General features: G+C 44.5%; 45 protein-coding genes and 1 riboswitch (1 of these 46 cut by a window edge). Of the genes, 23 read left to right on the top strand and 22 right to left on the bottom strand.

Annotated elements, in window-relative coordinates; all coding sequences use genetic code 11:
• Positions 1-929, bottom strand: partial view of a carboxypeptidase M32 gene (locus tag AB6E54_RS18895; protein ID WP_017066275.1) — the 5' portion only. Its footprint begins 544 nt before the window's first position; the window shows 929 of its 1,473 coding nt (coding positions 1-929); its start codon is at positions 927-929; its stop codon lies off the left edge, out of view.
• Between the two features lie 296 nt (positions 930-1,225).
• Here AB6E54_RS18895 and AB6E54_RS18890 point away from each other — a divergent pair, with 296 nt between their 5' ends.
• Complete coding sequence (locus tag AB6E54_RS18890; protein ID WP_372106593.1) at positions 1,226-1,861, top strand: LysE family translocator; 636 nt, start codon at positions 1,226-1,228, stop codon at positions 1,859-1,861.
• A gap of 106 nt (positions 1,862-1,967) precedes the next feature.
• Here the strand turns inward: AB6E54_RS18890 and AB6E54_RS18885 are convergent, their stop codons facing one another.
• From AB6E54_RS18885 to AB6E54_RS18870, 4 genes are all read right to left on the bottom strand, one after another.
• Complete coding sequence (locus AB6E54_RS18885) at positions 1,968-3,443, bottom strand: aerolysin family beta-barrel pore-forming toxin (RefSeq protein ID WP_017063796.1); 1,476 nt, start codon at positions 3,441-3,443, stop codon at positions 1,968-1,970.
• A 560-nt stretch (positions 3,444-4,003) separates the two neighbouring features.
• Positions 4,004-4,465: a hypothetical protein gene (locus AB6E54_RS18880; RefSeq protein WP_017059728.1), complete on the bottom strand. Its 462-nt coding sequence runs from the start codon at positions 4,463-4,465 to the stop codon at positions 4,004-4,006.
• Entirely contained in the window at positions 4,462-5,274 is an 813-nt protein-coding gene (locus AB6E54_RS18875; RefSeq protein WP_017066273.1) for a winged helix-turn-helix domain-containing protein, read from the bottom strand. The genes AB6E54_RS18880 and AB6E54_RS18875 overlap by 4 nt, the downstream gene beginning before the upstream one ends.
• Positions 5,275-5,656: 382 nt before the next feature.
• Complete coding sequence (locus AB6E54_RS18870; RefSeq protein WP_372106591.1) at positions 5,657-7,027, bottom strand: alanine/glycine:cation symporter family protein; 1,371 nt, start codon at positions 7,025-7,027, stop codon at positions 5,657-5,659.
• Between the two features lie 128 nt (positions 7,028-7,155).
• Positions 7,156-7,275: riboswitch (glycine riboswitch) on the bottom strand.
• A 609-nt stretch (positions 7,276-7,884) separates the two neighbouring features.
• On the opposite strand from AB6E54_RS18870, the gene AB6E54_RS18865 reads away from it, so the two are divergent.
• Complete coding sequence (locus AB6E54_RS18865) at positions 7,885-8,619, top strand: chromosome partitioning protein ParA (protein WP_372057961.1); 735 nt, start codon at positions 7,885-7,887, stop codon at positions 8,617-8,619.
• A 322-nt stretch (positions 8,620-8,941) separates the two neighbouring features.
• Complete coding sequence (locus tag AB6E54_RS18860) at positions 8,942-9,169, top strand: hypothetical protein (RefSeq protein WP_372106589.1); 228 nt, start codon at positions 8,942-8,944, stop codon at positions 9,167-9,169.
• Positions 9,170-9,312: 143 nt separating this feature from the next.
• On the opposite strand, the gene AB6E54_RS18855 is transcribed toward AB6E54_RS18860, so the two are convergent.
• From AB6E54_RS18855 to AB6E54_RS18830, 6 genes are all read right to left on the bottom strand, one after another.
• A complete protein-coding gene (locus AB6E54_RS18855) occupies positions 9,313-10,854 on the bottom strand; it encodes a sodium:alanine symporter family protein (RefSeq protein WP_017063800.1) in 1,542 nt (513 codons plus the stop codon).
• A 560-nt stretch (positions 10,855-11,414) separates the two neighbouring features.
• Positions 11,415-12,587, bottom strand: coding sequence for an ABC transporter permease (locus tag AB6E54_RS18850; protein ID WP_102320370.1), 1,173 nt, complete (start codon positions 12,585-12,587; stop codon positions 11,415-11,417).
• The gene (locus AB6E54_RS18845; RefSeq protein ID WP_372106588.1) at positions 12,584-13,903 is read right to left on the bottom strand and encodes an ABC transporter permease; all 1,320 of its coding nucleotides are present in this window, start codon (positions 13,901-13,903) and stop codon (positions 12,584-12,586) included. The genes AB6E54_RS18850 and AB6E54_RS18845 overlap by 4 nt, the downstream gene beginning before the upstream one ends.
• A 7-nt stretch (positions 13,904-13,910) precedes the next feature.
• Positions 13,911-14,885, bottom strand: a complete 975-nt coding sequence (locus AB6E54_RS18840; RefSeq protein WP_017070946.1) for an HlyD family secretion protein — start codon at positions 14,883-14,885, stop codon at positions 13,911-13,913.
• A 3-nt stretch (positions 14,886-14,888) separates the two neighbouring features.
• Positions 14,889-16,328 (bottom strand): TolC family protein, encoded by a 1,440-nt coding sequence (locus AB6E54_RS18835; RefSeq protein ID WP_372106586.1) that lies wholly within the window; start codon positions 16,326-16,328, stop codon positions 14,889-14,891.
• Between the two features lie 215 nt (positions 16,329-16,543).
• Complete coding sequence (locus AB6E54_RS18830; RefSeq protein WP_009846577.1) at positions 16,544-16,771, bottom strand: hypothetical protein; 228 nt, start codon at positions 16,769-16,771, stop codon at positions 16,544-16,546.
• 669 nt (positions 16,772-17,440) lie between these two features.
• On the opposite strand from AB6E54_RS18830, the gene AB6E54_RS18825 reads away from it, so the two are divergent.
• From AB6E54_RS18825 to gnd, 5 genes are all read left to right on the top strand, one after another.
• Entirely contained in the window at positions 17,441-19,048 is a 1,608-nt protein-coding gene (locus AB6E54_RS18825) for an ATP-binding protein (RefSeq protein WP_372106600.1), read from the top strand.
• A gap of 69 nt (positions 19,049-19,117) precedes the next feature.
• Positions 19,118-19,813, top strand: coding sequence for a response regulator (locus tag AB6E54_RS18820; RefSeq protein WP_017063807.1), 696 nt, complete (start codon positions 19,118-19,120; stop codon positions 19,811-19,813).
• 410 nt (positions 19,814-20,223) lie between these two features.
• Entirely contained in the window at positions 20,224-21,726 is a 1,503-nt protein-coding gene (gene zwf / locus AB6E54_RS18815; RefSeq protein WP_017059714.1) for a glucose-6-phosphate dehydrogenase, read from the top strand.
• Positions 21,723-22,457, top strand: a complete 735-nt coding sequence (pgl, locus tag AB6E54_RS18810; RefSeq protein ID WP_017066266.1) for a 6-phosphogluconolactonase — start codon at positions 21,723-21,725, stop codon at positions 22,455-22,457. Before zwf ends, pgl begins: the two co-directional genes overlap by 4 nt.
• A gap of 28 nt (positions 22,458-22,485) precedes the next feature.
• Positions 22,486-23,934, top strand: a complete 1,449-nt coding sequence (gnd, locus tag AB6E54_RS18805; RefSeq protein WP_017059712.1) for a decarboxylating NADP(+)-dependent phosphogluconate dehydrogenase — start codon at positions 22,486-22,488, stop codon at positions 23,932-23,934.
• Between the two features lie 132 nt (positions 23,935-24,066).
• On the opposite strand, the gene AB6E54_RS18800 is transcribed toward gnd, so the two are convergent.
• A complete protein-coding gene (locus AB6E54_RS18800; RefSeq protein WP_372106584.1) occupies positions 24,067-25,227 on the bottom strand; it encodes an HD-GYP domain-containing protein in 1,161 nt (386 codons plus the stop codon).
• A 429-nt stretch (positions 25,228-25,656) separates the two neighbouring features.
• On the opposite strand from AB6E54_RS18800, the gene AB6E54_RS18795 reads away from it, so the two are divergent.
• Complete coding sequence (locus AB6E54_RS18795) at positions 25,657-26,070, top strand: VF530 family DNA-binding protein (RefSeq protein WP_010438513.1); 414 nt, start codon at positions 25,657-25,659, stop codon at positions 26,068-26,070.
• A gap of 132 nt (positions 26,071-26,202) precedes the next feature.
• Here the strand turns inward: AB6E54_RS18795 and AB6E54_RS18790 are convergent, their stop codons facing one another.
• The 5 genes from AB6E54_RS18790 to AB6E54_RS18770 all read right to left on the bottom strand — a co-directional run bounded on the left by AB6E54_RS18790 (position 26,203) and on the right by AB6E54_RS18770 (position 30,817).
• Complete coding sequence (locus AB6E54_RS18790; RefSeq protein ID WP_017066914.1) at positions 26,203-26,394, bottom strand: hypothetical protein; 192 nt, start codon at positions 26,392-26,394, stop codon at positions 26,203-26,205.
• A gap of 226 nt (positions 26,395-26,620) precedes the next feature.
• Positions 26,621-27,379: a sulfite exporter TauE/SafE family protein gene (locus AB6E54_RS18785; RefSeq protein ID WP_372106582.1), complete on the bottom strand. Its 759-nt coding sequence runs from the start codon at positions 27,377-27,379 to the stop codon at positions 26,621-26,623.
• Between the two features lie 192 nt (positions 27,380-27,571).
• Positions 27,572-29,092 (bottom strand): tripartite tricarboxylate transporter permease, encoded by a 1,521-nt coding sequence (locus AB6E54_RS18780; RefSeq protein WP_012603793.1) that lies wholly within the window; start codon positions 29,090-29,092, stop codon positions 27,572-27,574.
• 10 nt (positions 29,093-29,102) lie between these two features.
• On the bottom strand, positions 29,103-29,603 hold the full coding sequence (locus tag AB6E54_RS18775) for a tripartite tricarboxylate transporter TctB family protein (RefSeq protein WP_371724585.1): 501 nt from the start codon (positions 29,601-29,603) through the stop codon (positions 29,103-29,105).
• A 242-nt stretch (positions 29,604-29,845) separates the two neighbouring features.
• Positions 29,846-30,817 (bottom strand): tripartite tricarboxylate transporter substrate binding protein, encoded by a 972-nt coding sequence (locus tag AB6E54_RS18770; RefSeq protein ID WP_229648231.1) that lies wholly within the window; start codon positions 30,815-30,817, stop codon positions 29,846-29,848.
• Between the two features lie 497 nt (positions 30,818-31,314).
• On the opposite strand from AB6E54_RS18770, the gene AB6E54_RS18765 reads away from it, so the two are divergent.
• The 11 genes from AB6E54_RS18765 (at position 31,315) to AB6E54_RS18715 (ending at position 47,312) form a co-directional block, all read left to right on the top strand.
• The gene (locus AB6E54_RS18765) at positions 31,315-34,488 is read left to right on the top strand and encodes an HD domain-containing phosphohydrolase (RefSeq protein WP_372106580.1); all 3,174 of its coding nucleotides are present in this window, start codon (positions 31,315-31,317) and stop codon (positions 34,486-34,488) included.
• Positions 34,489-34,879: 391 nt separating this feature from the next.
• Positions 34,880-35,599 carry a GntR family transcriptional regulator gene (locus AB6E54_RS18760; protein WP_102431203.1) on the top strand — a complete coding sequence of 240 codons (720 nt, stop codon included), beginning with the start codon at positions 34,880-34,882 and terminating at the stop codon, positions 35,597-35,599.
• A gap of 100 nt (positions 35,600-35,699) precedes the next feature.
• Positions 35,700-36,596: a methylisocitrate lyase gene (prpB, locus tag AB6E54_RS18755; protein WP_102344103.1), complete on the top strand. Its 897-nt coding sequence runs from the start codon at positions 35,700-35,702 to the stop codon at positions 36,594-36,596.
• Between the two features lie 147 nt (positions 36,597-36,743).
• Positions 36,744-37,943 carry a 2-methylcitrate synthase gene (gene prpC / locus AB6E54_RS18750; RefSeq protein WP_099165530.1) on the top strand — a complete coding sequence of 400 codons (1,200 nt, stop codon included), beginning with the start codon at positions 36,744-36,746 and terminating at the stop codon, positions 37,941-37,943.
• A 101-nt stretch (positions 37,944-38,044) separates the two neighbouring features.
• On the top strand, positions 38,045-40,681 hold the full coding sequence (gene acnD / locus AB6E54_RS18745; protein ID WP_372106578.1) for a Fe/S-dependent 2-methylisocitrate dehydratase AcnD: 2,637 nt from the start codon (positions 38,045-38,047) through the stop codon (positions 40,679-40,681).
• A gap of 9 nt (positions 40,682-40,690) precedes the next feature.
• Entirely contained in the window at positions 40,691-41,863 is a 1,173-nt protein-coding gene (gene prpF / locus AB6E54_RS18740) for a 2-methylaconitate cis-trans isomerase PrpF (protein WP_048662924.1), read from the top strand.
• A gap of 118 nt (positions 41,864-41,981) precedes the next feature.
• Positions 41,982-43,886, top strand: coding sequence for a propionyl-CoA synthetase (locus AB6E54_RS18735; protein WP_372106576.1), 1,905 nt, complete (start codon positions 41,982-41,984; stop codon positions 43,884-43,886).
• A gap of 147 nt (positions 43,887-44,033) precedes the next feature.
• Entirely contained in the window at positions 44,034-44,480 is a 447-nt protein-coding gene (locus AB6E54_RS18730; RefSeq protein ID WP_050648228.1) for a hypothetical protein, read from the top strand.
• A gap of 236 nt (positions 44,481-44,716) precedes the next feature.
• Positions 44,717-45,118 carry a glycine zipper domain-containing protein gene (locus AB6E54_RS18725; protein WP_017062298.1) on the top strand — a complete coding sequence of 134 codons (402 nt, stop codon included), beginning with the start codon at positions 44,717-44,719 and terminating at the stop codon, positions 45,116-45,118.
• A gap of 215 nt (positions 45,119-45,333) precedes the next feature.
• Complete coding sequence (locus AB6E54_RS18720) at positions 45,334-45,813, top strand: GNAT family N-acetyltransferase (RefSeq protein ID WP_009846623.1); 480 nt, start codon at positions 45,334-45,336, stop codon at positions 45,811-45,813.
• Between the two features lie 86 nt (positions 45,814-45,899).
• Complete coding sequence (locus AB6E54_RS18715; protein ID WP_372106574.1) at positions 45,900-47,312, top strand: NUDIX domain-containing protein; 1,413 nt, start codon at positions 45,900-45,902, stop codon at positions 47,310-47,312.
• Between the two features lie 99 nt (positions 47,313-47,411).
• On the opposite strand, the gene AB6E54_RS18710 is transcribed toward AB6E54_RS18715, so the two are convergent.
• Positions 47,412-48,221, bottom strand: a complete 810-nt coding sequence (locus AB6E54_RS18710) for a Cof-type HAD-IIB family hydrolase (RefSeq protein ID WP_017077102.1) — start codon at positions 48,219-48,221, stop codon at positions 47,412-47,414.
• A gap of 203 nt (positions 48,222-48,424) precedes the next feature.
• On the opposite strand from AB6E54_RS18710, the gene queE reads away from it, so the two are divergent.
• The gene (queE, locus tag AB6E54_RS18705) at positions 48,425-49,075 is read left to right on the top strand and encodes a 7-carboxy-7-deazaguanine synthase QueE (RefSeq protein WP_108093999.1); all 651 of its coding nucleotides are present in this window, start codon (positions 48,425-48,427) and stop codon (positions 49,073-49,075) included.
• 60 nt (positions 49,076-49,135) lie between these two features.
• Positions 49,136-49,831: a 7-cyano-7-deazaguanine synthase QueC gene (gene queC / locus AB6E54_RS18700; RefSeq protein ID WP_372106571.1), complete on the top strand. Its 696-nt coding sequence runs from the start codon at positions 49,136-49,138 to the stop codon at positions 49,829-49,831.
• Here queC and AB6E54_RS18695 read toward each other — a convergent pair.
• The 4 genes from AB6E54_RS18695 to AB6E54_RS18680 form a co-directional block, all read right to left on the bottom strand.
• Positions 49,791-51,818, bottom strand: coding sequence for a diguanylate cyclase (locus tag AB6E54_RS18695; protein WP_372106569.1), 2,028 nt, complete (start codon positions 51,816-51,818; stop codon positions 49,791-49,793). The two genes, queC and AB6E54_RS18695, sit on opposite strands and share 41 nt — an antisense overlap.
• A gap of 162 nt (positions 51,819-51,980) precedes the next feature.
• A complete protein-coding gene (locus AB6E54_RS18690; RefSeq protein WP_017062305.1) occupies positions 51,981-52,331 on the bottom strand; it encodes a DUF2750 domain-containing protein in 351 nt (116 codons plus the stop codon).
• 135 nt (positions 52,332-52,466) lie between these two features.
• Positions 52,467-53,084 carry an OmpA family protein gene (locus AB6E54_RS18685; RefSeq protein ID WP_017062306.1) on the bottom strand — a complete coding sequence of 206 codons (618 nt, stop codon included), beginning with the start codon at positions 53,082-53,084 and terminating at the stop codon, positions 52,467-52,469.
• Positions 53,084-54,391, bottom strand: a complete 1,308-nt coding sequence (locus tag AB6E54_RS18680) for a TolC family outer membrane protein (protein ID WP_017062307.1) — start codon at positions 54,389-54,391, stop codon at positions 53,084-53,086. The genes AB6E54_RS18685 and AB6E54_RS18680 overlap by 1 nt, the downstream gene beginning before the upstream one ends.
• 402 nt (positions 54,392-54,793) lie before the next feature.
• Here AB6E54_RS18680 and AB6E54_RS18675 point away from each other — a divergent pair.
• A partial coding sequence (locus AB6E54_RS18675) for an Ig-like domain-containing protein (RefSeq protein WP_372168988.1) occupies positions 54,794-57,671 on the top strand: 2,878 nt, incomplete at its 3' end.

The following is a 57,671-nucleotide window of genomic DNA, read 5'->3' as shown; positions in this document are numbered from 1 at the left end:
TGTCCAATGAACGGGTCGCTGCGGCCGACTTGCATCTCGAAGAATAAAGATTGAGATTCATGAATGCCCATAGAACGAGCTTCCCCCGCTGGTTGTCCTGCTAGGTGTTTTGGTAAGCCTTGTTCGTAACGTGCGTGGCCTGTTTCATGCACAATACCCATTAAGCTTTGAACGAATTCCGCTTCGTCATAGCGTGTTGTGATACGCACGTCTGAAGGCACGCCGCCACAGAATGGGTGAACACTTTCATCCAATCGGCCGTGTTCAAAATCGAACTGAAGCAGCTTCATGACTTCTAAACCCAGTGCTTTCTGTTTCTCGGTCGAATAGATACCTGATGGTGCGTTAAATTGCTCGCTCGATTGTTTTTCGATCACTTCATCAATTAAACCTGGAAGCCAAGTTTTAACGTCTGCAAATAGGGTATCAAGTGAAGTAGAGCTGGTGCCCGGTTCATAAATATCCAGCATCGCATCATAAGGCGTTAGATTGGCTGCGTCTGCGCGAATCTGCGCTTCTTCACGAGAAAGCTCAACCACTTCACGCCAGTTCTTTTCGAATCCAACCCAGTCGTTGTTACCGCGTTGGCTACGCCACGCATGTTCACATTTTGAACCCGATAGAGATTTCGCTTCAACCAGTTTTTCTGGAAGTAGGTTTGCTTGTTGCCACTGGCGTTTTATTTCACGAAGTGACGATTGTTGCTCAGTGTTCAGCGCTTCATTTTCAGCGTCTGCAATCCAATCGCCAAGCTGTGGTTGAGTCATTAAGCCGTGAATATGAACAGAAAGCTCGGCCATCGCTTCACTACGAGCTTGGTTACCACCTGCTGGCATCATTGAAGCTTGGTCCCAACCACAAATAGAAGCTAGGTGTTGAAAGCGTGAACATTTTTGAGAGTGTTCGACTAGTTTTTTGAATGCGCTCATTTGACTACTCTTAATTTGGTTTCTTTAAATGATCCTTAGGGCTGCGTCAGCGTTAAGGTTCATCTCGTGTACTTTGATTATGGCTTTGCTTTTTAATGACGCCGACCTTCGCAGTCGAAGATATAGCGAGAAAAGCATGAGGCGGTACGATGCCTTGAATTTACTATTTCTTAACAAATCAAACTGTTCTATTGTGCACAAAATCAGTGAGTTGTATAGCTGGTGGCAATTGTTGCTTGCGAATTGTTCAGATACACGGTATTGATGATAGATCGCTGAACAAAAATGACAATGATATGGATATTTTGAACTTTGAGGCATTTCTAATTGCCATCACTATTTTAACGCTAACGCCGGGCTTAGATACGGCTTTGGTGATTCGCAATACTAGCCGCTCTGGCTTAGCTGACGGTTGTATGACGAGCTTTGGTATTTGTAGCGGCTTGTATGTACACGCGTTTTTCTCTGCTGTGGGTATATCTGCAATCCTCGCCCAATCCGCTGAACTCTTTCAAGCCGTTAAGATGGTAGGTGCGCTTTACCTCATCTGGCTTGGCTTAAGCAGTTTGCGAGCGTTGATGAAAAACGGTGGCGGTTTGAAGGTCGGAGAACAAGCTCAGCAGGCTTACAGTGCAAAGCGTTCTTTGCGTGAAGGCTTTCTGTCTAACGTTCTTAACCCAAAAACAGCAGTTTTCTATCTGGCCTTTTTACCTCAATTTGTAAACCCTGAAGGTTCGCCTTTATTGCAATCTATGTTGATGGCTTCGGTACACTTTATGATTGCGATGGTATGGCAATGTGGTTTGGCTGGCGCGCTTAACTCGGCTAAAAATTTGCTCAAAAACGCGAGTTTTATGAAGTGGATGGAAGGCGTGACGGGCATGGTGCTGGTTGGGCTGGGTGTTAAGCTTCTGATGGAAGAGCCTGTGTAGTTCACCGTTTTCAGTTGAACATGAATATATGAAAGCCCACGATGTGTCGTGGGCTTTGTGCTTTATTACTGGTAGATCTTTGTACCGATCTTATTCTACAGCGCAGTTATTCAACGACGCTAATGTTCATCTCAGCACCTTCGAAACCTAAGTCACTCAACTCATCGGCGTTAAAGTTGGTGGTAACTTCGATGTCGCCAATGCGCTCAGTAGATTCGTTGACGGAATCAGTACTTCTTTTGCTGCGTAGATTGTTAGTAATTGGTGTTGCTTGTCCAATTTCGATAGTACCTGCAAATTGAGATTCAGCGTAGAAATCTCCAGACACGTAAGAGTGGAAGGGGCGTAAGCTTCCGCCAGTCGCGTATTGCATGCTTGATAAGCCAGCTTCTTTAATCGCCCAGCCCCAATCCCACCATTTAGTTTCACCTGGGATGTAACGGTGATCCCATTGGTAGCGAATGTCGGCAGATTCACTGCTGCCACGGCCCATGGTGAAGGTATGAGCCTTGTACGGGCGGTTATCTGGATGAGAGTGCCACGCGTTGCCACCCCAACGAAGGAAGCCGTTGAATTCAACATCGTAGCTAATATCGGCGTTGAATCGGTACGGGTAAGAGATGCTTGAACGATACAGCTCAACTCGAATCGGTAGCTCCGAATTCGCAGGAACCATAGGACGAGCTTGAAGTGTTACTTGTTCGCTAGTGGAGTTGCCATTTGTTTCAGCGAAGCTTTGGTTAGCCTCGAACTTAACGGTGAGCTTAGTTTCGCCAACCAAAGGCCACTTGAAGGTGTTCTCTGTTTGAACGCTCTGTGAGAATCCGTAGCTGTTCGTTTTCGACCAGTTTGTTGATTCGTCTACTTTTAGGTCTACCACCACTTGTTGCGCGATGTTGCTGTTGTTTCTTGCCGTCGCGTAAACCGTTTTCACTAGTTCACGATCCGACTCGACAACATCACCATGCCAAAAGTTGTCGTCGTTAACGGTGTAGGCAAAATTGTCGACGGTGATTTTGGTTTTTTCATCACAGCGATAGCCGCTACAAGAGCCATTGTTATTTCCTTGTATTACCCAACTGTTGCCAGAGCGCTTTATCGTCATGTCTTCGCCCACGTACTGACTGTTATTACCGCCAACCCAAGCGTAACCTAGGTTGTGGGCTAAGTAGCTTAATGGGCGTACAAAGTCGTTACGGTTGTTCACTAATTCATACTGAACATCGATTTCGCTGCCTTCCTGAACCGATTTGGCGGAATAGTTAGGGATTTCAGATTGGTCGTTGTTTGGGTAACAGAACGTTGACCCACTGCTTGATTGCTTAATTTCGCCATGATAACCCGGCCCCATGATTACCCAGTTTCCTTTTAACCCGGTGATCTGCCAAGTGCCCATGCGAGCGACCAAAGTACTCTTCTGCTCTTCTGCTTCATAACGGTCTATAGGACGATAACCAGAGCGACAGACATCTTCACCAAGTTGGTCAAACACTATTTGGTCTGGGTAAATCTTCGCATTTACACCGGTTGATAGAACAGACAACACTGCGGTTGCTAAGAGACTTCTGTTTACTGTGATCATTAACAATTCCCTCATTTGTAATTTTTCTATTTTGATAATGTTTTGTGTGCCGTGCAGTTAACAAGACAAGTTCACTTTTTCATGTTGATAAATAGATAGATACTGAAAAGGGTTGAATTAAATTACCCAGTTAATTCAATGGCTTGTATTGTCATTAGTGTTTTTACGGTGAAAGAGTATGCAACTGAACGTAAATTGTTTGATGGGGCTCAAACCGTTTTTAGAAAAATGAAGGCCCATTATTCGGGCTTAGACGTCAAAATTATTTGACGTTATTTTTGGCGTTTGTATGAATGGTTAATTAGAAGAACAGGTATAACCATTCACAATACTCGTAGTTTTAAGGTGGGCAGGTAGTGAGTGACAAAGAGTAAAAATCTAACTTGAATATTTTGCTTTGCTATCGGTTTTAAAATGCAAACACTTAAAGTAAGGAAGACTGTAATAATTGTATTACTGATAAAATAATGAAAATAACCATCCGTTTTTTATGTGTAATATCGGAAAAGCTTGCTACTTGATAATAGGGCACTTGTTGCTAGTGGTTAAACTATCTCTAATTATCGTTTGGCCAGAAGTTGCGTTCGGCCTGTATTACACGTTTTAATGATGGCAAATAAATCATTCGAACTTAAGATATCAATCTTTACCGTTAATGGGTCATTGTTGATTAACAGGTAAGGCGCCAATCGGCTGTCATTCATTGTTTTATTTATTTTTTGCACAGAGACTAAGTCAATGGTGCCAGAAATAGAAAAGAAAAGTGATTGAGAAGGACGGGCTGTTCCTCTGAATCTCAGAACAAGTGGGTCGGGCATGTTGTCGTCTTGAACGGACATCAGGTGCAGCACCTTGTTGTTACTTATTTTCGTTAATCCGTCGGTACGTAATACATTGTCATTCACTATCAGGTCCACCACGCTATGTTGGTAGCGATGCTCTTCTTTTGGTTGGGGCGAAGGGATACTCCATATGCCAACCAATAAAACGAATGCAGAAATGAGCGCAACGATTGGCATCATAATTGACCTCTTTCTAGGAATAGGGCCAGTTCGGTACTGGCTTGATCTAGTTGGGTTGGCGTGTAAAAGATGTTGACGGACTGGCGTGTGGCTTTGTTCAGAATAGAGAGCTCAGAATATTCCGCTTCTTCGCTAATGTACGCCACGCAATCACATTGATACTGATAGAGAATGCTTTCTAGCTCTGGCGTCATCGCCATTTCAGGGGCTTGGAAAACTTGTATTTGACCTATCCATTGCTCGCTGAGCCGGTTAACGGGGTTGATATCGCTGAGGTTTCTCTCATTAACCTTAGCAAAAGCCAATAACGCTGATGCCAACAGTAAGCAGCCAGTGGTGAAGTAGCACAACTTGTTTCGGTTTTCAGCAGTGGGAAAGTAAGCCGACGAACTTTGTTTAGGGTTAGGCTTAGGTTCGACTGCAACAGCTGCACCGATAGCAATACCGTTATTGCCGACGGGTATCAGGTTGCTCGCATCAGCAAGGGGAGTTGTGGCTGCATTATTGATGGGGGAGTCGATTACCACGCACTCATCGATAAGGCGATAGCCCACCTTAGGAACGGTGACGATTGGGGTTTCTTTGATGCCTAATCTAACGAACCCTTGGCGCAGTAAACTTATACTTTTCGCTAGTGACGTATCCCCTATGAACTCGTTTCCCCAAGCGAAGCTAATAATATCTTGTTTGTTAACAATATCGGGTGAGTTTTTATGTAATAACTCCAGGACCCGAGTTTCACGGTATCCTACTTTAATAGAACGTTCATCGTTATAAATACGGTTTTTAATCGGGTCGAATCTGATCATATAGCCAACGTTTATTTTTATTATAATTCTCTCTACAATGTAGATGACTATAAACTGACTAATATATGAATTAAAGTCACATGTTTTATTCTTCTGGTTTTTTGTGTCGTTGAAACGAAAAGAAATTTAATATGTTTGTTACAAAACGCCTGACACCTACGCACAATCTGTTAAATATAAGTAATATCTAATTAAGTGTTGGTTTTATTAGTGTTCTTTTTAGTAGTCTTCTATCTTCTTTATTAAATCGCATAGTGGTCGATTTAATATTCTTGTTATTTATAAGGGCATATATGCTGCATAATAATTTAAGACGTTTCGCTATGTGATGAAAATAAAAAGCCCGCAGTTGAGTGCGGGCTTTGTATTCAATCAATTCAAGTTATGCTTTAACGGCTTCACAATCATTTGAAGAAGTTAAAGGTTTGAAGAATAGCTTTGTTTCTTCGATGACAACGTGGCGTAACAAGATAAGACCGATTAGGTTAGGAATAGCCATTAGGCCGTTCACGATATCCGCCATCAGCCAGATCATGTCGAGCTTTAGGAATGCACCAGAAGCAACCAACGCAATGAAGATGATTTTGTAAGGTAGAACCGCTTTAGTACCCAGCAAGAAAACAACACAGCGCTCACCATAGTAGTTCCAGCCTAAAATCGTTGTAAACGCAAAGAAGATTAAGCCAATCGAAACTAACATTGGACCTAAAGTATCGGCGTTTAAACCCACAGCGAATGCATTAGTGGTCATCGCAGCGCCTGAAAGATCAGTCTGCCAAGCACCCGTTAAGATAAGCGCCAAACCTGTCATCGTACAGATGATGATGGTGTCGAAGAAGGTACCTGTCATAGAGACAAGTCCTTGTTTCACACATGAGTCTGTTTTAGCCGCTGCTGCAGCCATTGGTGCGCTACCTAGGCCAGATTCGTTCGAGAACACACCACGAGCGATACCTGATTGGATAGCAAGCATGATGCTCGCGCCAAAGAAACCACCGGTTGCTGCTGTGTTGGTAAACGCAGAAGTCACAACAAGGGTAATGGCATTCAGTAGTTGGTCGGCATTTGAAATCAGAACGCTTAAACACGCGACGACGTACATAACCGCCATAGTAGGAACAACTTTCCCTGCCACTTTAGCGATAGATTGGATACCACCAAGGGTAACCACTGCCACTAATATCGTAAGAACGACAGCAGACATCTCACGCGAAGCGCCAAATGAGATTTGAGTTGCGTCCAAGATAGCGTTGACTTGTGGGAAGGTACCGATACCGAAGCAAGCAACGCCGAGCGCGAAGACAGCGAACATTACCGCTAAGATTCGTGAGCCGACACCGTATTGCAGGTAGTACATTGGGCCGCCAACCATTTCGCCATTGCTATCGGTTCTGCGGTATTTAACGGCGAGTAGACATTCTGCGTACTTGGTCGCCATACCAAATACAGCGGCAAGCCACATCCAGAATAGGGCACCAGGGCCACCAATCTTGATTGCGGTCGCTACACCAACGATGTTACCTGTACCAATGGTTGCTGAAAGTGCAGTACACAAAGCCGCGAAACTCGATACGTCACCCGTACCAGATTTGTCTTTGCTGAACACCATTTTCAGTGCAGTTGGGAGGTGTCTAAACTGGAGTAAGCCTAAGCGAAAAGTAAAGTAGATACCTGTACCCACTAGCAGAATAAGCAGTGGTGGTCCCCAAACGAATTGGTTAATGGTTTGTAGTGTAGCTTGTAGGTGGTTCATAGATTCCCCTTAATAAATTAAAAATTTAAGGAGAAGAGGGAAGGCAGTGCAGATCTCAGGGATCGGGGGCACTACTTAATACATACGGATTTCTAGATAGAATTCTTGTGTTAATTAAGGCTGTTGCTTTCCACTCCTCTGTCCTTTTGCCTGAGAGTTTCACTTAGCGAATCACTTATAGATAAGTAACGGGCACTAAGCTTGCTCCTTCGGCGACCGATCTAACGGTTCTCTCCAGAGGTTCCTCCAACGACAGTCCTCACTTTTCTGGATTTCTCCAGCATAAAGCACCTGAAAGATTTACTTCTTCGGCGGGTCAATCTAACTAAATGTTAATGTTTAGTTAAAAACCACTCTCCTGCAGTCTTCATCGGAACAATTACCTAAATAATTAGGTAATCTGTAGGCGTATCCTAGATCATATAAAATGTGATGTCAGCTACAAAATATCTGTTTGCACAAATGTTGTTCAACTAAATGATCAAACAACGAGTCTCTGACGTAACTTGCTTATTTAAATGGTATAAAATAGAGAAACAAGGAGGAGTTATGACTCGACTAATAGCGATTGTTTTTTTATTGGCTTTGGCATTTGTACTATTTCGTTACCGGACAAACGAAAAACTGCAAAAATGGGTAGTGATAGTTATCGTTAGCAGTTTCCTTTTGTATACTGCCAGCTTGATGATTTCGGAGTTAACTCGTTAAGCCTGCCTGTAAACAGGTGGGATGAATGTGTTAGTAAAGCTTAAGTGCTTCTGGCTTGAGCGATAGGTTTAACTGAGCCTTCACAATCAGTATTGGCATTCGTGTCAGTGACCGCGTAACGTTAAATAAATTTTTGGGAGTACCCGCTAGTGAACCAGCAATCTGGACAAAGCGAACAAGATGAAGTGGTTGTTATAGAAGAACGCGATAAGCGCAGTCAGCTCTATATCGGCATTGCTGCGGTTATAGGTTTAGCACTGGGTGGCTTAATTGGTTCTACAGTTACGGCTTCTAAGTGGGAGTCCACTTATCAGGTACTCGAAACTCGTTATCAAGAACTGCATGACAGCAGAGCACAGTTGATGACATCCGTTGAAACTAAAGTGGCAAAAGTTGATACCGAATTCGATGCGAAAGTAGAAGCCGCTCTAGTGAAACAAACGGAAGAGCATCAAAAAGAGCTCCAGGAATTAGCGAAGCAGTCTTCGGTTTTAGAGAAGGCGAACTACTCGTTAGAGCAACAGCTAAATGAACAGAAGCAAACGTTAGAGCAAACTCAGCAAGACAACCAGAAACTTAATCGTCAGGCTGACATGCAATCGACTTTGTTTGAGCGTGCGCGTGAAGTTTTCCGAAAAGAATTACAGATTTCTCAAGAACTTGAAAAACTTGAGAAAGAAAGAGATCAACTCGAGCAGAATCTTGGTTCTCTTAAGAAAGCGTGTGATGTTTACTTAGATGGCACATCATGGGATGCGAAATCTGACGCGTGTGAGAAGCAAGATAACGCTAACTCTCGACTGAGTGATATAAGACAAATGATTGAAGTCCACACCATGGACCTCAAACAGATCAAAACTCTCACTGAAGAGATGGGTCTATAAGCCGAAGGCTTTACCAACCTAACGTTAGTTTTTCACTAAATATTGAAACGCCCACATCACACACGTGATGTGGGCGTTTTGCGTTTGTCGAGAGCATAGATCCGGTGCTTTCTCATTATTGATTATTTGCGTGTTTTCATTGTTTGCTTAGATATTTGTGAATAGTTACGTATATCCACAATGATATGTTACTTGTTGTCTATTAAATGACTTTGCATACATATTTTCAGCTCAGAGTCGCTGCATAATAGTGTTGTTCAGGATGAACACGCAGTCGATTGCTAGCTCGCATTTGGCTGCTTTGACGACAAGGGATGGAGTGATGCCAGAGTATCTTTGTGAGAACTGCACCATAGCTTATTGTTTCGATGATTGTCGCTCGCCATTAGCGCAAAAAGAGATGATCAAAGTAGAAGAGTTGGTTCGTCGTGTCGATGTTGAACACGATGTTGAACAGAGTGAAAAGGGTGAAAAGAGTGAGCAGGGCATTGAAGGTAGTTATTCGCCTAATCGTTCAGACATAAAAAATCCCCACAAGCCAAGCTGGTAGGGATTTTGGATAAGTTGCAGTCCTGTTCTCGCTTTCTCAAGCAAAGGGTCTTACAAAAATTTTTAGAACAGTTTCGTTTTTAGAGCTGTGTCGTTTCTTAGAATGCAGTTAGCTACTAGAGCAAAACCTCATTCCACTAAACGTTATTTCTCATACGTTTTGATTTCGCCTGATTTCACACGAGCAACAAACGATTGCAGTTCTTTCTTCACAACTGGCATCAAGAAGTACAGACCAAGAATGTTGAAGATAGACATCGCAAAGATAGCCGCATCAGAGAAGTCGATTACCGCACCAAATTGAATCGTGGCACCAATAACAACAAACACACAGAACATCACTTTGAAAATCAGTTCCGTTGTTTTACCTTCACCAAATAGGTAAGTCCAAGCCTTAAGACCGTAGTACGACCAAGAGATCATGGTAGAAAACGCAAACATAATTACCGCGAGAGCGAGTGTGTATTTGAATACTTCTGCCGTTTCAGTAAACGATGCAGCAGTCAGCGTTACGCCCGTTAAACCAGAACCATCGAATGGACCTACGTTTAAGCCAGCAATAGTGATAACCAATGCGGTCATTGTACAAATGATTACCGTATCAACGAACGGTTCTAATAGTGATACTAGACCTTCGGTGATTGGTTCTTTTGTTTTAACCGCTGAGTGAGCGATAGCTGCTGAACCTACACCTGCTTCGTTCGAGAACGTTGCACGTTTCAAGCCTTGAATTAACGCACCAATAAATCCACCAACAACACCTTCACCAGTAAATGCACCTGTAAAGATTGCGCTGAACGCAGGGCCGACTTGATCAAGGTTAGAACCGATAACAATCAGAGCCATACCGATATACAGAGCAGCCATCCAAGGAACAACTTTTTCCGTTACCGATGCGATAGAAGGCATACCACCAACAATCACAGAGAAAACTAAAGAAGCAAGTACAAGGCCAGTGATCACACCGTATTCACTTGGTACATCAAATGCGTAAGTTAACATGGCGTGTGCTTGGTTAGCTTGGAACATGTTACCGCCGCCCAATGCGCCCAAAATACACATTAATGCGAAACCAATAGCGAGCACTTTACCTAGTCCGCCTAAACCTCTTTCACCCAGACCTTGGCTTAGGTAGTACATTGGACCACCCGAAACAACACCTGAAGGTAGGATAGTTCGGTATTTCACACCTAAGGTACACTCACAGAACTTAGAAGCCATACCCAGAAGGCCACACAAGATCATCCAGAATGTCGCGCCAGGGCCACCAATCGCAAGTGCAGCACCCACACCGGCAATGTTACCAAGCCCGACGGTTCCAGAAAGGGCAGTAGCTAAAGCTTGAAAATGGGAAACTTCGCCGTCTTCTATTGAGTTAGGGTCTGTGTACTTGCCTCTAATGATATCTACAGCCATACCGACTCGCTTAAATTGAACGAAGCCAAAGTAAACAGTAAAGATCAACGCAGCGAGTAATAACCAGCCAACAATAATAGGGAAGTTGGCTTCGCCAACCGGTACACTTTTAAATATGAGTCCAACGAACCATCCTGTGTAGTCGTTGAAAAACCCATCAACACTTTGACTTAAGTTGCTGATAGCTTGGTTAAATGATCCTTCTTCTGCAAATGCACTGGAACTAAACAATAATATAAACCCAAAAAATAATTCACGTATGTTTTTCATGGTTTTCCCTGTCTTTTTAATAAATTATGTTTGTTGCTGTTGTGTTTGTTTTCTATTTGATTTGTATATCTCAGTGGTTTATCTACTTCATTCGACGGCAACATAAACGGCTGTAGCTAGGTCGAAAAACGAAATAAATATAAGTACTGATCTTGCTTTGTATGGATATCCTTTTGGTATGTGCACCAATAAGACTATGGTATTCGGGCTACCAAGTCCTACTGATAATCCTATACATAAAAATAATGCCAACAAAGAAATTTTTACAATAAATTTACAATTGTTCGGGTTTTGTCATCATTTGGGAATAAGTCGGTGCTTTGTAGGCTGAGAAAAGTATATGCAGTAGTTGTTTTAGGGACGGGTGAAGGAGAATTCAGAGTGATGGGTTGGAGGGACATAGAGGGCGCGTAGGGGATTTCGAGTATTCGATATGTTTTCGAGGTGTATAAACATTCTAAGGCTGAAAGTGTATTCGGATCTTAGGATATTAAAAAAGCCCTTTATAAGAGCTTTTTTGATGAGCGGAAAGCATGACTACTTTCCGATAGCACATAAAACTAAACGGCTCGATCACTATTGCTATTGCCAACCGTGCTTTTGCTGGATTTGTGGTAGAGCTTAAGTGCCAATAACGAACCCCACAACAAAACTTGTCCCCAGAGTAATGTCCATTGAGATGCCACCTCTTGCCAAGATGCACCCATCTGATCAAGTGCTAAGAAACCTTGGATAGCCGGTGTGCTTGGGAACAGCTGTGATAATAGAACTAACCATTCGGGCATCATTTCAACTGGCCAGATAAAACCTGAAGAGAAGATCAGTGGCATTGAACTGATTAACACTACTACCGTGACGAGTTCTCTTCGTGGCACTAACTCACCAATAAAAATCCCGATCAAACAACTGGCCAGTAAGAAGGGCAGAAGTAAGGTTAAGATCTGTGTTGTTGAGGCGAGCTGGTTTATCCCATACATCGAAAAGCTAGCGCCGAAATAGTACATCGACAACAGGTAATAAATGCCGACTAAGGTACAACAGCGGGCAAGCATCAATTTCGCTGGAGAGGTCTTACTCCAGTAGCCAAATGTCGATTGAGCATTTTGGGTTGCACCCACTAAACCAGAAGCCATGGCTAAGGTTTGTTGCAGGATCAACACAAAGACGGCTGGAACTACGTAATCGATGTATCCCATGCGACTATTAAACGTTGGTTTCAGGTTCAAGCTGAATGCACTGTAGCCTTTGGCTGCCGATTCTAAAGGCACACCTTCGACTAACAAATGGCTGACCTTAACTTGCGCAGCTAACGTACCACCGGCCTTGGCAAGCCCTTCAACAATGGTTCCGTAGACCAAAAAGTAAGAAGCATCACCAGCGTAAGAAAGTGTCGGGCTCTTACCGAGCAACAAGTCTTTATAGAAATCTTCTGGAATGACAAGGAATCCGCCAATCTCTTGGTTAAGCACGGCTTGTTTCGCATCGGCGATGGTGGAGTCTCGACGGACCAATTCGATCTGAGAGGTGGCATCCACCATACGCTCTAATTGATAGCTGCTTTGACTCTTATCCAAGTTCACAACCGAAGCTTTCAGTTGTTGAGGAACTTGGTTCGCGTAAGGCAATGGATACAAGAAGGAATAGAAGACCACACCACCAAATACCGTAAGAAGCACGACAGGGTTGCGCAATACCGCTAAGAGTTCTTGCTTGAGCAGTTGAGTAAAGCTCATCGTTTTACTCCTTGTTGTGCTGATGCTTCTGGCTGTGTTGACGGCGTTGTTTTTGCAGATAAAACTGCTTTTGCTGATAGACCTGCTTGTGTAGATGGATCTGCTTGTGCAGTTAGATCTGATTGCGCCAAGTGTTTCTTAATTAGCAACATTACCACGAAAGCAGGAACTGCGTACCACAACATAGAAGAGAGGCTGATCAAAGACTGTGCTTCGCTCACACCATAACTAGACTGCGTCGTTTGTACTTCGATGTAATGACTCACGGGCAATAAGCTTCTCCAAATTTGAGCAGCCGTGTTCATGTCTGTCACTGGAAAGGTAATGCCCATGAACGCGAAACTCGGTGCAGTAAAGGCACCTGCGAAACTCATCGCCCTTGCAGGATCAAGTGTTAAGAAGAAAAACAAACAACCCATGATGATACAACTGATCACTGTCAGTATTTGGGCAATGGTCAATGCTACAAAGCTGCCATTAAATGGCCAGTCTAAGAGAGCATAGAACCAAAAGCTAAACGCGATACCAAACATTAAAAATAAGACAGCATAAGGTATTAATGTTGAGGTTAGCGACTTCATAGGTGCGTTGGATAACCAAGCTTGAAGGCCACGTGCTCTAACGTTCGCCGTTAAAACTAATATCGTGCCGACCACAACCATGATCTGCCACAGTGCAGGAATAACTGCAGACACCAAGAACTGAGCATAACTGCTGTTCTTGTTAAACAGTGGCGTGATCTGGCTTTGCACTGTTACTGCTTGGCCTAATGCTGATTGGACTGTGGTATCACCGAGTGACAGTTGTTTAACCACTTCAAGTTGAGCGTTAAACGTACCTTGAGCTTGTAGCAGAGCCGAGTTCACTAATTTGCCGATCAAGATAAATTGGCTGTTGTAGAACACGGATACCTGCGGGTTTAAACCTAGGTAAATATCTCGGTCAAAGTGTTTAGGTATTACAACATAGCCGTAGATATCACGTTCGATCATCGCTTTTGCCGCTTCACTCGCTGAGCTGTATTTCTGAGTGACTTGCAGTGTTGGTGAAGCATCAACAAGGCGTGTGAACTGTTGCGAGATTTGACTGTGCTCAAGGTCGACAACTGCGACCGGTAAGTCACGAGCGATCCCTTGTGAAAAAATCAGCCAGATACTGGCAGCAAGCAGCAAAGGAATCCAAGTTAGGCAAGACAACAACCATTTGTCTTTGCGGACAATCGCCCACTGCCGAAGCAAGGTATTCTTCGCTCTATGATGCTCAGTTGATTGCGAGCCTCTAGATTGCGATCCAGTATATTGAGAGTTAGCAGACATAAGTCACCTAAAGCTCAACCACTAGGCTCATGCCCATACGCAGTGTTTCGCTCGTATCGACAGGGTGCGCTTCTACTTCAAAAGTACGTAAATCGAAGCCTTGTGCTGCGTCTGTTGAGCGCCAAGTTGCGAAATCACCCATTACGGCGATGTGAGTTACTTGGAAAGTTAATGATTTATCCAGAGCCGGTAGGTACGCCTCAAACTGGCTGCCTTTCTCGAAATGCTTAAGCATGTCTTCACGAACATTGAGCACAGCCCAAGCATCCTTGGTGTCGATAACAGTCACAACAGGGAAGCCTTGTGGTGCAAGTTCTCCACTGCTCAATAGAACCTGAGAGACTTCGCCATTAAACCAGCTGTGGATCTGTGTGTCTTTTGCGTAAGCTTCAACTTCCGCTACCGCACCCGCTGCCATTAACGCTTTTTGAGCGGCGGCCACTTTGGTTTCGTCACGCGCACCTTCTTGCGCTAATTGATACATTTGGAATGCAGCGCTTTCGGTGTACTTCGCCGCTTGCCACTGTGTTTTGGCTTCATCACGCTTCTGCTCGGCAACCACACCATCGTTGTAAAGGTTGTTTACACGTTGGTAGGTTTTGTCCATCAGATCGGCAGCTGCTTTGGCTTTCAACCATTGGTCTTTAGCCGCTTGGATCTGTTGAGTACGCGCGCCATTCTCTGCTTCTTGTGCTAATGCACCAGCGGCTTTCTGACCAGCTTTTGCTTGCTCTAGCTTCGCATCAATCTCAGGGCTTAGTAGAGAGAAGATCAATTCGCCTTTTTCAACCGAATCGCCTTTGCGCACGAATATTTCATCAATTCTGCCAGGTACTTTCGATGAGATGCTGTATTGCTGCACATCGATTTGACCTTGAAGCTTAACCGGCTGAGGTTGATAAGCTTGATAGAAACTGTATCCGACCCAGCCAATAACGCCGATACCAACTAAAGATAGAAGAAGGGGCTTAATAGGTTTCATGAATTATCCTTTTGACTGGCTAACGGTGTCTGTTTTTGAGTCGAAATCAGACGGAACAGAGGAGGTTAAGTAACTGGAGTAAGCATTCATTTCGCTGGTTAGCGCTAACAGCTTGTTGAGAGAGATTAGGTATTTGAAGCGAGCAGCAGATTGCTGGGTTTTAATGCTCGCAAGATAAAGCTCGGCATCAACCACTTCTAATGAGTTAGATAACCCTTGTGTGAAGGCTTTTTTACGAAGTAATAGGTTTTCCTGAGCTAAAGACAAGCTCGAGTTTAGGCCTTGAACCTCTTCAATGGCTTGGTTTGCTTCAAGGTAAGTCTTTTGTACCAACACGGTTAAGTCTTGCTTAGCTTGTGACTTAAGGAATTGAACCTGTGATACGGCACTGTGAGCCGCAGCGACTTTGTCGGAACGGCCAGAGGTATCAAGCAGTGGCACATTCACACCAATGCCAACCAACCAATCGGGTTTCATTTCACTGGCTAGAGAGTCATCTTCATACAGGCTGTAATCACCATAAAGGTAAACCTCTGGGTAGTATTTACCTTTCTCGGCTTTAATTAAGCTGCTTGCTTGTTTCTCTTTTGCATCAAGAATCTTAAGGCCGGGGTAGGTCATGAGTGTCTGGTCAATGAACACGTCCATATGAGGCAGGTTCTTATTGATAAACAGTTGTTCAGAGGGTTCTACACTTTCATTTTGACCAAGGATTTGGGTCAACGCCAATTGCGCAATTTTAAGATCGTTCTGAGCTTTCGTGCGCTCTACAATCGCTTTATCTAAAGAAGCATCGGCTTGTAGGCGTTCTACTCGGGCGATTTGTCCTTGCTGTTCAAGCTTGATGGCGAAATCACGATGCTGAGTTAAGCCTGCTTCAACGGCTTGACGCGTTCTCACCACGTCTTCCGCTAAGATCACCGAGAAGTAATACTTACTTAAGTCTTCGTAGCGAGCTTGTTTCTCCATCAACAGTTGGCTTTGCACTTCTTCGCTTTTACCTTCAGCCGCATTTTGCGCAGCGGTTATTCGACCACCAGTGAAGATAGGCCACACAGCACGAATGGAAGAGCTAAAGATGTCTTGTTCGGTAATCGTTGAGGTAACGCCACCAACTAGAGGACGCAAAATCGCGGATATAGCAGGGTTTACTCCACTCAAGCTATCTGAAAACTGTTCACCATTAATCGTCATATCACTATCAAGGTGCGTGTAGTTAGCCCCTAAGGTAATAGAAGGAAGATTGAGGCTACTTGTTGAGTTCTGAAGGTGTTGATAACGTTCAACGTTGGCTTGTTGAGCCGCAAGAGAGTTGTTGTTTTCTTGCAATATTTGCCACGCTTCAGAAAAAGTGAGCGGAGCTGCATAGCCTGGCGAAGCCATAGTGCCGAGAAGCATACTGGCGATCGCAAGGTATCGGAATTTTGGTTTGGTCATCTGCATTAAATACCAATTAGAGTATTAACTCTAATGTTAACAGGGCGATAGTCATTTGTCTTGAATAGATTGTCTCATATGAATAGAAATTCTCATAACTCGTTAATCAAGTGTAAATAAGATTGAGTGACGTGAATATCAAAGATAAATGAAACTTAAAAAGCACGCATAAGCATGCTCTTTAAGTTCAGTATAGAAGTGTTTTTACAAAATGAAGTGGCTTATTTAAAGCTAGGACAATGGTGATCGGCGCGCCATACCAATTGTCTTGAACCTTGCATTGTTTGTAATAAATCTCTACCTGACATTTGCGGGAATGCTAACAATACCTTGAGATCGAGTGGGGAGGTGCCATCTTTCTCATAGGCTCTTACGTGAGTAAAAGTCGATTGTAAGTGTTTGAACAGCATAGTCTTAGTAAGACAAATTCCAAAGTTATCGCGTTTCATTGCCTTGTTTCCTTTTCAACAATGTTTATACGTTATGTTTGTTATCCTGTTTCTATTGGACGTTGCCACTGGCCACTGATCGATACTTCCTGCTCATCAATGTTTTATTATTGGGTGATGCTTTTATCAGTCACCTCTTCGTTGTCTGGCTAGCCGAGTTTGAAATAGCGATGGATGAATAGGGGAGAATACTTAATCCGTTTGTTCATCATTCGTAACGGCGAGCGTGCAACTTTTAGTTATAGATACGTCCAGCGAGCGAAGGGTTGTTGCTATTTTGTTAATCGAAGTTTCGATTCAAAGCGCGGTCTGAAAATCATGACCTATGGCTTAGCAACAATAAACTTCTTCATATGCAACCATTATAATTGTATTTATTTTAAACAACCTAAAAAACACCTAAAAGCTTAGTGATCTAGCTCAATATTTATTCGTTTATTTTGGTTTTTAAGCTAATCAGTCCTAAAAATGAACGATTAATCGAGATGAACAACGTAAAGGATTATCAATTAACAATCTGCTCAATTATTTAGTTGAGTAGCAGTCACAAATTCACGCCCCTAGAAAGGTCATGCGATTAACTTGGTGTTAACATTGATCGTCTAACACTAGGGACGGTGGAATATGAAATGGAGCAGTATCAGTTTCCGTAAAAGGTTACTGATTATCATGACGGTCACTGGCCTCGTTGAACTTTTGATTCTTGCAGCTGCTGGTTTTTACTACATCAAACAATCTCAAGAACAAGAGATGGGTTTGAAAGCGTTAGGTGTTGCTGAATTTCTATCTGAATCGCCGCTTGTCACCAGTATTATTCAAGAAAATGGGACGTTGGACCCTAATGGCGTTCCCTACGTTCTGTCTGAAGAAACCCAAGTTAAATTTCGTAACCTTACTCAGCTCATTGGCGCGGCGTTTATCGTTGTGGGAGATGATAAAGGTATCCGCCTGATTCACCCTTATGATGACAGGCTCGGTAAACCCATGCGTGGTGGCGATAACCAAAAAGCATTGGTATTGGGCGAGTCTTATGTGTCGACAGCCAAAGGATCGCTGGGTTTTTCAGTTCGTGGTAAATCCGCGGTAAAAGACCCCCAAGGTACCGTTATTGGCGTGGTGTCAGTTGGTTACTTATTGGATTCTTTGCAAGATCGAATCGAACCTTACTTAGCCTTTTTGATTGTGATGGCGTTGCTGGTGGTTGCGGTAAACGCTTTGATTTCGAGTTATGTATCTCGTCGTTTTCAGCGCGCTATTTTAGGCTTTGAGCCTGAAGAGATAGGCCGACTGTATGTTGAGCTAGATGTAACCATGAGTACCGTGAAAGAGGGCATTCTGAGCATCGATAAGCACGGCATTTTACGTTCAATTAATAAAAGTGCCTGCGATATTTTATCGATAGACAGGGATAAAGCACTCAATCAACAGCGCCTTTCTGATGTATTGCTAGGCAGTGATTTAGAACAACTGCTATCAACCGGCGACACCGACCACGATGTTGAGTTGTATTTAAACAATAAGCGAATTATTGCCAACCGTAGCCCCATTATAGTGGCAGGTGAAGTGGTCGGAGCGGTATCGAGTTTCCGATTACGAGATGAAATTAACGATTTAACAGACCAGCTCTCACAAACCAAAGAATATGCAGATCTACTGCGTTCACAAACCCATGAGCATCAAAACAAGCTCAACACCATCAGTGGCTTGATTCAGATGGGCGAGCTGGATTCAGTCCAGCAATTGATTGGTCAAGAAACCGCGCACTATCAAAGCTTGATCGAGTTTTTACGTGAAACCGTTAAAGACCCGCTCATCGCAGGTATGCTCCTTGGGAAAACGGAGCGCGCGCGAGAAATTGGTTTAGAGCTTAAAGTTGAAGAAGGCTCAAGGCTTGAAGCTCTGCCTAGCTGGTTAAACGCGGATGACGTTGTCACAATCCTTGGCAACCTGATTGATAACGCCTTTGATGCCACCATGACGGCGATTAAGCAAGAGGGTCAAATTGCACCAGCGCGTCGGGTTATTGAAGTTTCAATCAGTGATTTTGGTAATGAAATTATCGTAGAAGTAGAAGACAAAGGGTGCGGTTTGCCGAAAGAGTTGGCAACCAAAGCACTTACCGAAAAAGGCGTATCGAGCAAAGCGAAGCAAAATCGTGGTGTGGGTTTGTATCTGATAAAGCAGCTGGCAGACCGATATCAAGGGCAGCTTGAAATGGTCGACAACCACGATTTTGGCACGCGAATGACGGTTTATCTGCCAAAAGAAGAACAATAATAATTAAGCACGAATCGATCTTGCGAAGATCATCGTGACGGAAAAAGCATGTTTAAAGGAAGAACATAAATGAACGCAATCACGAGAGTCATGGTCATTGAAGATGATATTGCGATTGCAGAGCTACACCATCGTTATTTAGAACAGATGGGTGGCTTTGACGTGGTCGGTATTGCCACCACACAGTCTGAAGCGCTGATGCAACTGGACATCTTAAAACCGGATTTGGTGTTATTGGATGTGTATCTACCGGACGGGTGTGGGCTCGATATTCTTAATCACGTAAGAGGGAGCAATCAAGGCTGCGACGTTATCTTGATTACTGCTGCTCGAGATGTGGATACGCTGCAGCAGGCAATGCGCGGTGGAGTGGTCGATTATCTATTGAAACCAGTAATGTTCCCTCGTTTGGAAGCGGCGCTGAAAAAGTATCAATCTCAACAGCAAGAGTTTGAAAGTGTGTCGGATTTGAATCAAGGTTTGGTTGATAAGATGCTGCAAGCCAATGCCAAAGCGGACTCTGGAAAAGTATCCACCTTACCCAAAGGCATTGATGGCGTAACGTTGGATAAGATCAGAGCCATTTTTCAACAAGCTGATGCCGTTAATATTACCGCCGATGAAGCCGGAGAACGAATTGGTGCTAGCCGAACCACCGCTAGACGCTATTTAGAATTTTTGATTACCACTGGTGAGTTAGTCGCAGACTTAAATTACGGTACCGTGGGGCGTCCGGAGCGCTGCTACAACAAAGCGCAAAGATAAACACGACACCATCAAAATAAATATAAAGCCAGTTGAATAAGCTGGTTTTACCTTTTTCTCCCTTTCCTATTGCTCACTCCACCGACCAGATACCGTTCTTTCTTGACTACACTGTTTGAGAATGCCGATTTGCTTCTCCCTCGGGTCAAATGAACGGAACTATCGATTAGAATTTGTTCGAAATGAGTCAATATTTAATCGATTGCTTTCACAGTGGTTGATGTAAATCAAATAGTCATAGACAATACTGTCCCGAATAGAGGTGATAGCTTTCACCCTCGTTTACCAAACGCATTCTCAAATTTAATAGGCGCTTACTATTGATGTAATAGTTAAGACCTATTATCTATTTTCGTATGTCGCTGATACCTTTGGCGAATACTAAAAACCTTGTTTTTATAGGAAAGATGATGGTAATACCTGAAAACAGCAGCATCGTTATTTTTGGTGCGTCGGGAGATCTAACTTACCGCAAGTTAATTCCTGCTCTATACCACCTGTATGCTAGCAATCAACTACCAGAATCCTTTGCGATTCTTGGAGTGAGCCGTACTGAGTACAGCGATGAGTCTTACCGTGAGAAGCTGAAGAAGTCTCTTCAGGAAATGGAAAAAACTGAACCAGAGACGCTGAATGCATTTATTGAACATCTGCATTACCAAGCGATCAATACTTCAGATGTAGACGACTATGCTCGTTTAGCACAACGTCTAGACAAGCTTGAGCAAGACTACCAATTCGAAAACCATAACACATTGTTCTACTTGGCAACCCCGCCAAGCCTATACGGTGTGATTCCAGCAAACCTTGCTGCGCATGGCCTTAACGATGAATCGAACGGCTGGCGTCGTCTGATCATCGAAAAACCATTTGGTTACGACTTAGCATCAGCTCAAGCGTTGGATGAAGAGATCCATCATCACTTCCAAGAACACCAGATCTACCGTATCGACCATTACCTTGGTAAAGAGACGGTTCAAAACCTTCTAGTGCTTCGTTTCTCAAACGCGATGTTTGAACCACTGTGGAACCGTAACTTCATTGAATACGTTGAAATCACAGGTGCTGAGTTCCTTGGCGTTGAAGAGCGTGGCGGATACTACGACGGTTCTGGCGCAGTTCGCGACATGTTCCAAAACCACCTGCTGCAAGTGCTAGCGATGGTAGGTATGGAGCCGCCTGCACAAATTAACGCTGATTCTATTCGTGATGAAGTGGTTAAAGTGCTTCAGTGTCTGAAACCACTAGAAGAAGATGATCTGCGTAAAGACTTAGTATTAGGTCAGTACACAGCATCAGATGTTCGTGGTCAGCACCTACTAGGTTACCGTGAAGAGCATGGTGTAGCGGATGATTCTCGTACCGAGACTTACATCGGCTTGAAAGCTCACATCAATAACTGGCGTTGGAATGGTGTTCCTTTCTACGTACGTACAGGTAAACGCTTACCAACACGTGTGACTGAAATCGTGATTCACTTTAAGAACACGCCACACCCAGTATTTGGTCAAGATGCACCAGAGAACAAGCTGATTATCCGCATCCAACCGGATGAAGGTATTCAGATGAGCTTTGGTTTGAAAGAGCCAGGCGCAGGCTTCAAAGCAAAAGAAGTGAAAATGAACTTCTCTTACTCTGACTTGCCTGAAACTCAGATGCTGACGGCTTATGAGCGTCTTCTTCTTGATGCACTGAACGGTGATGCGACTCTGTTTGCACGTACCGATGCGGTAGAAGCATGTTGGAAGTACGTTCAACCAATCTTAGACTTCAAGCAAGATCCTCAAGCACTGTTTGGCTATGCTTGTGGTACTTGGGGCCCACAGGAAGCAGATGAACTTCTGCAACGTGATGGCCGCGCATGGCGTTTCCCATGCAAAAACTTAACAGACACGGATTACTGCGAACTATGATCAATCACAAGATCTTTGCAACGCCTGAACTGGTTGTTGAAAACCTAGCAAATGAAATGAAAGCATACAGCGAGCAGGGCAAACCTGTTCATATTTCACTGTCTGGTGGCAGCACGCCAAAAATGCTTTTCAAACTTTTAGCACAGGCGCCATACGCGGAAGGTATTCAATGGAATAACCTTCACTTCTGGTGGGGCGACGAACGTTGCGTTGTACCAGACGACGCTGAAAGCAATTTCGGTGAAGCAAACGCGCTCTTATTTTCAAAACTAAAAGAGTTTACTCAAGTAAACCTTCCTGCTGAAAACATCCACCGCATCCGTGGTGAAGATGAACCAAAAGCAGAAGCAGAGCGTTTCGCAAAAGAGATGGCTGACGTAATCCCAACAGAAAACGGCACGCCTGTATTCGATTGGATTCTGCTTGGTGTTGGCGCAGACGGCCACACAGCTTCACTATTCCCAGGTGCAACCAACTACCAAGATGAGAACCTATCTGTATTAGCTTCTCACCCTGAGTCTGGTCAAATCCGTGTTTCTAAAACAGCGAAAGTTTTAGAAGCAGCAAAACGAATCAGCTACCTAGTACTGGGTGCAGGTAAAGTTGAGATCGTTAAAGAAATTCATACAACTCCTGCTTCAGAACTGCCTTACCCGGCAGCGAAAATCCAGTCTAAAACTGGCGAAACAGAGTGGTTCCTAGATTCAAATGCAGCAAGTGCTATCGCATAAGTGCGAATAGCCGCAAGGAGATAAAATAATGAAAGGTGATATCGGTGTAATTGGCCTAGCAGTAATGGGTCAGAACCTTATCCTAAACATGAACGACCACGGCTTCAAAGTTGTGGCTCATAACCGTACTGCTGCTAAAGTAGACGAGTTCCTAGAAGGCCCAGCTAAAGGTACTAACATTGTTGGTGCTTACTCTCTAGAAGAGCTAGTTGAGAAGCTAGAAGCGCCACGTAAAGTGATGCTTATGGTTCGTGCTGGTGACGTTGTAGACACGTTCATCGAAAACCTAATCCCACTTCTAGACGAAGGCGACATCATCATTGATGGTGGTAACACTAACTACCCAGACACTAACCGTCGTGTAGCGCATTGTCGTGAGAAAGGCATCCACTTCATCGGTACTGGTGTATCTGGTGGTGAAGAAGGTGCTCGTTTCGGTCCTTCAATCATGCCAGGTGGTGCGGCTGAAGCTTGGGAAGCGGTTAAGCCAATCTTCCAAGGTATCTCGGCAAAAACTGACGCTGGTGAGCCTTGCTGTGACTGGGTTGGTAACGACGGTGCTGGTCACTTCGTTAAGATGGTACACAACGGCATCGAATACGGTGACATGCAGCTTATCACTGAAGCATACCAGTTCATGAAAGATGGCCTAGGTATGTCTGCTGACGAGATGCAAGCAGTATTCGCTGACTGGAACAAGACTGAGCTAGACAGCTACCTAGTTGAAATCACTGCTGACATCCTTGGCTACAAAGATGAAGACGGTGAAGCGCTAGTTGAGAAGATCCTAGACACTGCAGGCCAAAAAGGTACGGGTAAGTGGACTGGTATCAACGCACTAGACCTAGGTATCCCACTAACACTGATCTCTGAGTCTGTATTCTCTCGTTGCCTGTCTGCTCTTAAAGACCAACGTGTTGAAGCTGAAGCTTTGTTTGAGAAGACAATCACTCCAGTTGAAGGCGACAAGCAAGAGTGGGTTGATGCACTACGTCAAGCTCTACTGGCTTCTAAGATCATCTCTTACGCTCAAGGTTTCATGCTAATGCGTGAAGCGTCGAACGAAAACGGCTGGGACCTAAACTACGGTAACGTAGCGCTAATGTGGCGTGGTGGTTGTATCATCCGTTCTGCATTCCTAGGCAACATACGTGATGCGTACGAAGCAAACCCAGACATCGCGTTCCTAGGTTCTGACGAGTACTTCAAAAACATCCTACAAGGCAGCCTAGTGGCATGGCGTAAAGTAGCAGCGAAATCTCTAGAGTCTGGTATCCCAATGCCATGTACGATTTCTGCGCTATCTTTCCTAGACGGTTACACAACTGCACGTCTACCAGCGAACCTGCTTCAAGCTCAACGTGACTACTTCGGTGCTCACACTTACGAGCGTACTGACCGTCCACGTGGTGAATTCTTCCACACAAACTGGACTGGTACAGGCGGCGATACTGCTTCTACAACTTACGACGTATAATCGTTAGTTAGAATCAGTTAAGAACCTTGTTGTTCTTATTAGCTGTAAACTAGAAAACAAAAGGATGCCAACTGGCATCCTTTTTTGTTGGTTCTGCAAGAGAGTCACAGACAGCAAATTCAATACAACCCGTTAAGCGAGTGCAGCTTGTGGACTTTGCATATCACTGTATTGCTCTCGTATCGACATGAAGTAATCAAGGTTTTGCTTCAGCGCAGAGACGCACTCTGGATCAAACATCAACCCTGTATGCGCTTCAATGTAGTCCATTACCTTAGATGCTGACCATGCGTGTTTGTAAGCTCGTTTACTCAGTAAAGCATCGAACACATCCGCTAGCGTTACAATTCTTGCCTCCAGTGGAATCGCTTCTCCAACGAGCGCATCTGGCAACCCTGAGCCATCAAACCGTTCATGATGGTGACGTACAATATTCTGGATGAACTGAACTTCTTCGCTACACATTGAGCTGTGGTGGGAAAGGGCAACCACGTCATCAATCATCTCTTCGCCATATATCGTGTGATTGTTCATGATGTTTCTTTCTTCTTCCGAAAAACGCTCAGTACTGAAGAGCACTTTGTCTGGGATTCGGTACTTCCCTATGTCGTGAAACGGGGCATACAAGCGAATGCGGTGAACGAATTGGTGGGTGATCTCATTGTTACTGTGCGAAAGCGTACGTGCGAGCTGTTCGCTGTATTTTCTCATGCGAATCAGATGCTCTTTGGTTTCAGGATCGCGTGCGTGCCCCATGTTTAGGGCGATGGCTAATGAGGACTGAAAATGTCTCTGGCGTTCGAAGAGTTGCACAAACAGGTTCGAAATCGCTTGGGTGAGGTAGGCGATGTCGCTTTGTATTGTCTGCTTAGCAAAAAAGTCAGTGCATGAGGCGTTGATGAAAACGAACCCAAGGTTACTCTCTTGGTAGTGGATTGGAGTGGTATAGCTACTTTGGTGACCAAGCTCGAGTAGATGAGAGATTTGTTTAGTCGGATTCATCAAAGAGAGGTCATCAACAATTCTTGTTTCCAATGATTCAGCCAGACGACTCAACGCAGAGTTGGGTTTGATCTCCTGTTCGATGTAATGATGCTTGGCGTTTTGGCACAGTGAATCCGATACAAAATAATTCGATGCTTTATTTTCACTGCACAGCACCACGGATAGCCGAGATAATATGGGGTAGTGTTCACGAGCTAGCTGGAAGAGATCATCGACTATGGCGACGATGTCTTTGTCTTGGGCCGCTGCTCTACTGAAATGGGAGTAGTCAAACATGTGGCAAGCCAACCTTTAATTATAATTATGCCACTGTTTAATCGGGTTTTTTACCGTTTCGATATTCAATAAAACCATAGCACTGTGTTATTGAAATGTAATACTGCGTACTGAAAAACTTTAATTTCATCACTAAATATATGGTTTTTGCATACGGTTACCGTAGGTTTTGTTAAGTTGAACCAGTTTCATAACGTTTGGGGTGAAGGTTTGTTTGCAGAATGTACTTAGTCTGTATAGCGAGCTAAGGTAGGGTGTTAAGTGACCAATTCGAAATTAATTTCAAAGATAAATAGGATAACGAGTATGCTTTATGCCATCATAAAGGCATAAATAAGGGCAATGGATGTAATGCCCAAGTGATTGAGCTAGAAATGGTCAGTGATGACGGTGTTCTAGAGTAAATTCAAGGCCTTTAGTTGCCTTGAAAAAGGTAATGTTATGACTGAAGAAGAAAGAATCGAACTGCAACAAAATAACCCGCTACACGGCTTAAAGCTTGAAACCATGATCACTGAATTAGTGGATCATTATGGTTGGGAAATTTTAGATGCGGCAATGCGTATGAACTGCTTTAACACTAAGCCTACAGTGGCAAGCGCAGTTAAATACCTGAAGAAAACCGAATGGGCTCGTGAGAAGGTTGAAAACTTCTACCTTTACCGTTTCAAGCGCATGCCTAAAGCATCGGACATCGAATACCAGATGCCTCCGCGTTCACGTACATTCCGCCATGGGCTAGAGCCTCGTGAGCCGATGGAACTAACGGTTGAGTCTATCCATGCCTCTCAAGCTAAAGCTGCGTCTGCATTTAAAGAGCGCCGTGGCGGTAACGGTCGTAATTTCCGTCGTTAACAAGAAGACATCGCTAGAAAGAACCGTCGTTAATTAGGCGTCGGCGATTAGCACGGCTAATTAGATAAGCGAAAAACACAAAAGGAGCCTATGAGCTCCTTTTTTAATTCGTTCGATTTAAACCGTAAATGGCTAAGCTTCGCGGTTCTTTCTTTGATTCTTCCAAAGATCGGTGACATAAACGATTGCACTGATAAGTAAGAATAGCGCTGACACAGAAAACAGAGCGGGCATTTTTAGGATCCACGCGAATGTGGCAGCAAGAAAAGCGACAAAGCAAATGAGTCGACTTGATGACATGACATGACCGAGTTTAATGTTCATAACGCCTCCTAATGAAGTCTCACTTTCGACAGGAGAAGTATCCCACCCTTGGAAAAATAAAGGCTAAAAAACAGTCTAAATTGTTATCAAATTTGCTAATTGAAGGACTCGTCTCACACATTTTGGCTTGGCTATTTTATAAGTAATAAAATAGCCAAATCGGTATGAGCAGGGTGGAGTCTTTTGGCTTTATCTTTTCAGTTGCAAGTCTTATTAAACCGAACGTCTAATTAGCATAGAAAAAGTAAGCGGTGATCAAAAAGCTCGCGATGATCACTGTGGTTCGAACATAGTGTTGAGGGATGCGGCGAGAGATTTTTGCTGAATAATAACCACCAACCAATGTACCCAATAATACAGCCATGCCAGACGGCCAATCAATCGAACCATTGACGATAAAAAACACGATCGCTGCGAGGGAAGCACACGCGGACACGAGCAGTTTGATGCCATTCATCACGTTGATGTTGGTGTAACCAGCCAGCGCCAAATAGCTCAATGTCACAATGCCCAAACCTGCATTAAAATACCCACCGTAGATACAGACAATCAAAAGTAATAAAGCGGAAAAGAATGCGCCTGCGCTAGTGGCGTGCTTATGTTTTGCTGTAGCTTGTTTAAGCCATTTATTGAGCGTGCCGCCAAACGTGAAAAGCAGAGCAGCATACAGCAACAGCCAAGGGACAGATTGAGTGAACAGAGCTTCTGGTGTGTGCAGCAGTAAAAATGCCCCGATACCACCGCCAATCACACATAAAGCTATAGTCAGTTTTAGCTGCTTAGTACCAGATTGAATTTCGTGGCGCAGAGCGTAGGCTCCGCTAATGTATCCAGCACACGAAGCAAAGGTATTGGTCGCGTTGGCTGCTATTGGTGGAACGCCAGCAAATAACAAAGCAGGGAAAGTGATGAAGCTGCCGCCACCCGCAATGGAGTTAAGCACACCGCCAACCACCCCTGATAAGAATAGAATCAACCAATCCATAGTTTTAGAATCCAATACGTTAACTAACTGGTTACCTTACTTGAATTTGTTATGAATATCAGCGCCATGTGTGTTGTAAAGATAGGTTTGTGAGTTTGCTACCATCTTTAACCGCTGGTTTTAATTGAGGCTTTAAATGAAAAAAGGAGCCAATGGCTCCTTTCGTTGAGGTTTAGTTGATTCGATAAAGCTTTACACTTCTACTGGCTTCGCTCTAAAACTCTTAAATAGTTTCACTAGAATCGGGCTAGACAGCACCAATACCGCCAGAATAGTGAAGGTCATCGTAATAGGGCGTTCCCATAAGAAGTTCAACTCACCATCGCTGATCATCAATGCTCGTCTTAAGTTCTCTTCCATCAAGCCGCCCAATATGAAGCCTAACAGTAATGGTGCCAATGGGAAGTTGGCTAGCCTTAATGCTATCGCAGCCATCGCTACCAGTAGCATCACAAATACGTCCATCGTGTTGAATGACACCAAGTACACGCCAGTGATTGAGAAGAAGATAATCATTGGCAGTAGAACCGTTCTAGGTACCGCTAGCAGTTTAGAAATATAAGGGATTAAAGGCAGGTTCAAGATAACCAGTACGATGTTGCCAAAGTACATAGAGATGATCACTGACCAAAATACATCTGGGTGTTCAACGAACAAGCGAGGACCAGGCTGAATACCGTAGGCAATCAATGCACCAAGCATAATCGCAGTTGTACCAGAGCCCGGAATACCCAGCGTTAGTAGCGGAACGAATGAACCACTTGAAGCGGCGTTGTTTGCTGATTCAGGAGCAACAAGACCACGGATACTGCCTTTACCGAACTCTTTCTGCTTGTCTTTTGGCGCGAGGCTACGCTCCATACCGTAGCTTAGGAATGCCGCAATAGTGGCACCTGCGCCCGGTAGAACACCGGTAAAGAAACCGAGAATAGAAGATCGAATTGAAACTGGTGCCACTTCTTTGAACTCTTCTTTGGTGACCTTCATGCTACCAATATCCGACATCTTTTGGCTTTCTTCCGCGCTGGTGTCTTGCTCTGGTTTTAGAATACCCATCAAGGTTTCACCCAGTGCGAATGTTGCCATCGCTAATAATAGGAAGCTAAAGCCATCCATCAGATCCGTAAGGCCAAAAGTGAACCGTTCAACGCCAACACCTTTGTCGATACCTACAGTTGATAGCATCAAACCAAGAATAGTCATCATCCACGCTTTGATTACCTGACCTGGGCCTGCAAACGCCGCTACAGCGGACAAACCTAATAGCATCAACGCAAAGTAGTCTGAAGACTGGAAGCTCAGTGACACGCTTGCTAGAGCCGGTGCGGCAATCAAAAGCATGATTGCTGAAAGCGTACCGCCTGTGAAAGAAGAGTAAGCCGCGAGAGCAAGTGCTTTACCTGCTTGGCCTTTTTGAGCCATCGGGTAGCCGTCAAACGCGGTTACTACCGTTGAAGAACAACCCGGAGCATTGATTAAGATGGATGACGTGGAGCCACCAAATACAGCGCCGTAATACACACCAGCCATCAAGATTAGGCCAGAAGAAGGGTCTAGGCCGTATGTAATAGGGATCATCAACGCGATTGCTGAAATTGGACCTAACCCCGGTAGCATACCGATGAAGGTACCCACGAAACAGCCCACAATTACCATCATGATGTTCATTGGCATCACAGCGGTAGAAAGTCCTTGTAAAATTCCGTCTAACATAATGTTATCCCTACCAAAGAGTGAAGATTAAACCAGGCTCTAGGTAGATATCTAAGCCTTGAGTTAATAAAAGAAAGAACGCGATAACGAAAGGAAACGACGCGCCAAATAAAACAGTTTTGCGGCGCTCACCCAACAGGTAAAAGCCTGCAAGTAAGAAGAAGCTGGTTGCTAAAACAAAGCCAAGATAAGTCAGCCCAACACCGTACAGTGCCATTAACACCAAGAAGCCAATCAGCAGTTTCCAGTTTAGCGGTGTTGTGTCACATGTGACTTTCTTATCCGGTTGTCCTGTTATAAGCAGGATCAACGAAAGGCCAATGCCGATAAACGTCAACAGGGTAGGTAAGGTTCTTGCTGTGAAGGGTTCGTACTCGTCACCGGGGAACAGAGGAATCAGCGTGGTTTGATAGCCGTAGCACAAGCTCGCCAGCATAAAGATCATGGCTCCGATGCGATCCTTCGAAAGCAAAGATTCTTTACTCAGAAATTTGGTTGGTAAGTCCGACATATCCAACTCCATTTGGGGTGGTATAAAAAGTAAAAAAGCCGCACATGAGCGAGTTAATGAAGAATGTCTGGGATCACTAACCAAAGGTGAGCGAATTACATGACTTGGTTAAGCCACTTGCCTCTACAACGAATCAGCAAGCTTTAGCAATACACTACGAATAAACAAAGGAGTTTTAGTTAACTCATGTACGGCGAAACAGGAAAGAGTAAGAGGGCACAAAGACCCTCTCTGGTTGTTGGTTACTTCAAGAAACCAAGCTCACGCATTAGATCGCCCATCTGTTTTTCTTGGTCTTCTAGGAAGGCGTAAAAATCTTTGTCAGCTTTGTAGTTGTCGATCCAACCGTTACGGTCACGAACCACTTGCCACTCATCGGTTTTGTACATTTTGCCAAGAGCTTCGTTCCACTCGTCGATTTTTGCTTGGCTTGTACCCGGTGCCGCAAAGAAACCACGCCAGTTAGCAAATACTGTCTCGTTGCCGTATTCAGTCAGTGTTGGGATGTTAGGCGCAGCGTCAAGACGCTTTGGAGCCGTCACAGCAAGCACTTTTACTTGGCCAGACTTAGACATCTCTAGTACTTCACCAAGGCCCGTTGAAAGCAGCTGTGTTTCGCCAGAAAGCAGTGCCGCCATCGCTTTACCGCCAGCATCGTAGGCAATGTAACGCACTTTCTTCGCATCAAAACCTTCGCCTTTGAACGCTGCCGCAACCACAAGGTGATCCATGCTGCCACGAGCGGAACCGCCAGCAATCTTAACTTTACGTGGGTTGGTTTCGAACTCTTTAACGACGTCTTCCCAAGTGTCGTACTTAGAATCCGCAGGAGCGACGATTGCGCCGTAATCGGCAATGGTTGCTGCTACCGGAGTTAGGTCACGGAAAGATTGAGGGAAGATACCTGTTAGTGAACGAACAACGATAGGCGTTGAGTTCACCATTAGCGTGTCTTCTTGGCGTTGTGCTGTTTCGATTAGGTGAGCAATCGCTTTACCGCCACCGCCACCAGACAGGTTTTGGAAAGAGACATTTTCTACGATGTCTGATTTCACCAATACATCACCCGTACCACGAGCTGTCATATCCCAACCACCACCAGCGCCGCCAGGGATTAGGAAGTGGATTTTTTCTACGTCAGCAGCAAAAGTGTTGAAAGAAAAGGTTGCTGTGATGATAGAAGCCGCAAGAGTAGGTTTCAGTGCCTTGAACATGGTTCACGTTCCTTATGTAGGGGATCTCTTCAATGGAGAGAAACTTATGTTTTATTTCCAGCTACTAAACAGATGAGTAGGATATTGCTTAGCAGATGAAGCTAAAGTTAACGGTGTGTTAATGAAATGTCTGTAATGCGGCGATATTGAGAATAAAGAACATTGGATTAATATTGTTCATAAAGTTCACGGTAACGTGTTTTTGTCCATTTACTGTTGAATGATATCTGGATTCTAAAATCGTAGTTATTGTCTCAGAATGATTGAATTCATTGACAAAGGTTGGATTTAACTAGCGTTTTCTACTCGAGTGCATTGGTTGTTGGTCTATATTGTTAGATGTGACTACGATAACTATTTCTGCAAAAGAGTCAGGTGTATAGAGGTGTTAGATTTTAGATGTGGAATAGAGTTACTATAGTTGATATGCAACTTAAGCGGTATTGATTGCGCTAGGCTGTTAACTTTGGAGTTGGCGATTATTCAAGGATGAAATAATGGCATTAAAAAAAATTTCGTTACGATTTACTGTTGGAGGAATGTTTTTACTCGCGACATTTCTTACCGCTGTTGTTGCGGTTTCACTGCAATATTACTTCAGTAAAAAAATGGCGACTGAGAATACCCTATCAAAGTTGACGATGGTGTCCCAAGAGCTGAGTAACTATATCGGCGCGGTTGATTCTGACGCAGCCAATACGGCGCGTTTACTTTCTTCAGTGAAACGTTCTATAAGTAACAAAATATCGAAAGAAGAGTCGCGTAGTATTCTTTCAGAAGCAATTAAAGATAACCCTCTCTTTTATAGTATTTACATTGGCTCATCTAATGAAAACTTCTTCCAAATTATTAATCTAGAATCTGCCCCTGTCGTTAGAGAAAAAATCGGTGCACAACAAAAAGACCGTTGGGTTGTGGTTGAGATTCATAATATAGGGGAGGAGCGCGTCCGTACGACGAAATATTTTGACCAAGAGTTTACGCTAAGAAACTCAACTACGGAGCAGAGCAACTACCTTCCAACAACCAGGCCTTGGTATGTTTCTGCCAATGTTCAGTCGGTCGAAAAAACTCAGCCATATCTTTTCCAGCATTTACAAATTACCGGGCAAACTTATTCTTTAGCGTTTGATTCGAAAATCGAATCTGAAGTTCAACATGTGATTGGTATTGATATTGTGTTGTCTTCTTTAGCTAGCAAACTATCAGGTACGGCGCTTGGCTTAGCAGAAGACAGTAAGGTTGAGTCTTTCTTATATTCGAAATCGGGTAATATTATTGCGTCTAACCTCAAGGTTAACAATCACGAATCGGAGTTTGATGTATCAACATTGATGCTATCGTCTGAGCAGCAAGCCTTGATTAACGATACCCCTCCGCTGTTAGTGTCTAATCAAAATGATTGGGGGCCGATGGACTTTTCAGTGGCGGGAAAACCAAACGGCTATGCGATAGACCTTCTTAAAATGATTGGTGAGATGACAGGGATCAGGTTTGAATTTGTTAATGGTTTCTCTTGGGGCGAGCTTGTCAGTAAGTTTCAAGAAGGAAGTATTGATGGCCTGCAATCGGTTCAACATTATAAAAATAATGGCATAGATGGCCTATACACGACTCCAATTTATGAATTGCCATTTTCTATCGTGACAAGGGTCGGCGCGAAGGTTGTCACTAATTATGCCGAGCTTGAGGGTAAAAAAGTTGCCATTTTATCTGGGTGGTCAATTATTCCTAAGTTGAGAGAGGATTTTCCGAACATTGATTTAGTTGAATTTGAAAACCTAGAGTCTGCATTTAATTCAATTGAAAGCGAAGAGAACTTTGCTTTCTTAGAAGCAGAACCCGTACTCTCGTTTGCATTAGATAGGTTTTTCCAGCCAGGCCTTGTTGTCAATGGGACTCTAGAAGATCTAAAACAGAACTACTCAAACCAATTCCATTTGGTGCTGCAGAGCAAGCATAAACAATTGCTCCCAATCATTGATCAAGCTATCAGTAAGTTAAGTGGTGAACAACTTGATGCCTTAGCGAAAAAGTGGCTGCATGATACCGGCTTTAATACGAATACGACGGTTCCTTATACTGAACTTTATGATTTGACTAAGGAAGCAACGGTTGAAGGCAGTATGGTAAGGGTAGAGTTGAATGGCGAGATCAAGCATCTCTATTTAAAGAAAATAGACACGGGCGAACACTACTCTGAGTATTTTGCGGTATTGATTCCCGAATCTGAAGTCTTCAGTACAGTCAATAAACGTCTAGCAACCTCTGTTGGTGTAACGGTGTTACTGATGAGTTTGACGTTGCCTATTGCTTGGGTTTTTGGTGCGCCGATAGTGCATCCAATTCGCCAATTAGAGGAAGAGACTCATAAGGTTAAGCTGCGTGATTATGACAACGTGACAATTCTTGATACTCGAATCAAAGAAGTGTGGGAATTATCTGTTGCTGTAAAAGATATGGCTATGGAGATTAAACGACATGAACAGATGCAAGAGGCGTTTGTTGAGTCGTTTATCAAGCTCATCGCTCAAGCGATCGATGATAAGTCCGCTTATACGGCAGGGCATTGTAATCGTGTACCAGAACTCGGCTTGATGCTGGCTGACGCGGCGGAACAATCGCAGTCTGAGCACTTCAAAGACTTTGAGTTTAAAAATGATGACGAACGCCGTGAGTTTAGAATTGCGGCTTGGCTTCATGATTGTGGCAAGATCACGACACCGGAACACATCGTCGATAAAGGTACGAAGTTAGAAGCGAACTACAACCGAATCCACGAGGTGAGAACTCGATTTGAAGTACTTTGGCGTGATGCGGAAATCACCGCTTTGAGAAAACAACTTGATGGTACGCTATCAACGCAACTGATAGCCGATGAACTTACGGCAACGAAGCAGCAGCTACAAGATGACTTTGCCTTTATCGCTACGTCGAACGTTGGTGGTGAGTTCATGAGTGATGACAAAGTCACTCGTATTCGCTCGATAGCTGAGACGACCTGGACGCGTCACTTTGATGATCAACTTGGTCTATCACCGATAGAGGCAATGAATCGAGAGCCGAGTTCAAGTTTACCAGCCACAGAACCACTTTTGAGTGATAAGCCAGAGCACATAGTGAAAAGAGATAGGCCGTTAGAATTTGACCCGAAACATCAAATTAAAATGGATGTGCCTGAGCACTTATACAACCTAGGCGAAGTCTACAATCTGAGTATTGCACGCGGTACATTGACTGCTGAAGATAGATTTAAGATAAACGAGCACATGCTTGGCACGATTAAGATGCTTGAGAACCTGCCATTCCCGAAAGAGCTAAGTCGTGTTCCTCGCTACGCTTCAACTCACCATGAAACACTTAAAGGTACAGGGTATCCAAGGAAGCTGACTGGTGATGACCTCTCAATCCCAGAACGTATTCTGGTGATCTCTGATATTTTTGAGGCATTAACCGCTGCAGATAGGCCTTATAAGAAGGCTAAGCCAATCAGTGTTGCTGTCGACATCATGTATAAAATGACATTGGACGAGCATCTCGATATCGAACTGTTTAGATTGTTCTTAACCAGCGGCACTCACCTGCGTTATGCAGAAGAGTATCTGAAGCCGGAACAAATTGATTTCGTTGATATCAGCAAATACCTAGATGTTACTCGTCAGATTGCTTGAGTAAAGGTGGCTTGTTAGAACGGGGTCTATGAATGAAAGGCGCACATGAGTGCGCCTTTTTTATATCTGTTTATCGGTGAACAGGTAGATCGACACAAAGTGCTCTGCGTTTGTCAAGTCTGTCTATAAGTTGTCGACACATTGGTTTCGAGTGATTTCAGGGTAGGGAAGGGTTTAGCGGCTCTTTCTTTGCTTAAATCGATAAATAACAAGTGGTTGAATTGTTTTTAGTGTCCTTTTAAGTAAGTTTTTATCGCCTATAGAAAGTACTACCTTAGTCTGAATTGTCGACAATTTGCTTGATTGTCGACAATTTAATCGTGTATTTTATGTTCATGTTATGGAATTGTTGACAATTAAGGTTCAGCAAATAGAAGTGAGCAGCATGAATATGAATACTGCGATAAAAGATCTCAGCTTAAGTGCAAACACGAAAACTCGTGTTGGCGACAAAGAAAACACCAAGTCGGAAAGCCTGACTGAATACCTAGTCGAGGCGATTGTTAGCGGTGAATTAGCTCCGGGCAGTAAGATCTCGGAACCTGAACTGGCTAAACGCTTTGAAGTAAGCCGAGGTCCATTACGTGAAGCGATAATGCGTGTGGAAGGGCTAGGGCTTATTGAGCGAATTCCTCATGTCGGCGCTCGAGTTATTACTTTTTCGGCAGACAAACTGCTAGAGCTTTACGCCGTGCGAGAGGCATTGGAAGGCATGGCTGCTCGATTAGCGGCGAGACACATCACACAAGAAGAGTTGATCGGGCTTGAAGGCTTATTGTCGACACATTCTAAACATATCGATGAAGTCGAAGGCTCTTCTTATTTTCATCAACATGGGGATTTTGATTTCCATTACCGCATTATCAAAGCGAGTCGTAACAGCAAACTCATTTCGCTGTTGTGTGATGAGCTTTATCACCTATTACGCATGTACCGCTACCAATCGCCTAGAGCACAGTCTCGACCAAAAGAGGCGCTTGATGAACATAAATACATTTTACAAGCTATTCGCAACCGTGATGAAGAGTTAGCGGAAATGCTAATGCGAAGACACATCTCGGGCAGTCGACTGCTTATAGAGCAACAAATTCAATCCAAAGATCTTGATTAAAAGGCGACTGGTATTTGCCTACGGATCTGCGTTGGCGAAAGCTAAACATCAGTAGTTATAAAAGTTAGATAGAAAGAAACAATTAACAGGGAGCGTCATTATGAAGTTATCAGCAGGAGCTAAGTTCCGACAAGCTGTGAAAGACAACGATCCATTGCAGATCGTCGGCACTGTGAATCCATATTGCGCGATGATGGCAAAGAACTTGGGTCATCAGGCGATTTATTTGTCTGGTGGAGGCATCGCCAATGCGTCTTATGGCTTGCCTGATTTAGGTATTACGACATTGAACGATGTATTGGTCGATGTTGAACGTATTACCAATGCGTGTGATTTGCCCTTGCTGGTGGATATCGACACGGGCTTCGGTGGCGCGTTCAATATTGCGCGTACGATTCGCGCGATGGAGAAGGCGGGCGCGGCTGCTATTCATATGGAAGACCAAGTCGCTCAGAAGCGCTGTGGTCATCGACCAAATAAAGCAATTGTTAGTCAGCAAGAGATGGTCGATAGAGTCAAAGCGGCAACCGATGCTAGAACCGATGACAGCTTTGTGATTATGGCGCGTACGGATGCATTGGCGGTTGAAGGAATTGACAGTGCGATTGAACGAGCGATTGCGTGTGTTGAAGCGGGCGCAGACATGATTTTCCCTGAGGCGATGAATCAACTCGATCAATATGTGAAGTTCTCGGCAGCGCTGAAATCAGCAACGGGTAAACACGTACCTATCTTGGCCAACATTACTGAGTTTGGCCAAACACCACTCTACAACTGTCACGAGTTAGCCCAATCAAGTGTCGACATGGTGCTTTACCCATTGAGCGCGTTCCGTGCGATGAACAAAGCGGCAGAGAATGTTTATAAGCACTTGTTAGTTGAAGGCAATCAAGAAGCCCTGTTGGATTCAATGCAAACCCGTAAAGAGCTTTACGAGCACCTTAATTACCACGACTACGAGAACAAGCTTGACCAGTTGTTTTCAAGCGAAGGGTAAAATCAGTTTCAAATAATCAAAAATCAACTTAATCCAATAACGTGAAATGGTTAGTCGCCATATCCAATACCGAAGATAAAGATCATCGGACACATAAATAGGCAGCACCAAAGAGTGCAGGCGGCTAACACAGAAAAGGAGTTCACCATGTCTGTATCTTTGAGTGATAAAGCAGCTGTCGAAAATGCTTCAAAAATAGAACAACAAAGCACAAAAACAACAAGCACACCTGCAATCGGTGGTGCTGGTCTACGTGGCCAAAGTGCGGGAACCACGGCGCTATGTACGGTAGGAAAATCAGGTACCGGCTTAACCTACCGTGGTTATGATATTACGGACCTTGCTAATCATGCTCAGTTCGAAGAAGTAGCGCATCTGCTACTAAGAGGTCATTTACCCAGTGAAAAAGAGCTAGATGATTACAAAACACTGTTGGTTGGTTTGCGCGGCTTGCCTCAACCTTTGAAAGCAGCATTAGAGCTTATCCCTGCAGACGCTCATCCAATGGATGTGATGAGAACAGGTTGTTCAATGCTGGGTAATCTAGAGCAAGAGACTGATTTTTCTGAGCAACTGCCCGCGACTGAACGAATGCTTGCGCTTTTCCCTGCGATTATTTGTTATTGGTACCGCTTTAGCCATGATGGTGTGCGTATAGATACTGAAGACCAAAGCGAAGCATGTCTGGGTGGCTACTTCCTGAAGATGCTAACGGATAAAGCGCCTAGTGAACTTCATAAGAAGGTGATGCACTGCTCGCTAACCCTTTACGCGGAGCATGAGTTTAATGCTTCAACCTTTGCAGCCCGTGTGTGTGCATCAACGTTGTCGGATATTCACTCGTGTGTCACAGCAGCGATTGGTACGTTGCGAGGCCCTTTACATGGCGGTGCAAACGAAGCTGCGATGGAAATGATCCAAGATTGGCAAACCGCCGATGAAGCGGAAGCGAACATCATGAATATGCTCGCCAACAAAGACAAAATCATGGGCTTCGGGCATGCCATTTATCGTGAGAGCGACCCACGAAACGCCTTAATCAAACGCTGGTCGAAAGAGCTAGCTCAAGAGGTGGGTGATGAACAGCTTTATGCCGTTTCAGAGCGTGTTGAAGCGGTTATGAAGCGAGAGAAAGGCTTGTTCTGTAATGCTGACTTCTTCCATGCGTCGGCTTATCACTTCATGGACATCCCAACCAAACTGTTTACGCCAATCTTTGTGATGAGCCGCCTCACAGGTTGGACGGCACACGTGTTCGAACAAAGAGAAAACAATCGCATCATTCGTCCAAGTGCAGACTACACCGGGCCAGAGCATCAAGACTGGCTACCTATCCATTTACGTTAGTCCTCTATATCGAGCCGACTTAAATCTCGAGGTGACTGTTATCTTCATGTGATAAGGCCTCGGGAACCAACGAATAGAATTTAACAGATAATGGTGGATGTATGTCTGATGTAAAACTTGAAAGAAACCAAGAGCTTGATGAAAACAAGTATCGAAAGGTTTTACCGGGAACGGGTTTAGAATATTTCGACGCTTGCGAAGCGGTAGAAGCACTATCCCCGGGCGCTTATAAAACCTTGCCTTATACGTCGCGAGTGTTGGCAGAGCAATTAGTAAGACGCTGTGATCCTGAAACCCTTGAAGACAGCTTAAAGCAGATCATTGAACGCAAGAGCGACTTAGATTTTCCTTGGTATCCTGCGCGAGTGGTGTGTCATGACATTCTAGGTCAAACAGCCCTAGTAGATTTGGCTGGATTAAGAGACGCGATTGCCGACCAAGGCGGAGACCCTGCCAAGGTGAACCCAGTGGTCGAAACTCAACTGATTGTTGATCACTCTTTGGCAGTGGAACATGCCGGGTTTGATAACGAAGCATTTGATAAAAACCGCGCGATTGAAGAGCGCAGAAACGAAGACCGTTTTCATTTTATTGAATGGTGTAAAACCGCGTTTAAAAACGTGAGTGTGATCCCAGCGGGTAACGGGATCATGCACCAGATTAACTTGGAGAAAATGTCTCCAGTTATTCAATCTAAAGAAGGCATCGCGTTTCCTGATACTTGTGTTGGTACCGATAGCCATACACCGCACGTTGATGCCCTGGGCGTTATTGCGATTGGTGTGGGCGGCTTGGAAGCTGAGACTGTGATGCTAGGTCGGCCTTCGATGATGCGATTGCCGGACATCGTCGGCGTGAAGCTAACGGGTCAACGACAAGAAGGGATAACGGCAACGGATATTGTGCTTGCGATTACCGAGTTTCTTCGAAATGAAAAAGTGGTTTCTAGTTATTTAGAGTTCTTTGGTGAAGGTGCTCGTGCACTGACTATTGGCGACCGTGCCACTATATCGAATATGACGCCTGAGTACGGTGCGACTGCGGGGATGTTCTACATCGATGAGCAGACTATTCAATACCTTAAACTCACGGGACGAGAGCCTGAACAAGTTGAACTAGTCGAACGCTATGCCAAGCAAACCGGGCTATGGGCTGACGATCTCGATTCTGCTCAATATGAGCGTGTACTTGAGTTTGATTTATCGAAGGTTGAGCGCAATCTTGCAGGGCCGTCTAACCCTCATCGCCGTTTGCCAACCAGAGAGCTGGCTGAACAAGGTATTAGTCAAACATCTTGGAAAGAGCAGCATGCTAAGCAGTACAGGGATGATCAGATGCCTGATGGTGCCGTAATCATCGCAGCGATTACCTCTTGTACTAACACCAGTAATCCAAGAAACGTGGTAGCCGCAGCATTGGTGGCTAAGAAAGCCAATCAGCTTGGATTAGTTCGTAAACCGTGGGTGAAAACGTCATTTGCTCCAGGATCTAAAGTTGCCAAGCTCTACCTCGAGTCAGCAGGTTTGTTGCCAGAATTGGAACAATTAGGTTTTGGTATCGTCGGTTATGCGTGCACTACCTGTAATGGTATGAGCGGAGCCCTAGATCATGCAATCCAACAAGAGATCATCGACCGTGACCTGTACTCAACCGCTGTGTTATCGGGGAATCGAAACTTTGATGGTCGAATCCACCCCTATGCAAAACAAGCGTTTTTAGCCTCACCGCCATTGGTGGTTGCTTACGCTTTGGCTGGCACGATTCGCTTTGATATCGAGAAAGACAGCTTAGGCACCGACAACAATGGTAAGCCAATCTACTTAAGTGATTTATGGCCGAGTGATGCCGAGATCGATGCCGTTGTCGGTGAGCATGTTAAACCTCAGCAATTCCAACAAATCTACGTGAAAATGTTCCAGCCAGACGAGGAACAGGTAACGACTGAACCGCTTTATGACTGGCGACCTCAAAGCACCTATATTCGCAGGCCACCTTATTGGGAAGGGGCTCTTGCGGGAGAACGAAGCCTTTCAGGGATGAGACCTTTAGCGATTCTGGGTGACAATATCACTACGGACCATTTATCTCCTTCAAATGCGATTCTCGCTTCGAGCGCGGCGGGGGAATACCTCACCAAAATGGAAGTTCCGGAAGAGGACTTTAACTCCTACGCGACCCATCGAGGTGATCACTTAACCGCACAACGAGCAACCTTCGCCAACCCTAAACTGTTCAACGAAATGGTGAAGGACGCAGGAGAAGTCGTTCAAGGTTCATTAGCAAGGGTTGAACCCGAAGGTCAAGTTACGCGAATGTGGGAAGCGATAGAAACCTACATGAACCGTAAACAACCTTTGATTGTTGTTGCTGGTGCTGATTATGGACAAGGTTCATCACGTGACTGGGCAGCCAAAGGGGTGCGCTTAGCGGGTGTTGAAGTGATTGTTGCCGAAGGCTTTGAACGAATCCACAGAACCAACTTAGTCGGTATGGGTGTGCTGCCCCTGCAATTCAAAGCGGGAACGGATCGAAATACTTTAGAACTGGACGGCACCGAGCTTTACGACGTGTACGGTGACATTGAAGCCGGTTCTGATTTGGCTCTAGTCATTACTCGTAAAAACGGTGAAAAGCTGGATGTGCCTGTAACCTGCCGACTAGACACGGCAGACGAAGTGAATGTCTATAGCGCTGGTGGCGTATTGCAACGTTTCGCCAAAGACTTTCTCGCACAGTAGGACCTGGTTATGAACATCAAACAGATAAAAGTACCTGCTACCTACATGCGGGGCGGAACAAGTAAAGGCGTTTTCTTCAACCTAAGTGACTTACCTAAAGCGGCGCAAGTTGCTGGAGAAGCTAGAGATACATTGTTGTTGAGAGTGATTGGCAGTCCAGATCCTTATGGCAAACAAACCGATGGTATGGGTGGGGCAACATCCAGTACCAGTAAAACCGTTATTGTTTCGAAAAGCAGTAAAGCCGATCACGATGTTGATTACTTATTCGGTCAAGTAGCAATAGACAAGCCGTTCGTTGATTGGAGCGGTAACTGCGGTAATTTGTCTGCTGCAGTAGGCCCATTTGCTATTCATAGTGGATTGGTCGATTCGAATCGTATTCCAGAAAACGGCGTGGTCGAGGTGCGAGTATGGCAAGTGAACATAGAGAAAACCATTATTGTTCATGTACCTATCGCTGACGGGGAAGTCCAAGAGTTAGGTGACTTTGAGCTCGATGGTGTCACTTTCCCAGCTGCTGAAATCCAAGTTGATTTCCTAGATCCGGCCGATGCGAATGGTTCAATGTTTCCTACAGGGAATGTTGTCGATTTTTTAGATGTTCCCGAATTGGGCTGCATCAAAGCGACATACATCAATGCAGGAATACCAACCATTTTTGTTGATGCAGAATCGGTTGGCTATCAAGGCACAGAGCTTCAATCTGATATCAACAGCGATTCAAAAGCCTTGGCATTGTTTGAATCCATCCGAGCACATGGCGCAGTTGCAATGGGGCTGATTGATTCTTTAGAACAAGCGGATTCACGCCAACACACACCGAAAGTCGCGTTTGTTGCTAAGCCTCAAGCGTATCAAGCTTCAAGTGGTAAATCGGTATTAGCTGACGATACCGACCTTCTGGTGCGAGCTTTGTCTATGGGGCAACTGCATCACGCCATGATGGGCACAGCTGCAGTCGCCATTGCTTCAGCGGCGAGTGTTCCGGGTACGTTAGTGAACTTGGCAGCCGGTGAGGGTTCCCGTGATTTTGTGACCTTTGGCCATCCATCAGGAACCTTAAAGGTGGGAGCTAAAGCTTTGCAGACCGAAAACGGTTGGAAAATAGAAAGGGCGATAATGAGTCGTAGTGCCCGAGTGATCATGGAAGGTGCCATCCGTGTGCCTTTTCCTAAGTAAAGCGATTGTCGTGAACGGTTAAATGTTCACGAACACAACGCTGAGAAAAGAGTGCTATCAAGTGCTACAGCCAAAGGCTAGGCACTTGGAGAAATGGATAAATCATGGAGGAGGCACTATGTCTGCTACGAATCGAATGAACAGAAAAACAGACTATATAACCGAGTATCAATGGGCGAGGGAAGATCCAAATTCGTTTTGGGAAACACAATCACAAGCGATAGATTGGTTTGAGTCACCCAAAACGATATTACAAACTGACGATAACGGTATTGAGCGCTGGTTTCCTGATGGGGTGATGAACACGTGCTGGTTGGCTTTAGATTATCATTGCGAAAATGGTCGTGGTGATAAAGTGGCACTGATTTACGACTCTCCAGTTACAGGGACTCAATCATCGTACACTTACAATCAATTGCGTGACCAAGTGGCAAAAGTCGCTGGTATGCTAGCTATGCAAGGCGTTACTAAAGGCGATCGTGTTGTTATCTACATGCCAATGATTCCTGAAGCGGCGATGGCAATGTTGGCCTGTGCAAGACTAGGCGCGGTTCACTCGGTGGTGTTTGGTGGTTTTGCTCCTTATGAGCTTGCCGTTCGTATCGAAGATGCTGAACCGAAGGTGTTGATTACTGCATCCTGCGGTGTCGAGATAAATAAAGTCCTGCCATATAAGCCGATGGTCGACAGGGCGATCATGGACAGCCGCTGGAAGCCTGAGAAAGTGGTGGTATTCCAAAGAGAGCAGTCTCTAGCCGAGTTGAACAACGAACGCGATGTACTTTGGCAGCAAGCTGTTGAGGATGCTTTGCCTCACGTATGTGTGCCTGTTCTAGCGACTGACCCACTATATATCTTGTATACATCAGGGACGACGGGTAAGCCAAAAGGCGTGGTGCGCGATAATGGTGGTCATGCGGTCGCGATGAAATACTCGATGAGCACTATCTACGATATGCCGCAAGATGGTGTGTTTTGGGCGGCTTCTGATGTCGGCTGGGTAGTGGGGCATTCCTATATTGTGTATGCGCCATTGATTCATGGTTGCACAACCATCTTGTTTGAAGGAAAGCCAGTTAGAACGCCAGATCCGGGGGCATTCTGGCGTGTGTGTGAAGAGTACAACGTCGATGTGTTATTTTCTGCGCCAACGGCATTTAGAGCTATCAAGAAAGAAGATCCTGAAGGCGAGTTACTCACCAAGTATGACTTATCATCGCTCAAGTCGATTTTTATGGCGGGAGAGCGTTTGGACCCGCCAACATTGGATTGGGTTGAGTCTCATACCAATAAACCGGTTATTGACCACTGGTGGCAAACCGAAACGGGTTGGGCTATTTCTGCCAATCCGACAGGGCTGGAATCTTTGCCAGTGAAAGCAGGTTCTTCAACTAAGCCTGTGCCCGGTTACCAAGTCGAGATTCTTAATGAATTGGGTGAAACGGCACAGCCTAATCAGCAAGGCTTTGTTGCACTCAAACGTCCACTACCACCCGGTTGTCTGCCAACGGTTTGGCGTAATCATGATCGATTTGAATCTGGCTATCTGAGCCAATTCCCAGGCTATTATGTTTCTGGGGACGGTGGCTATCTCGATGAAGATGGGTATCTATTTATTATGGGTCGTATCGACGATGTGATAAACGTAGCGGGACACCGTCTGTCGACTGGAGAAATGGAAGAGATCGTGGGTGGTCACCCAGCCATTGCAGAATGTGCGGTAGTCGGGATTCACGATGACTTGAAAGGACAACTTCCTTTAGGTCTAGTTGTGTTAAAAGATGGCGTAAAAGTCGATGGCATTGAGTTGCAAAGGGAATTGGTTGGCAAGGTTCGTAATGAGATCGGCGCGGTAGCTTGTTTTAAGCAAGCCTTGGTTGTTGAGAGGTTACCTAAGACACGCTCAGGTAAGATCTTACGTAGAACGATCCGGCAGATCGCAGAAGGTGAACAATATGTGGTGCCTTCAACTATTGACGACCCTACCAGCTTAACTGAAATTGCTGAAAAGCTCGGCAAATAGACGTCGCAGTTTAGGTAATCTCACCTTCGGCTTGTTGATTTATACATAATCCGGCGTGATGGTTTACCTAAACTCTACTTTATTCATCCGCTTATCCATTGCGTTTACTATGACTTCATTATGAATCCCACATATTGAGGTCTTTTTATGCGAGCTTACTTTTTGTTGATTGCTTTATTGGTCAGTGGTGCTGCTAGTGCCAGTATTTCAAAGGATGAAGCGAGTAGAGCGTTGTTAGAACCTTTGAGTCATCCCAAGGTATTTAAATGTGTATCAAAGACTGGCGTCGATCTCTATCAAGCGGTTTTTGATATTGGTGTGGGATATGAAGCCGACCCTATTAACTCGAAGATGATCGTTAATTCAAGGAAAGGCCGCTACGAATATCAAATCTTAGGCGCAGTAAGGTCTGAAAGAGCTGGTGAAATTGTCGTGTTAACTCGCCATGTGGGAGACGGTGTTAAAGTTGCGGCTATGATTGATGACGAAAATGGCAAGATACTGGGGATCGGCGATAAAAATCATTATCGAGATTGTGGTGTTAGGCCACCACCTAGCGTAGCAAACATGCAAAACTTTTGGTCTAAAGGCTAAGAGATATGTGAAAGGCAAGAATTATAGAGAAAGCGCGATTGAGGCGACCTTATTGGTCGCCTTTTTTGTTGGTGAGGATAAAGCGAGCTCAAAGCTATATATCATTAATCAGTTATGCGATGGCTGAATAATACATAGCTGAACATGATGTATCGTCTAAACGTGGCTTTATTTATCTCATTAACGGCTCTGCTTAAGATGGTTCTACTCAAAACGAAGAACTAAGCGAGACTCCTATGAAATTCACTAAACCTTTTCTTTTAGCGACACTGATTGTGACTCTTTCTGGTTGCGCATCACCAGCAATGGATAACGAAAATGAGAATGCCGCACGTAATCGTGGTGCGGTAGGTGGTGCTTTATTAGGAGCAACAGCCGGCGCTCTAACTGGAGATGCGAGTTTAGCCGTTAAGGGCGCTGCATTAGGTGGTGTGACCGGTGGTGTTGCGGGTTCAATGAAAGATACGGACGATGCAAGAAACGCACAACGAACCCAAGTTACTGCTGATGGTCTAGCGCAAGACAATCGCACTGATGCAGAAAAGCGAGTTGCGGAAGTAGAGGCGGAAATTAAGCTTATTGAACTGGAACAACAGCTTGCTGATCTCAAAGAAGAGAAAGAAGATAACGGTGCATAAAGCTGAAGCTACAGCAAAAGCCACAGCAAAAACCATAGCTTCGATATTCGTTTAATTCAAAATCATTCAAACAGAATGGCCACGTAATGTGGCCGTTTTTGTATCTAAAATACACACTTCAAACAATGAATTAATTCAATAACTTGTATAGATACTCACGCCAAGTAAACTAGACTCAGTTTAGATATTAATTTGGTTTGAGAAGCGCAATAGTCATGAATGTCACCTTAAGGGCCGCAAAGCACGCGGATTTAGAACAACTTAACGAGTTAATGTTCGATCTCCACCATCACCACCACCTTGCTAGCCCAGAGCACTTTAAAACGGCAGAAGAGATTGAGCAGGAAAAAAGCATTGCACGATACTTGGATGACCCTGAATGTTTGGTTTATGTGGCATTAAAAGGAGAGCTCATTGTTGGCTTTATCTCTGGGCATTTTTGTGAGCTTATCTCAACGGTCAGCAAACCAGTGCCGATGGGAAGTGTCGATGAACTGTTTGTCTTGCCTGATTATCGAAAAGAATCGATTGCTGAAAAGTTGTTTAACAAAGTTGAAAGTACTTTTGATGATTATGGGGTTGAACAAGTCTTTGTAGAAGTTTGGGACTTTAACTCGCCTGCCAAGGACTTCTATCAAAAAATGGGGTTCACACCTCACATTCAATGGATGAGGAAGGCTTTGCACAAAACGTAGACAGCGATTTTGTGTGGCTTTGATTACAATAGTTCAACTGCAACAGCAGTCTTCAATATTCTTCTATTATTTTTTAGGTAAACTCGTTGGTTATTCGATATTTATTAGTTTTCATACTGTCTCTTTTGAGTACTACTTCCGCTTGGGCAAACGACACTTTGCCCGATCATATCGCGGGCGCCTTGTGTGTAGTACGTGCTGATAACCAAATCGTGTTGGTTGATGAGTTGATCACCGGTCAATTGTCTCTACCGGGAGGCACTGTTGTTTCAGGTGAGCCGCCAGCCGTCGCGGCGCAACGTGAAACGTGGGAAGAGGCTGGTTTGTCGGTAACGGTCGGTGATGTGCTAGGTTATACCGACAGTGCCGTCGTGTTTGATTGTATTTCTGACTCTGAAGTGATCAGTTACAAGGCTCGAAATGAGTTAGGTGGCTTTGAGCTGCCGATTTGGTTTGCTCCTCATTATGGCGTGGAAGTCAGCCGAGCGATGTTACTTCCTCCTACTGAATTGCAAGATCACCAATACCGCTACCCAGAACAGTGGTCTGAGATTAACGAGCTGTTTTTATCTGCGACAGATCAACCGGTGACGTATGTGACTGAGCTGGTGGGCGCGGCACCCAAAGTCCATCAAGTTGAATTAAATTGGATTGTGTCACTTCAAAACACGTTCGATAAGATGCCAAGCGTATTTACGAATACTGTGCTTTTGACTGACTTGTTGGCCAAGCCATGGGTCTTCATTGTGATATTGCCGTTAATTGCTTGGTACTTTGGCCGTAACTTCGCGTTGAAGTTTGGCTTTACTTTGATCTCGGTGACACTACTTACTTTAATCGCGCACCAAGGTTTTGGTTTTCCACGTCCGCATGCTTACTTGCCAACATTGAAGTTAGTGATGAGCAGTGGCTATAGCTTTCCAAGTTTATTGGCTGGCTTGTGGGTGAGTTTAACCTTGTTAGTCTTTTGGAAACTAAAGCGCCTCTTGGAGCAAAAATCGATTTTGATAGTGCTCGCGGGCCTACTGTGGATTATGCTATTTACGTCTTATTCAGGCAGTGCGTTCTTTAGTGATGTCTTAATGGGAGGCGTATTGGGCGCGTTAACGACTTGGCACATCGTGAGATTAGATGCGAAACCTGATGTTGATATTAGTGCCTTATTAAGCTCTAAAGGTGTCTGGTGGGCATTGTGCTTACTGTCGATTGTTCTCACGGTGATATGGCCACTGCCAACATTCTCTTTCTGGGTAGCAATTTTGATGACGATTGCATGCTTAGTAACGTTAACGGATTCGAAGCCTTTGGTCGGCCAGTTCTCATTCAAGATTGTATTTGGAGTGATGGCGATGTTGTTAGCGGGGAATCTGCTGATTAGCTGGGCAGGAAGTTTCGTCTCATTCAGTGGCATCGCTTCATTTATCGTTGAGACCTTACGTTTCCCAATCTTGATTCTATTTGGTGTGGTGGCATTTCGTCTGCCATGGAAAAGAGAGTAAGCGAGTCGACTAACACAAAATCAAAAAGGCTGTGCAGTGCACAGCCTTTGTCATTTCTGCAACAAGCAAAAAGTAATTATCACTATAGCTGCTGAGCGTTTATGAGTTGAAGATAAACTTCTCAATCGCGACCGCTACACCATGGTCGTCGTTGCTCGCTGTGATGTGATCCGCCAGTTTCTTGGTTTCTTCCATTGCGTTTTCCATTGCAATGCCAAGGCCAGCGTATTCAAGCATATGATGATCGTTTTCAGCGTCACCCATGCAGATTACTTCTTCTGCTGTAATACCCAAGTGCTTAGCTATCGCCTCAATACCGACACCCTTGTTTGAATTTGGGTTTAGGAACTCTAAGAAGAATGGTGCACTTTGCACGATAGTAAATTGAGCCTTAAGCTCTTGTGGCAACTTGCCGATGATTTCAGTCAGCTTGCTTGGTTCTGCGACAATCATAGTTTTGATGATTTCGTGGTCATCTTCTAGTTGAGAAAAGTCGAACTCGGTAATCTCTAAGCCATTAATACGCGCTTCAATAGCTGTGTACTCATTGTTTTCAGGCGTGATTAAGCCATGAATCTTGCTGAATGCATGAACATAACCACCAAGCTGTACAGCGAGGGCTGCGATCTCTTTCGCGGCTTTACCATTGCTGATCTCACTATGAATGAGTTCTTTTGTAGAGACGTTTTGAACCATAGAGCCGTTGTAGAAGAGCACAAAGTCATCTTCGCCGTTGATTGAAAGCTCGTCTAACTTACTCTGCATGCCTTCTAAAGGACGACCAGAAGCCAGAACCACTTTCACACCTGCAGCGCGTGCTTTGGCAATCGCGTCTTTGTTCTCTTGAGAAATTACTTTATCACTGTTGAGCAGTGTGCCATCCATATCAAGAGCAATCAGTTTGTACATGTTGTTCCTTACTAAAAAATTAAAAGCTAACGAAATCTAATGGGCGAAAGGATAAGGGAACTTGAAAGTTCAGGCTAGGGCTTTGATCAACTCATTTATCAGTACTCATTTGTTTGACCAACAGGGGTAAGTGCTTTAAGGTCTGCGGTTGATTAATTTCATCAAATGATTGAGCTGAGGGTAAGTTGTACAAGATTAATGAAATGTTTGAAACCATCCAGGGCGAGGGCGTATTTACCGGCGTTCCTGCTGTTTTTGTTCGACTGCAAATTTGCCCTGTAGGCTGTTCTTGGTGTGATACCAAACAGACTTGGGAAGCGTTGCCGGAAGATGAAACGAGCCTTGGTGATATTATGGTTAAGACAAAGGATTCACCGACTTGGTCTGCAATTGATGCGCAAGGAATCGTGAATGAATATATCAAGCAAGGTTACACCGCGAAGCATATTGTGATTACTGGTGGTGAGCCGTGCATCTATGATCTTGTCCCTCTTACTGAAGCATTTGAGCAGCACGGTTGTCGCTGTCAGATTGAGACCAGCGGAACATCAGAAGTAAAAGCCACACCGGACACCTGGGTTACGGTGTCACCAAAAGTCGCAATGAAAGCCAAATTGGATATCCTTGATAGCGCGCTCGTTCGTGCGAATGAAATCAAGCACCCTGTTGGTACAGGTAAAGATATCGAGCAACTAGATGCTCTTATTGATAGAGCCGATGTTCCTGAAAATACAGTCATTGCACTTCAGCCGATTAGCCAGAAAGAACGTGCAACGCAACTGTGTATTGATACTTGTATTGAACGTAACTGGCGTTTATCTATTCAAACTCACAAATATTTGAGCATCGCATAGGTTGCATTTGTTTACTGGCCTAGATAAGTCGTTGGTAGAAGATTCTCGTAAGGATTTAAGATGAAAAAAGCAGTGGTAGTATTCAGTGGTGGTCAAGACTCAACAACGTGTCTTGTTCAAGCTTTAAAAGAGTATGATGAAGTTCATGCGATTACGTTTGACTATGGTCAGCGCCATAGACTAGAGATTGAAGTGGCTGAGTCGTTGTCAAAAGATCTTGGTGTGAAAGCACACAAAGTGATGGATGTGACTCTGTTGAATGAACTGGCTATCAGCTCTCTGACTCGCGACGATATCCCTGTGTCTCATGAGCTGCAAGAGAATGGGCTGCCGAATTCATTCGTTCCTGGTCGTAATATTCTATTTCTGACTCTAGCGGGTATTTACGCTTACCAAATCGGTGCTGAAACCGTGATTACAGGTGTGTGTGAAACAGACTTTTCTGGTTACCCTGATTGTCGTAATGACTTTGTGAAGGCGATGAACTCTGCACTTGTACAAGGTATGGACAAGCAGCTTGATATCAAAACACCGCTAATGTGGTTAAACAAGGCTGAGACATGGGCGCTAGCAGACCAGTACTCAGCACTTGAACTTGTTAGAAACAAAACACTGACTTGTTACAACGGCATTGTTGGTGATGGCTGTGGCGATTGTCCGGCATGTGAACTGCGTAAAGTTGGCCTTAACGATTACCTCGGTGATCGCGAAAGCATCATGGCTGAGTTGGTTCGCAAACAGGCTGAGAATAAATAATTTCAGGTAAATCAATCGGTTCGTTATATGCATCAATAATGCAGTTTCGGCCGTTGCTTTTGGCTTGATAGAGTGCTTGGTCGAGCACTGAATACAAGTCATCAAAGTCACTTAATGCGTTTGAGGTTGCTAGATAAGCAAAACTCGCGGTCACATTAAGTGACTTTTTGCTTTCTGATAAAAAGACAGTGCTTGAAATGGCGTAGTGCAACTCTTCAACGCGTTCTCGTACCTCTGCTGGTGGGGTATCGGTTAACATGATGACAAATTCTTCACCCCCTAAGCGACCAAACAATTCACCACTCACTAAGTGTTTTCTAATTTGATCACTAATATGGACCAGTGCCCGATCACCAGTAGGGTGCCCATGCTCATCATTAATCTTCTTAAACTTATCTAGATCGAGCAGCACGAGCACATGCTGTTTGTCCGTCCCTTTACAGCGTTTCACTCTTTTGATTCTTCGAATTATCTCAGTTCGGCTATATGCTTTCGTTAAGCCATCAATTGCTGTTTTTGCGCGAACCGTTTTGTTTATCAATACCGTGAAGCTTGCAGCGCAAAGCAACAGAATAACAACGATGTTGTACATCCATCTTTGATGTTTCATTTTTTCAATTTGAACGCGGTCGAGTTTCGTCTGATGTGTCAGGAAAGAGCTTTCTAGTTCTTGTTCATATTTGGCGTGCGTCAGGCCGAGCGCTTCGAGTGCGAGTCGATTGTCGATATCTCTAGCTTCCATTTGTATTGACGAGTATCGCTGGTAGAAATAGAAAGCTTGTTGGTAATCGCTGAGTGATTGATGAATATCAGAAAGCTGAAGAAGTGACTGCGCGATGTATTTATGCCTTGTGACTTGTTCAGCTAATTCTAGCGCTTGTTGAGCATAGTTGAGTGCTTCCGTTGGCAGTTTCTGTTCTTCGAACATATCGCTGATCGCCAAGTAAGCATTAATGCGAATGACATCATTGCTCAGTTCGCTCGAAGCTGAAAGAGACTCAATTAGGTAGGTTCTCGCCACATCATAGTTTTTCGTTTGAGTGTACGCTTTTCCTAAGCCAAGACTTGTGAGTGCAATACCGTAGCTATGCGACGTTGAGCTCAGCAGTGTTCTTGCTGTCTGAAAGTGGTGAATTGCTAGTTCACTTTGCTCTTGGTTAAGGTAGAGATCCGCAAGGCTGTGATGCACTTGTGCTTTCATTAAATCTGAAGCGTTTACTCTGAGAATGAGAGCTTGCTCTAGATACTCCGCCGATTTTTCATATTGCTTTAATTCTTTGAGCAAGTTACCCACATCGTTGTAAACCCCTGAAATATCATGCCCTTGTGGAAACACGTTTATTAGTGATAGGTAGGTGTCTAGTGCAGCTTGATAGTCACTGCGGAAATGATGATTGTTCGCGATGACTCGATAAGTCCCGAATTTTGGTAATACAGGGTCAGCGATGTCATGTAAATCTGACTGAAGGGCAGAGCAGTAATAGTTCGCTTGATGGTATTTAGCTTGCTCGTTAAGCGATCGGCATAGCTGGTACTTTAGTAAGGCTTTACCAGTTAAATCACTGCGAGATTGCATTTTCGCCAAAAGTGTTAGAAAGCCTTGTTGTGCTTGTTCATATTGGCCTTTGCCGTCTTTCCTCAGAGCAGAAATAAACGCTGTTTCTATCGCTTGGTAGTCATTGTCGTTTGAAGCGATTCCGTAGAACGGCTGATCTCGGTGGCTCATGTATTGATACAGAAGAGACGCAAGGTAAAGCTTATCTCCATAAACCGTTGAGCCGATGTAGCGTGTTTGCAGCATGTTTAATGCGCGCTCAGGAGAGTGGTTTAAAGTAGAGAGATAAAGCGCGTTCCAATCAGCATTTGGAGTAGAGCTTAGATTGGAGGTATAGACTGGTGAATTGTGGTCACGATCTGATGTTGATACTTGGCTATAAGAACAAAAGCTAATGAATAGTAGAAAGGTAACAAAAACGAAGTGATTCACAAGAGACGATCAATCAGATAAAGAACGATATTCTATTATTAGTTTGATGTTGCTTCAAATTTTGAATGGTGCGACTACGTGGTTATGCGAGGTAGGTCTCTAATTTATTGATACTAATCAGAGGTATATCGGTCGCGCGAATCGTGCGACCGATATCGGAAATTAGATGTATAATTTCGCTAGGTCAGAAGGCTCAAGTTCTTTGCCTTCTAATGTTGCATTCCAGTTAGTACCAACAAGAACGCCGTCTTCAGCAAGAGTCAGTAACCAATCTTCTACAAAGATATCTAGTGGAATTTCTAATACTTCGAAGTCAGCCCACTCTTCAACGTTGTGAGTTTGAGCATCTTCTTTTGAAGACCAGAATGGCATCACTTCGCTGTTTTCGAATTCACTTGAGTCACATGCTAGCCAACCTTCTTCGTTGCGAAGGCCCCATACCAGTTTAGTTTCTTGTGTTTCAGAAACGAAAAGTTCTAGATTTGCTTGAGTATCAGCTGTTAGTTTGCTCATGGATTAATTCTCTATGTTGATAACGTGGCAAGATTAACATTATAGACGGCTTAGGTATATGCTATTCAAGGAATTATCACCATACTGAAACGTTAACTTAAGATAACGTTTCAGTATGGTAAAAGCTGGGTACGCCTACTTTTTAATTTTGGTGAAGATGTGCCATTCTTCTTTGATATTACCCTTAAATCCAACAACGGAAGCAACAACTTTTCGATGTAGTGCGTGATTGATTTGGGTGTCATCACTGCTGAATTCAGAATCACCATGACCTACGATGCTGACTCTAGATGGCTGAATACCGTTGCTAATTAGCGCTCGTCTTACATGTGATGCACGTTCTTTCGAAAGCTTTAGGTTATGTTCCGCGTTACCTACTTTGCTGGCATAACCTTGCAATTCAATGCTGGTACTTTCGTAGCGCTTTAAAAATGCCGCCATTTGGCGTATCTGCCCTAGAAAGACAGGGTTTATTTCCGTTGAATTATTAGCGAAGAGTATATGCAGCTCTTTCTTTTCCGATGACTCGAAATATGATCCACAACCGTCGTTATCGATCTCGGCACCAATTTGTGTATCGGGACATAAATCTCGCGCGTTTATTACACCGTCATTGTCATCATCTTGAAGATCGTAAATTTGAGTGACCGGCGGTAGAGCGCGATATTCGAATTCATCTTCGTTGTTTTCAGCTAAAGCATTGGCAGATACAACCATGAAGCAAAGCGATAATACTGTGTTGGTAAGCTTCATTAATATTCCACCTTTTCATTCCATTCTTCTGGGATCTCAACTCGTAAACCGATGAGTAGGTTACCAGTTGCGTTCATTACGCGATATTTTGCGTATTGCTCGTCATACTTAGCATCTAAATAGCCTTTACGAGCTTCGAATAATTCATTCTCAGTGTTAAGTAAGTCGAGAAGGGTACGTTTACCGATACGGTATTGTTTCTCATATGAGATTACCGTGTCTGATGCCGAGTCTACGTGGTCAGATAGGAACTCTTTTTGCTGAACCGTTAAATCAAGTGCGCTCCATGATAGACGTAGACTCTCTTCTACATTGCGGTAAGTACTTTCGCGAAGGTCCTTGGCTTTGTTGAGTTGGTAGGCTGCACTTTCTGTGCGGTCTTGATCCGAACCACCATTGTAAAGGTTGTATCTTAAACGAACCATGGCAGAAAACTCATCGCTGCTGCCTTCTGTACCACCGGCGTCATCACGCCAAGTTTGAGCGGCTTCAAAAGAAACAGTCGGGTAGTTGGTACTCTTAGATTGTTTGTATTGGAACTTCGCTGAGTCAACATCGGCTTGTGCAATCTTAATGACTGGATGCTGGTTAAACGCTTTTGCCAACGCACCATCAACGGTATAAGGAATTGCACCCGCATCTGCGCGAGGGAAAGTTAACCCTAAAGGAGATTGACCAACAAGTCTTTTAAACTGAGTATGCGTATCAAAAAGGTTGTTTTGAGCAGCAAGCAAATTCCCGTGCGCTTTCGCAATACGAGCTTCAACTTGTGACATATCTGCGGTTGAACCAATACCTGATTCCACGCGCTTACGAATATCGTTATATATCTCTTTGTGCGTCGCTAAGTTACTTTCCGAAAGAGAAAGCACTTCATAGGCTTTCACTGCATCAAGATAAACCTTTGTTACTTCTAAAGCGATGTCTTGCGCGTTAGATAGTAGTTGATAGCGCACGGACTCTGCATCAGCCGCAGTACGGTCAATATCATTGGATGTATTAGCGCCATCCCATATTAACTGGGTCAAGGTGATCGTTGCTTCTTTTCTAGTCAGATCGGTAGTGTCTTGGTTGGTTGCTAGATCAGTATGTTCATAACCAATCCCACCATCTAAGTCTATACTTGGTCGATAAGCACCACCAGAAGCGTCGTTAAGATAACGCTTACTGATATATTCGTTATAAGCACTTTTGATTTCAGGGTTGCTTTCTAATGTAAACGCAACGGCTTGCTCTAAGGTTTGTGCTGTTGTCGGCAAACTTAGCGCTATAGCTAACCCTAATGTTGTCGTTTGAATGTAATTCAATTTCCATCTCTCCAAATTGGACTGCATCTAAACCTACGCTTTTTAATGTGCTAGATACGAAATTTAGATGAACCGCCAAAAAAATAACGTTCGCTCGAGAAGCTACCGTAAATGGTTGTAAAGTTGTTAACAGTTTGCTGTGCGTTTTATGATGATTTTGAGAACGTCAATTTTACGTTTTTAGCTCTGTTATTTTTCGCAAACACAATAACTTATATTGATAGTGTGAGCACTTTCATTATTGTGTGGTGTGATCAGCGTCATTACCTTGTCACTCGGTATGTTAAATGCACGATTCATAACTAGGAATTATGTGATGTTAAATGTTATATTTCGGCTAATATTATAAATAAGATGTCACAAAGTTGACGTGACAAGCGAAAATGGTTTTTAGGGGTTGATATGGACATTACAGCATTGAATTTGACCGGTGCTCTTGCATTGGGTCAGCGCATTGTTATTTCAGTTGATGGCACGGTTAGAGTACTCGAAGAGGGAGAGCCTCTACAGGCTGGAGATGTAACTCTTGAATCTCAAAATGGACCTAATGAACCTCAGGTATCAGTTAAGCGTTTTTCACCTGAAGACGGTGAAGTTGAACTAGACCAGGATATCGCAAATATTTTTGCCGCATTAGAAGAAGGTGAAGACCCTACTGAGTTAGGAGATGAGTTCGCTACCGCTGCTGGTCAAAATGGTTCTAGCTTGGCAACTAGTGGGACTGTAGAGCGAGACGGTGAAGAAACGATCCCAGCAACCGAATTTATAACAACGGGATTTGAAGCGCTGGGCATGTCTCGAACTCAAAGCTTGAGTCTGCTAGATGCTTTCCGCTCGATTGAGCAATCTGGTAGCCAAGGCACAGACAGCGAGACCATCGGTGACACAACAGCGCCAGATGCGCCAACACTGACACTGGATACGGACTCTGGCTCAGCAGCGGATGACTTCTTAACCAACGACGGCAGCTTCACAGTCGATGGCACCGAAGATGGCGCGACAGTCGAATACCTTGTTGACGGAAACTGGACGACAACGGCTCCAGTACCAACGGAAGGTGACAACACGATCACCGTTCGTCAAACCGACGCTGCGGGTAATACCTCAGGCAGCTCAACGCTGACGTTCACTCTTGATACCACAGCGCCAGATGCGCCAACACTGACATTGGATACCGACTCTGGCTCAGCGGCGGATGACTTCTTAACCAACGACAGCAGCTTCACAGTCGGCGGCACCGAAGAGGGTGCGACAGTCGAATACCTCGTTGACGGAAACTGGACGACAACCGCACCCGTGCCAACGGAAGGCGACAACACGATTACCGTTCGTCAAACCGACGCAGCGGGAAATACATCAGGCAGCAGCGAGCTGACGTTCACTCTAGACACAACAGCGCCAGATGCGCCAACACTGACACTGGATACGGACTCTGGCTCAGCAGCGGATGACTTCTTAACCAACGACGGCAGCTTCACAGTCGATGGCACCGAAGATGGCGCGACAGTCGAATACCTTGTTGACGGAAACTGGACGACAACGGCTCCAGTACCAACGGAAGGTGACAACACGATCACCGTTCGTCAAACCGACGCAGCAGGTAATACTTCAGGCAGCTCAACGCTGACGTTCACTCTTGATACACAGGCAGAATCAGGAAATGTGATCGTAGATAGCATTACATCAGATGATGTTGTTACTGAGACTGAAAAAGAGCAAACAATTTTTGTTACAGGTACTGCTACCGGTGGAGACATACAACCTAACGACGTCGTAACTGCTGTCATCAATGGAGCGACATATACTAGTGTTGTAAAAGAGAATGGTATTTGGGAACTAAGTGTTAATGGTGAGGACCTAGCAGAAGACACCGAGTTCACTGTTTCTGTTAGTTCAACCGATAGCGCAGGAAACAGTGTTTCAAGCTCAGGAACTTCTACTCATATTTATGACTCGACTCCGGTTAATGTAAACATAGATATTGATCCGATTACTGAAGACTCAGTCATTAACGCAACTGAAGCTCAAGGGACGGTTACGATTACAGGTTCTATTACTGGTGAGGATTACGTTTCTGGAACAGTAACACTGACCATCAATGGCGTTGTGTATACAGGCCAAGTAATCGACGGGAAATATAGCATTGACGTCAATGGGTCTGACCTAAACTCCGATAGCGATAACATCGTCGACGCGAAGGTAGATGTCGTAAATGAAGCTGGAAATGTTGGCTCGGCTACTTCGACAGAGTTCTATCTAGTTGATTTAGCTGCTAGAGGAACGATCTTTATTGAATCCATCACTGACGACAATGTTATCAATCAAAGTGAAAGCGAAAGTACCGTTTCAGTTAAAGGTACTGTTGGAAGAGATGCGGATACTGGTGACCAGGTATCAGTCGTAGTAAATGGTGTGACTTATCTGACTGTTGTCCAAAGTGATAAAACATGGAGTGTAGATGTTCAGGGCAGTGATCTTGTAGCTGATAATTCAGTGACAGCTACTGTTACCGGACAAGATTGGGTTGGGAATGAATTTAGTAGTTCGATTTCTAGAACTTATGATTTAGACACCGATATCAGCAAACCGACCATCGATCTGGTGGCGTCGAGCGACAGCGGCGACAGCGACACAGACAACCTAACCAATGACAAGACGCCGACGTTCTCGCTGGGCAACATCGATGACGATGTGGTGGCAGCGGGCATCGTGGTGCTCAAAGACGGCGTTGCCCTAGAAGGCACGCTGACCGAAGAGCAAGACGGCACTTGGAGCTTCACGCCGAGCGCCGACCTGGCGGATGGCACTTACGACTTGAGCGTAAAAGTGACGGACGATGCGGGCAATAGCGCGACGTCGACCGAGCTTGAAGTCATCATCGATACCGAAGCGGCGGCGACCATCACAATCGATGATGATATCGCAGGCGACGACATCGTGAACGCAGCGGAAGCGGCTGGTGACGTGACCATTACGGGTACCGTGGGTGGTGACGCCAAACCTGGTGATACCGTGACGTTGACGGTGAACGGCAACTCAACCGATTACACAGGCACGGTGAAAGCGGATGGCACTTACAGCATCAATGTACCGGGCAGCGAGTTAGTTGCGGATGCGGACAGCACCATCGTGGCGAGCGTGAGTGGCACCGATGAAGCGGGCAACCCGTTCACGGCGACGACAGAGGCAAGCGGTGACAACAAAGACGGTGGTTACGAGGTTGATACCGATATCAGCAAACCGACCATCGATCTGGTGGCGTCGAGCGACAGCGGCGACA

The sequence above is a fragment of the Vibrio sp. 10N.247.311.49 genome, from assembly GCF_041467655.1.
In the GTDB taxonomy this organism is placed as follows: Bacteria; Pseudomonadota; Gammaproteobacteria; order Enterobacterales; family Vibrionaceae; genus Vibrio; species Vibrio crassostreae_C.
The sequence above is the reverse complement of the archived record's forward strand: the minus strand, read 5'-3'. Positions and strand labels throughout refer to the sequence as shown.

Excerpts from the sequence above, each read along its gene's own strand:
- AB6E54_RS18730 (WP_050648228.1), top strand. The coding sequence starts at position 44,034 with ATGCGAGCTTACTTTTTGTTGATTGCTTTATTGGTCAGTGGTGCTGCT.
- AB6E54_RS18870 (WP_372106591.1), bottom strand. The coding sequence starts at position 7,027 with ATGAACCACCTACAAGCTACACTACAAACCATTAACCAATTCGTTTGG.
- AB6E54_RS18825 (WP_372106600.1), top strand. The coding sequence starts at position 17,441 with ATGACGGTCACTGGCCTCGTTGAACTTTTGATTCTTGCAGCTGCTGGT.
- AB6E54_RS18835 (WP_372106586.1), bottom strand. The coding sequence starts at position 16,328 with ATGCAGATGACCAAACCAAAATTCCGATACCTTGCGATCGCCAGTATG.
- zwf (WP_017059714.1), top strand. The coding sequence starts at position 20,224 with ATGGTAATACCTGAAAACAGCAGCATCGTTATTTTTGGTGCGTCGGGA.
- AB6E54_RS18860 (WP_372106589.1), top strand. The coding sequence starts at position 8,942 with ATGCCAGAGTATCTTTGTGAGAACTGCACCATAGCTTATTGTTTCGAT.
- AB6E54_RS18845 (WP_372106588.1), bottom strand. The coding sequence starts at position 13,903 with ATGTCTGCTAACTCTCAATATACTGGATCGCAATCTAGAGGCTCGCAA.
- prpB (WP_102344103.1), top strand. The coding sequence starts at position 35,700 with ATGAAGTTATCAGCAGGAGCTAAGTTCCGACAAGCTGTGAAAGACAAC.
- AB6E54_RS18690 (WP_017062305.1), bottom strand. The coding sequence starts at position 52,331 with ATGAGCAAACTAACAGCTGATACTCAAGCAAATCTAGAACTTTTCGTT.
- AB6E54_RS18890 (WP_372106593.1), top strand. The coding sequence starts at position 1,226 with ATGGATATTTTGAACTTTGAGGCATTTCTAATTGCCATCACTATTTTA.
- AB6E54_RS18765 (WP_372106580.1), top strand. The coding sequence starts at position 31,315 with ATGGCATTAAAAAAAATTTCGTTACGATTTACTGTTGGAGGAATGTTT.
- AB6E54_RS18880 (WP_017059728.1), bottom strand. The coding sequence starts at position 4,465 with ATGATGCCAATCGTTGCGCTCATTTCTGCATTCGTTTTATTGGTTGGC.
- AB6E54_RS18850 (WP_102320370.1), bottom strand. The coding sequence starts at position 12,587 with ATGAGCTTTACTCAACTGCTCAAGCAAGAACTCTTAGCGGTATTGCGC.
- AB6E54_RS18820 (WP_017063807.1), top strand. The coding sequence starts at position 19,118 with ATGAACGCAATCACGAGAGTCATGGTCATTGAAGATGATATTGCGATT.
- prpC (WP_099165530.1), top strand. The coding sequence starts at position 36,744 with ATGTCTGTATCTTTGAGTGATAAAGCAGCTGTCGAAAATGCTTCAAAA.
- acnD (WP_372106578.1), top strand. The coding sequence starts at position 38,045 with ATGTCTGATGTAAAACTTGAAAGAAACCAAGAGCTTGATGAAAACAAG.
- AB6E54_RS18840 (WP_017070946.1), bottom strand. The coding sequence starts at position 14,885 with ATGAAACCTATTAAGCCCCTTCTTCTATCTTTAGTTGGTATCGGCGTT.
- AB6E54_RS18725 (WP_017062298.1), top strand. The coding sequence starts at position 44,717 with ATGAAATTCACTAAACCTTTTCTTTTAGCGACACTGATTGTGACTCTT.
- gnd (WP_017059712.1), top strand. The coding sequence starts at position 22,486 with ATGAAAGGTGATATCGGTGTAATTGGCCTAGCAGTAATGGGTCAGAAC.
- AB6E54_RS18685 (WP_017062306.1), bottom strand. The coding sequence starts at position 53,084 with ATGAAGCTTACCAACACAGTATTATCGCTTTGCTTCATGGTTGTATCT.
- AB6E54_RS18785 (WP_372106582.1), bottom strand. The coding sequence starts at position 27,379 with ATGGATTGGTTGATTCTATTCTTATCAGGGGTGGTTGGCGGTGTGCTT.
- prpF (WP_048662924.1), top strand. The coding sequence starts at position 40,691 with ATGAACATCAAACAGATAAAAGTACCTGCTACCTACATGCGGGGCGGA.
- AB6E54_RS18875 (WP_017066273.1), bottom strand. The coding sequence starts at position 5,274 with ATGATCAGATTCGACCCGATTAAAAACCGTATTTATAACGATGAACGT.
- AB6E54_RS18795 (WP_010438513.1), top strand. The coding sequence starts at position 25,657 with ATGACTGAAGAAGAAAGAATCGAACTGCAACAAAATAACCCGCTACAC.
- AB6E54_RS18830 (WP_009846577.1), bottom strand. The coding sequence starts at position 16,771 with ATGAAACGCGATAACTTTGGAATTTGTCTTACTAAGACTATGCTGTTC.
- AB6E54_RS18720 (WP_009846623.1), top strand. The coding sequence starts at position 45,334 with ATGAATGTCACCTTAAGGGCCGCAAAGCACGCGGATTTAGAACAACTT.
- AB6E54_RS18735 (WP_372106576.1), top strand. The coding sequence starts at position 41,982 with ATGTCTGCTACGAATCGAATGAACAGAAAAACAGACTATATAACCGAG.
- AB6E54_RS18855 (WP_017063800.1), bottom strand. The coding sequence starts at position 10,854 with ATGAAAAACATACGTGAATTATTTTTTGGGTTTATATTATTGTTTAGT.
- AB6E54_RS18775 (WP_371724585.1), bottom strand. The coding sequence starts at position 29,603 with ATGTCGGACTTACCAACCAAATTTCTGAGTAAAGAATCTTTGCTTTCG.
- AB6E54_RS18710 (WP_017077102.1), bottom strand. The coding sequence starts at position 48,221 with ATGTACAAACTGATTGCTCTTGATATGGATGGCACACTGCTCAACAGT.
- AB6E54_RS18885 (WP_017063796.1), bottom strand. The coding sequence starts at position 3,443 with ATGATCACAGTAAACAGAAGTCTCTTAGCAACCGCAGTGTTGTCTGTT.
- AB6E54_RS18790 (WP_017066914.1), bottom strand. The coding sequence starts at position 26,394 with ATGAACATTAAACTCGGTCATGTCATGTCATCAAGTCGACTCATTTGC.
- queE (WP_108093999.1), top strand. The coding sequence starts at position 48,425 with ATGTTTGAAACCATCCAGGGCGAGGGCGTATTTACCGGCGTTCCTGCT.
- pgl (WP_017066266.1), top strand. The coding sequence starts at position 21,723 with ATGATCAATCACAAGATCTTTGCAACGCCTGAACTGGTTGTTGAAAAC.
- queC (WP_372106571.1), top strand. The coding sequence starts at position 49,136 with ATGAAAAAAGCAGTGGTAGTATTCAGTGGTGGTCAAGACTCAACAACG.
- AB6E54_RS18760 (WP_102431203.1), top strand. The coding sequence starts at position 34,880 with ATGAATACTGCGATAAAAGATCTCAGCTTAAGTGCAAACACGAAAACT.
- AB6E54_RS18780 (WP_012603793.1), bottom strand. The coding sequence starts at position 29,092 with ATGTTAGACGGAATTTTACAAGGACTTTCTACCGCTGTGATGCCAATG.
- AB6E54_RS18770 (WP_229648231.1), bottom strand. The coding sequence starts at position 30,817 with ATGTTCAAGGCACTGAAACCTACTCTTGCGGCTTCTATCATCACAGCA.